The sequence below is a fragment of the Thermovenabulum sp. genome (genome assembly GCF_049701175.1).
Taxonomy (GTDB): domain Bacteria; phylum Bacillota; class Thermosediminibacteria; order Thermosediminibacterales; family Thermosediminibacteraceae; genus Thermovenabulum.
Map to the genome: position 1 here is coordinate 56,941 of NZ_JBNATW010000005.1, position 41,625 is coordinate 98,565.

Annotated in this window: 45 protein-coding genes and 1 pseudogene (1 of these 46 only partly in view); 1 reads left to right on the forward strand and 45 read right to left on the reverse strand. The window is 36.2% G+C overall.

Annotated elements, in window-relative coordinates:
- The 28 genes and pseudogenes from rsxC to ACPLVF_RS02935 form a co-directional block, all read right to left on the reverse strand.
- Positions 1 to 1,180 carry the 5' portion of an electron transport complex subunit RsxC gene (gene rsxC, locus ACPLVF_RS02800; RefSeq protein WP_424906308.1) on the reverse strand. It extends 137 nt beyond the left edge of the window, so the window shows 1,180 of its 1,317 coding nt (coding positions 1-1,180); the start codon lies at positions 1,178 to 1,180; the stop codon falls past the left edge of the window.
- A 240-nt stretch (positions 1,181 to 1,420) separates the two neighbouring features.
- Positions 1,421 to 3,169: an NADH-dependent [FeFe] hydrogenase, group A6 gene (locus tag ACPLVF_RS02805; RefSeq protein ID WP_424906309.1), complete on the reverse strand. Its 1,749-nt coding sequence runs from the start codon at positions 3,167 to 3,169 to the stop codon at positions 1,421 to 1,423.
- A 22-nt stretch (positions 3,170 to 3,191) separates the two neighbouring features.
- Positions 3,192 to 4,985 carry an NADH-quinone oxidoreductase subunit NuoF gene (gene nuoF / locus ACPLVF_RS02810; RefSeq protein ID WP_424906310.1) on the reverse strand — a complete coding sequence of 598 codons (1,794 nt, stop codon included), beginning with the start codon at positions 4,983 to 4,985 and terminating at the stop codon, positions 3,192 to 3,194.
- 29 nt (positions 4,986 to 5,014) lie between these two features.
- Positions 5,015 to 5,380, reverse strand: coding sequence for a (2Fe-2S) ferredoxin domain-containing protein (locus ACPLVF_RS02815; RefSeq protein WP_424906350.1), 366 nt, complete (start codon positions 5,378 to 5,380; stop codon positions 5,015 to 5,017).
- Positions 5,381 to 5,392: 12 nt separating this feature from the next.
- Positions 5,393 to 5,938 (reverse strand): ATP-binding protein, encoded by a 546-nt coding sequence (locus ACPLVF_RS02820; protein WP_424906311.1) that lies wholly within the window; start codon positions 5,936 to 5,938, stop codon positions 5,393 to 5,395.
- Positions 5,939 to 5,941: 3 nt separating this feature from the next.
- Positions 5,942 to 6,427, reverse strand: a complete 486-nt coding sequence (gene nuoE, locus ACPLVF_RS02825; RefSeq protein WP_424906312.1) for an NADH-quinone oxidoreductase subunit NuoE — start codon at positions 6,425 to 6,427, stop codon at positions 5,942 to 5,944.
- Between the two features lie 119 nt (positions 6,428 to 6,546).
- Positions 6,547 to 7,293, reverse strand: coding sequence for a PHP domain-containing protein (locus tag ACPLVF_RS02830; protein WP_424906313.1), 747 nt, complete (start codon positions 7,291 to 7,293; stop codon positions 6,547 to 6,549).
- On the reverse strand, positions 7,287 to 7,637 hold the full coding sequence (locus ACPLVF_RS02835; protein ID WP_424906314.1) for a DRTGG domain-containing protein: 351 nt from the start codon (positions 7,635 to 7,637) through the stop codon (positions 7,287 to 7,289). Before ACPLVF_RS02835 ends, ACPLVF_RS02830 begins: the two co-directional genes overlap by 7 nt.
- The gene (locus ACPLVF_RS02840; RefSeq protein WP_424906315.1) at positions 7,634 to 8,977 is read right to left on the reverse strand and encodes a [Fe-Fe] hydrogenase large subunit C-terminal domain-containing protein; all 1,344 of its coding nucleotides are present in this window, start codon (positions 8,975 to 8,977) and stop codon (positions 7,634 to 7,636) included. The genes ACPLVF_RS02835 and ACPLVF_RS02840 overlap by 4 nt, the downstream gene beginning before the upstream one ends.
- A gap of 106 nt (positions 8,978 to 9,083) precedes the next feature.
- On the reverse strand, positions 9,084 to 9,887 hold the full coding sequence (locus ACPLVF_RS02845; RefSeq protein ID WP_424906316.1) for an ATP-binding protein: 804 nt from the start codon (positions 9,885 to 9,887) through the stop codon (positions 9,084 to 9,086).
- The gene (locus ACPLVF_RS02850; protein WP_424906317.1) at positions 9,884 to 10,516 is read right to left on the reverse strand and encodes a redox-sensing transcriptional repressor Rex; all 633 of its coding nucleotides are present in this window, start codon (positions 10,514 to 10,516) and stop codon (positions 9,884 to 9,886) included. Before ACPLVF_RS02850 ends, ACPLVF_RS02845 begins: the two co-directional genes overlap by 4 nt.
- Positions 10,517 to 10,655: 139 nt before the next feature.
- Positions 10,656 to 11,654: an FAD:protein FMN transferase gene (locus ACPLVF_RS02855; RefSeq protein ID WP_424906318.1), complete on the reverse strand. Its 999-nt coding sequence runs from the start codon at positions 11,652 to 11,654 to the stop codon at positions 10,656 to 10,658.
- A 148-nt stretch (positions 11,655 to 11,802) separates the two neighbouring features.
- Positions 11,803 to 13,101 carry a bifunctional folylpolyglutamate synthase/dihydrofolate synthase gene (locus tag ACPLVF_RS02860; protein WP_424906351.1) on the reverse strand — a complete coding sequence of 433 codons (1,299 nt, stop codon included), beginning with the start codon at positions 13,099 to 13,101 and terminating at the stop codon, positions 11,803 to 11,805.
- Between the two features lie 21 nt (positions 13,102 to 13,122).
- Positions 13,123 to 15,762, reverse strand: coding sequence for a valine--tRNA ligase (locus tag ACPLVF_RS02865; RefSeq protein ID WP_424906319.1), 2,640 nt, complete (start codon positions 15,760 to 15,762; stop codon positions 13,123 to 13,125).
- Between the two features lie 152 nt (positions 15,763 to 15,914).
- On the reverse strand, positions 15,915 to 17,366 hold the full coding sequence (locus ACPLVF_RS02870) for an IS200/IS605 family accessory protein TnpB-related protein (protein ID WP_424906320.1): 1,452 nt from the start codon (positions 17,364 to 17,366) through the stop codon (positions 15,915 to 15,917).
- Positions 17,347 to 17,873, reverse strand: a pseudogene (locus ACPLVF_RS02875) (IS607 family transposase). The gene ACPLVF_RS02870 and the pseudogene ACPLVF_RS02875 overlap by 20 nt, the downstream one beginning before the upstream one ends.
- A gap of 127 nt (positions 17,874 to 18,000) precedes the next feature.
- Complete coding sequence (locus tag ACPLVF_RS02880) at positions 18,001 to 19,287, reverse strand: adenylosuccinate synthase (RefSeq protein ID WP_424906321.1); 1,287 nt, start codon at positions 19,285 to 19,287, stop codon at positions 18,001 to 18,003.
- 17 nt (positions 19,288 to 19,304) lie between these two features.
- Positions 19,305 to 20,693 carry an NAD(P)/FAD-dependent oxidoreductase gene (locus ACPLVF_RS02885; protein WP_424906322.1) on the reverse strand — a complete coding sequence of 463 codons (1,389 nt, stop codon included), beginning with the start codon at positions 20,691 to 20,693 and terminating at the stop codon, positions 19,305 to 19,307.
- Positions 20,694 to 20,817: 124 nt separating this feature from the next.
- Positions 20,818 to 22,164: a replicative DNA helicase gene (gene dnaB, locus ACPLVF_RS02890; protein ID WP_424906323.1), complete on the reverse strand. Its 1,347-nt coding sequence runs from the start codon at positions 22,162 to 22,164 to the stop codon at positions 20,818 to 20,820.
- A gap of 6 nt (positions 22,165 to 22,170) precedes the next feature.
- The gene (rplI, locus tag ACPLVF_RS02895) at positions 22,171 to 22,617 is read right to left on the reverse strand and encodes a 50S ribosomal protein L9 (RefSeq protein ID WP_424906324.1); all 447 of its coding nucleotides are present in this window, start codon (positions 22,615 to 22,617) and stop codon (positions 22,171 to 22,173) included.
- 27 nt (positions 22,618 to 22,644) lie between these two features.
- Entirely contained in the window at positions 22,645 to 23,583 is a 939-nt protein-coding gene (locus tag ACPLVF_RS02900; RefSeq protein ID WP_424906325.1) for a YybS family protein, read from the reverse strand.
- Positions 23,584 to 23,634: 51 nt separating this feature from the next.
- On the reverse strand, positions 23,635 to 23,859 hold the full coding sequence (rpsR, locus tag ACPLVF_RS02905; protein ID WP_068747684.1) for a 30S ribosomal protein S18: 225 nt from the start codon (positions 23,857 to 23,859) through the stop codon (positions 23,635 to 23,637).
- 23 nt (positions 23,860 to 23,882) lie between these two features.
- The gene (locus tag ACPLVF_RS02910) at positions 23,883 to 24,335 is read right to left on the reverse strand and encodes a single-stranded DNA-binding protein (RefSeq protein ID WP_424906326.1); all 453 of its coding nucleotides are present in this window, start codon (positions 24,333 to 24,335) and stop codon (positions 23,883 to 23,885) included.
- Between the two features lie 11 nt (positions 24,336 to 24,346).
- Complete coding sequence (gene rpsF, locus ACPLVF_RS02915; protein ID WP_424906327.1) at positions 24,347 to 24,634, reverse strand: 30S ribosomal protein S6; 288 nt, start codon at positions 24,632 to 24,634, stop codon at positions 24,347 to 24,349.
- Positions 24,635 to 24,705: 71 nt separating this feature from the next.
- Complete coding sequence (locus tag ACPLVF_RS02920) at positions 24,706 to 24,924, reverse strand: DUF951 domain-containing protein (RefSeq protein ID WP_424906328.1); 219 nt, start codon at positions 24,922 to 24,924, stop codon at positions 24,706 to 24,708.
- A 7-nt stretch (positions 24,925 to 24,931) separates the two neighbouring features.
- Positions 24,932 to 25,738, reverse strand: coding sequence for a mechanosensitive ion channel family protein (locus ACPLVF_RS02925; RefSeq protein WP_424906329.1), 807 nt, complete (start codon positions 25,736 to 25,738; stop codon positions 24,932 to 24,934).
- A 14-nt stretch (positions 25,739 to 25,752) separates the two neighbouring features.
- Positions 25,753 to 26,331, reverse strand: coding sequence for a sulfurtransferase-like selenium metabolism protein YedF (gene yedF / locus ACPLVF_RS02930; protein ID WP_424906330.1), 579 nt, complete (start codon positions 26,329 to 26,331; stop codon positions 25,753 to 25,755).
- 17 nt (positions 26,332 to 26,348) lie between these two features.
- Positions 26,349 to 26,924 carry a CvpA family protein gene (locus ACPLVF_RS02935; RefSeq protein WP_424906331.1) on the reverse strand — a complete coding sequence of 192 codons (576 nt, stop codon included), beginning with the start codon at positions 26,922 to 26,924 and terminating at the stop codon, positions 26,349 to 26,351.
- Between the two features lie 141 nt (positions 26,925 to 27,065).
- On the opposite strand from ACPLVF_RS02935, the gene yyaC reads away from it, so the two are divergent.
- Positions 27,066 to 27,650, forward strand: coding sequence for a spore protease YyaC (yyaC, locus tag ACPLVF_RS02940; protein WP_424906332.1), 585 nt, complete (start codon positions 27,066 to 27,068; stop codon positions 27,648 to 27,650).
- Here the strand turns inward: yyaC and ACPLVF_RS02945 are convergent.
- The 17 genes from ACPLVF_RS02945 to rpmH all read right to left on the reverse strand — a co-directional run bounded on the left by ACPLVF_RS02945 (position 27,640) and on the right by rpmH (position 41,491).
- On the reverse strand, positions 27,640 to 28,500 hold the full coding sequence (locus ACPLVF_RS02945) for a diacylglycerol/lipid kinase family protein (protein ID WP_424906333.1): 861 nt from the start codon (positions 28,498 to 28,500) through the stop codon (positions 27,640 to 27,642). The two genes, yyaC and ACPLVF_RS02945, sit on opposite strands and share 11 nt — an antisense overlap.
- Before the next feature lie 29 nt (positions 28,501 to 28,529).
- Positions 28,530 to 28,895: a bactofilin family protein gene (locus ACPLVF_RS02950; protein WP_424906334.1), complete on the reverse strand. Its 366-nt coding sequence runs from the start codon at positions 28,893 to 28,895 to the stop codon at positions 28,530 to 28,532.
- Positions 28,896 to 28,915: 20 nt separating this feature from the next.
- Complete coding sequence (locus tag ACPLVF_RS02955) at positions 28,916 to 29,824, reverse strand: peptidoglycan DD-metalloendopeptidase family protein (protein ID WP_424906335.1); 909 nt, start codon at positions 29,822 to 29,824, stop codon at positions 28,916 to 28,918.
- 35 nt (positions 29,825 to 29,859) lie between these two features.
- A complete protein-coding gene (locus tag ACPLVF_RS02960) occupies positions 29,860 to 30,375 on the reverse strand; it encodes a DUF4446 family protein (protein WP_424906336.1) in 516 nt (171 codons plus the stop codon).
- A gap of 34 nt (positions 30,376 to 30,409) precedes the next feature.
- On the reverse strand, positions 30,410 to 31,105 hold the full coding sequence (locus ACPLVF_RS02965) for a DUF554 domain-containing protein (protein WP_424906337.1): 696 nt from the start codon (positions 31,103 to 31,105) through the stop codon (positions 30,410 to 30,412).
- Positions 31,106 to 31,213: 108 nt separating this feature from the next.
- The gene (gene hydG, locus ACPLVF_RS02970; RefSeq protein WP_424906352.1) at positions 31,214 to 32,632 is read right to left on the reverse strand and encodes a [FeFe] hydrogenase H-cluster radical SAM maturase HydG; all 1,419 of its coding nucleotides are present in this window, start codon (positions 32,630 to 32,632) and stop codon (positions 31,214 to 31,216) included.
- Between the two features lie 178 nt (positions 32,633 to 32,810).
- Positions 32,811 to 33,662, reverse strand: coding sequence for a ParB/RepB/Spo0J family partition protein (locus tag ACPLVF_RS02975; protein ID WP_424906338.1), 852 nt, complete (start codon positions 33,660 to 33,662; stop codon positions 32,811 to 32,813).
- Positions 33,655 to 34,416 carry a ParA family protein gene (locus tag ACPLVF_RS02980; RefSeq protein ID WP_424906339.1) on the reverse strand — a complete coding sequence of 254 codons (762 nt, stop codon included), beginning with the start codon at positions 34,414 to 34,416 and terminating at the stop codon, positions 33,655 to 33,657. Before ACPLVF_RS02980 ends, ACPLVF_RS02975 begins: the two co-directional genes overlap by 8 nt.
- A gap of 84 nt (positions 34,417 to 34,500) precedes the next feature.
- A complete protein-coding gene (gene noc / locus ACPLVF_RS02985) occupies positions 34,501 to 35,298 on the reverse strand; it encodes a nucleoid occlusion protein (RefSeq protein WP_424906340.1) in 798 nt (265 codons plus the stop codon).
- A 109-nt stretch (positions 35,299 to 35,407) separates the two neighbouring features.
- Positions 35,408 to 36,118 carry a 16S rRNA (guanine(527)-N(7))-methyltransferase RsmG gene (gene rsmG, locus ACPLVF_RS02990; RefSeq protein ID WP_424906341.1) on the reverse strand — a complete coding sequence of 237 codons (711 nt, stop codon included), beginning with the start codon at positions 36,116 to 36,118 and terminating at the stop codon, positions 35,408 to 35,410.
- A 4-nt stretch (positions 36,119 to 36,122) separates the two neighbouring features.
- Positions 36,123 to 38,018 carry a tRNA uridine-5-carboxymethylaminomethyl(34) synthesis enzyme MnmG gene (gene mnmG / locus ACPLVF_RS02995; protein WP_424906342.1) on the reverse strand — a complete coding sequence of 632 codons (1,896 nt, stop codon included), beginning with the start codon at positions 38,016 to 38,018 and terminating at the stop codon, positions 36,123 to 36,125.
- A 12-nt stretch (positions 38,019 to 38,030) separates the two neighbouring features.
- Entirely contained in the window at positions 38,031 to 39,413 is a 1,383-nt protein-coding gene (gene mnmE / locus ACPLVF_RS03000; RefSeq protein ID WP_424906343.1) for a tRNA uridine-5-carboxymethylaminomethyl(34) synthesis GTPase MnmE, read from the reverse strand.
- 51 nt (positions 39,414 to 39,464) lie between these two features.
- Positions 39,465 to 40,079 carry an RNA-binding cell elongation regulator Jag/EloR gene (gene jag, locus ACPLVF_RS03005; protein ID WP_424906344.1) on the reverse strand — a complete coding sequence of 205 codons (615 nt, stop codon included), beginning with the start codon at positions 40,077 to 40,079 and terminating at the stop codon, positions 39,465 to 39,467.
- Positions 40,079 to 40,687, reverse strand: coding sequence for a YidC/Oxa1 family membrane protein insertase (locus tag ACPLVF_RS03010; protein WP_424906353.1), 609 nt, complete (start codon positions 40,685 to 40,687; stop codon positions 40,079 to 40,081). The genes jag and ACPLVF_RS03010 overlap by 1 nt, the downstream gene beginning before the upstream one ends.
- A gap of 45 nt (positions 40,688 to 40,732) precedes the next feature.
- Positions 40,733 to 40,963 (reverse strand): membrane protein insertion efficiency factor YidD, encoded by a 231-nt coding sequence (gene yidD, locus ACPLVF_RS03015; RefSeq protein ID WP_424906345.1) that lies wholly within the window; start codon positions 40,961 to 40,963, stop codon positions 40,733 to 40,735.
- Between the two features lies 1 nt (position 40,964).
- Positions 40,965 to 41,303, reverse strand: a complete 339-nt coding sequence (rnpA, locus tag ACPLVF_RS03020; protein WP_424906346.1) for a ribonuclease P protein component — start codon at positions 41,301 to 41,303, stop codon at positions 40,965 to 40,967.
- 53 nt (positions 41,304 to 41,356) lie between these two features.
- Positions 41,357 to 41,491 carry a 50S ribosomal protein L34 gene (rpmH, locus tag ACPLVF_RS03025; protein WP_068747706.1) on the reverse strand — a complete coding sequence of 45 codons (135 nt, stop codon included), beginning with the start codon at positions 41,489 to 41,491 and terminating at the stop codon, positions 41,357 to 41,359.
- Positions 41,492 to 41,625 lie beyond the last annotated feature (134 nt).

The following is a 41,625-nucleotide window of genomic DNA, read 5'->3' on the forward strand; positions in this document are numbered from 1 at the left end:
ATTTCCCTTTTTCTGCAAATTTTGCAAGGGTTGTAGGCAAAAGATGAATCGGGCATGCATCAACACATCTTGCACATCTTATGCAATTTGAAGGCTCCTCAAGATTCACATCTTTCTTTTGAAGGACAAGTATACCTGAAGTCCCTTTAATCACCGGGACATCCAGTAAACCTTGAGCAAGGCCCATCATAGGCCCTCCCATTATCACTTTACCTATTTCGCCTTTGAAACCTCCGCATTGCTCAATAACTTCACTAAAAGGAGTACCAATTCTTATCAATAGATTTTTGGGTTCATTTACTCCAGTACCAGTTACCGTAGTAATCCTTTCAATAAGAGGCATACCTGTTTTCAAAGCTCTTGCAATTGCTGCACAGGTCCCAGCATTATCTACTATTACATGCACATCCATTGGGAGTCCTCCAGAAGGAACCTCTCTACCGGTAATTGCATTTATTAGCTGTTTTTCGCCACCCTGCGGATATTTTGTATCAAGTTCAACCACTTCAATGCCTTCGAATCCTTTGGCAGCTTTTTTTATTGCCTCAATTGCATCGGGTTTATTGTTTTCAATACCAATATAACCTTTCTTAACTCCTGTAGCCTTCATTATAGCACGAAGGCCAAACACCACATCTTCAGGGTGCTCAACCATTAAACGGTGGTCAGCTGTCAAATACGGTTCACATTCTGCACCGTTTACAATAATGGTATCTATGGTCTTTCCGGGTGGTGGAGATAGCTTAACCTGAGTAGGGAAGCCCGCCCCTCCCATTCCTACTATACCTGCTTCTCTAATTATTGATTTTATTTCATCGGGTGTAAGTTCTTCTAAAGGTTTTGGTGGGTTAATGCCTTCGTAAATTTCGTCTTTCCCATCTGATTCAATTACAACTGACATTACAAGTGCTCCGGAGGGATGAGGCCTTGGTTCAACTGCAACAACTTTCCCAGAAATGCTTGAATGAACGGGCGCAGATACCGGTGCTTTTGCTTCACCAATTTTTTGGCCAACCTTTACCGTATCCCCCACTTTTACAATGGGTTCGCATGGAGCACCAACGTGCTGGCTCATAGGAATGATAACTTTTGAAGGAAGTTTTGCTTTTTCTACCGGTTTTTTATTGGTATATTCTTTATTATATTTAGGATGAATTCCACCCTTGAAGGTTTTAAGCATAATCACCTCTCCTCTCATGGTTTCAAAAACCTTTTATATATTCGACATTATTTTTTTAAACCCTTTTAATTGAAAAAAAATATTTTTTCACAAGTATCTTGTATACAAAAAAAACAAATACCAAAAAGATTATACAACAAATCATTATAAATTTCTATTAAATTTTTCGTTTTATCAATGTATAATATTAACAAAAAACCCCGCCTTTTATAGGCGGGGTTTTTGCTTAACCCTTATTATTTATGCCTCGGGGTACATAGGTCTCCTTGTATAATGAGTATGCAAAAGCTCATGGGATTTCTCGCTTAAAGGTTTCCCGAGGAATTCCTTATAAAGCTGCTTAACTGCCGGATTTTCATGAGATTTTCTTAAAGGCATTTTTCTATCCACTTCATATATTGCATTTCCTCTTACTTCTCTATAATCCAATTCCATTCTCTCCTCGGCGCTCAAAATTGGCTGACCGCCTCCTCCTACACATCCTCCTGGGCAGCACATTATTTCTATGAAATGATAATTTGCTTCACCATTTTTTACCCTATCAAGGACCTTTCTTGCATTAGAAAGCCCATGAGCTACAGCTACGTTTACTTTTATACCATCTATATCAATTGTCGCCTCTTTTATACCTTCGACACCTCTAACCTCCGTAAATTCTATCCTTTCAAGCTCTTTACCCGTAACTATTTCGTATACCGTTCTCAAGGCTGCTTCCATTACACCACCGGTTGCACCGAAAATTGCACCCGCACCTGTAGATATCCCAAGAGGCTCATCGAATTCTTCATCGGGCATCAAAGCAAGGTCGATACCAGCTTCTTTCAGCATCCTTGAAATTTCCCTTGTTGTTAGAACCACATCCACATCCTGATATCCACTTGATCTCATTTCAGGCCTTTGTGCTTCATATTTTTTGGCTGTACAAGGCATTATCGATACAACAAATATCTTTGAAGGGTCTATACCAGCTTTCTCAGCATAATAAGTTTTTGCTATTGCTCCAAACATCTGCTGAGGAGATTTGCATGTAGAAAGATTATCCAAAAGTTCAGGGTAGTAGTGTTCGCAGAATTTTATCCAACCGGGACTGCAGGAAGTAATTAAAGGCAGTTTTCCGCCGTGATTTAATCTTTCTAAAAACTCACTTCCTTCTTCCATTATTGTTAGGTCAGCAGCAAAGTCTGTATCAAATACACGATCAAAACCGAGTCTTCTTAATGCTGCTGGGATTTTCTTTGTTACAATAGCGCCCCTGCCGAGTCCAAATTCTTCCCCCAAAGAAACCCTAACTGCCGGTGCTATCTGCACAATTACGTGTTTTTCTGGATCCGCAATAGCCTGCCATACTTTATCAGTATCATCTTTTTCTTTCAGTGCACCTACAGGGCAAGCTAATATACACTGCCCGCAGTTTACACACGCCACTTCCGCAAGGCTTTTGTCAAATACCGGGGCAACCATGGTGTTAAAACCCCTATAATTTGGAGATATTACCCCTACTCCCTGAACCTTATGACATACACTGACACAGCGCCTGCATAGAATACACTTTGAAGTATCTCTTACTATCGATGGTGAAAAATCATCGTATTTCGATTTATGCTTCTCTCCCTGATATCTAATAGACTTTATCCCTAATTCTTCAGCAAGTTTTTGTAATTCACAATTCAAATTCCTAACACAAGTGGGACATTCCAAATTATGATCTGATAACAAAAGTTCAAGGGTTGTTTTTCTGGACTCCCTCACTCGTGGAGTATTAGTAAAAACCTCCATGCCTTCAGAAGCAGGATATACACAGGAAGCCTGTAGATTTCTTGCACCTTTAACCTCAACAACACACATCCTGCAGGCACCAATCTCGTTTATACCTTTTAGATAGCAGAGTGTAGGAATTTTAATGCCTAATTTTCTCGCTGCTTCTAAAACTGTAGTTCCCTTAGGTACCTGCACTTTCTGGCCATCTATAGTTAATGTAACCATTTCCATATTAAAGTTCTCTCCCTTCACCTTATTTTTTCACAATAGCCCCGAACGGGCATCTATCAAAGCAGCTGTTGCATTTAATGCATTTTTCCTTATCTATTACATGAGGCTGTCTTCTTTCTCCAGAGATAGCACCAACAGGACATACTTTTACGCAAAGGCCGCAACCCTTGCATTTTTCAGGATCTACTTCATATTTTATTAATGCCTTGCAGGCACCAGCTGGGCATCTTTTCTCCTTTATATGAGCCTCATATTCATCCCTGAAATATCTTATTGTAGAAAGTACCGGGTTTGGTGCCGTCTGTCCCAATCCGCAAAGTGCAGAATCTTTTATGCTCTTAGCCAAGTTTTCTAAAAGTTCAATGTCTCCCTCTTTGCCTTCTCCGTTTGTAATCCTCTCTAATATTTCAAGCATTCGTTTTGTCCCTATACGGCAGGGCGGGCATTTTCCGCAGGACTCATCCTGAGTAAAGGTTAAGAAGAACTTAGCAATATCTACCATGCAGTTATCCTCATCCATTACAATCATACCGCCGGAACCCATCATAGACCCTGCTTGAGTCAGTGTGTCGTATTCTATGGGCATATCAAGAAGCGATGCGGGTATACATCCGCCTGAAGGTCCCCCGGTTTGAACAGCTTTGAATTTTTTTCCGTTTGGTATTCCGCCGCCAATTTCAAAAATTACTTCCCTTAAAGTTGTCCCCATAGGGATTTCCACAAGACCGGTGTTGTTTATTTTCCCACCTATAGCAAATACTTTAGTACCTTTGCTCCTCTCAGTCCCAATGCTTGCAAACCAGTCTGCACCATTTAAAATAATGGGTGGAATATTGGCATAGGTTTCTACATTGTTTATAAGTGTGGGTTTTCCCCATAAGCCCTGTAAAGCAGGGAACGGCGGTCTCGGCCTCGGTTCACCCCTTCTACCCTCAATGGAAGCAAGCAAAGCGGTTTCCTCTCCGCAAACGAACGCGCCAGAACCAAGCCTTAAAAATATATCAAAATTAAAACCAGTTCCTAAAATGTTTTTGCCTAAAAGACCCCTTTCACGGGCTTGATTAATTGCAATCTCAAGTCTTTTTACCGCAATCGGGTATTCTGCCCTTACGTAAATGTAACCCTCTTGAGCTCCAATTGCATAGCCAGCAATAGCCATAGCTTCTAATACCGAATGGGGGTCGCCTTCCAATATGCTCCTGTCCATAAATGCACCAGGGTCTCCCTCATCCGCATTGCAAACAACGTATTTTACATCTCCAGGAGCATCCTTAGCAAACTGCCACTTCTTTCCTGTAGGAAAACCTCCGCCACCTCTTCCCCTTAAGCCAGACTTTGTAACCTCATCTATAACCTCCTGAGGAGTCATCTTTGTCAAAACCTTAGCCAGTGCCATATATCCATCATTTGCTATATACTCTTCAATTACCTCGGGGTTTATTATACCGCAGTTTCTAAGTGCAATCCTTTTTTGATGCTTGTAAAAGTTTATATCGGTTAAAGCGCGCATCTTCTCTTCAGTAGCATGTTCTTTATAAAGCAATCTTTCCACTATTCTACCTTTTATTAAGTGTTCCTCAACTATCTCCGGTATATCTTCGGGTTTTACCCTGCAATAATAGCTGCCTTCCGGATAAATCAATACATTAGGCCCAAGTTCACAAAGACCTAAACAGCCTGTCTGAACCACCTTTACTTCTTTACCTAAACCTCTTTTTTCAATCTCCTTTTGAAAAGCCTCTATTACAGACTCGCTACCCGATGCTGTACAACCGGTTCCTTTGCAAACAAGCACATGCGCTCTATAAATCTCCATTTTTAATCCTCCTCACAATAAAAGACTATTTAAATATTTGGTATAACCCATTCTTCAATTATTTGATTATTGACAATATGTTTAGCAACAATCTGGCGCGCTTTGTCCGGATCTAGGTTAACATAAGTTACTTTGGGCTGGCCCGGTTTAATTACATCTATCAAGGGCTCAAATTTGCAAAGCCCTATGCACCCTGTCTCGGTAACTATTACATCAGTGAGATTCCTCTTTTTGATTTCATCCAATATTGCAAGCAGAACCTGTCTTGCACCGGCAGAAATTCCGCAGGTACCCATACCTACAACAATACGAGTTTTGTTTTCATTGTCTTTCCTTAAGTTTATAAGGTCTTTTGCCTGTTCACGTATTTTTTCTAATTCCTCAATGGATTTTATAACTCCCATTCATCACACCTCCAATATACTTTTAAGGTTACTTTCCACATAATCTTTTATAAATCCAAGCACTAAGGGGTTATTTATGGGAACATCCTTCAATCTCTCTTTTATTTCCTTTGTATCAAATACAAAAGATCTATCGTCTACTAAATGCTTATAAATGAAATCTACATTCGGATACAATGCACATAATGTCACCAAAGTTTCCGCCATGTTCCCTAAGGGCTGAAGGTCTATATGATTTTTTATAAAAGTTGCTTCTACTTTTGTACCTAATCCTATTTTTGAAGTTATCTTTAAGTCTCCTCCTGCCATTTTAGCTGCTTGAGCAAAAAGGGGTAGTCCCAGTCCTACCTTTCTTGTGGTCCTTGTTGTGAAAAAAGGGTCTAACACTTTTTCTAACATCTTTTCATCCATACCCTTGCCATTATCGACTATAGTAATTGTCATTAAATTTTGCTTATTATCTTCTACTATTTGTATTTCTACCTCAGTTGCTCCTGCATTTATGGAATTTTCCACAATATCCAAAATATGAAGAGACAGCTCTTTCATGGCCTACTCATATTTTTTCAGGATTTCGGGTACCTTATCGGGTGTAAGCCTTCCGTATACATCCTCATTTATTATTACCGTTGGGGCAAGTCCGCAGGCACCTACGCAGCGGCACGCATCGAGAGAAAATTTGATATCATCGGTAGTATCACCGACTTTTATCCCGAGTTCCTGTTCAAACCTTTCTAAAACCTTATTTGCACCCTTTACATAGCAGGCGGTACCGAGACATACCCTAATTTGATATTTGCCCCTGGGCTTAATATTGAAAAAGGAATAAAACGTAATTGTACTGTATACCTCACTTAATGTTACATTTAGGCTTTCTGCAACCTTTTTTTGAACATCAAGGGGTAGGTATCCCATTATTCCCTGAGCTTCCTGCAATGCCTGCAAAAGCGCCCCCCTTTGCCCCTTATATTTTTCAAGCATTTCATCGATCTTTTTTAATTTTTCTTCATAATCAGCGGTTTTGATATTGGTTTCCACGAAAATCACTCCTTTAACTTCATAAATTAAATTTAAAATTTAAAAATAAGTCCTTTTGACCTACCAGATCGTTAATTTTTTGTTAAAGTATTTTCTTTCACAATATGCTTTTTAAAAAATTAACCTCTTATTGCAACCCTCCCTCCCTCTTGTTCCTTTATACACTTAAAAAATTCACCAATATTTAAATCCTCCATTAAGAAAAAGGTTTTTGGAGGCAATGCCATATCTATCAAATTATGAGCATCAGAAGAACAGATTATAGCCTTATTTTCTTTAATCAATGTTTCAAAAATAGCTTTATCCATTAAGGCATTTTTTGAAATTTCTATTGCATCGGGGATTATATCTGGGGGAATAAAACCAAGGTTAGAAATTACACTATAATTCATCCTATCAATATGTGCAGGAATAAATATTCCTTCTAATTCCTTTACCTTGCTGTAAACTTCGTTTATGGAATATTTGACTGAAGTCAATAATAATTTTTCTTCAATCCCTATGATATCGCCCTTTTCATCAATAATATGCTGATTACCAAATATTTCAGGCACATTTTTTTTATATAAAAGCCCTTCGTTGATGAATTTATCAAACTTCTCCATTTGGCATAAATCTCTAAAATAACACAATACATGTACTTCCTCTACGGTTTGCACTTCCATACCAGGTATAACAAGTATCTCGCTTCCCGCAGCCTTCATAAAAGCCTCTACATTTTTTGAGCTGTTGTGGTCGCATATAGCTATAATCTTCAACCCAACTAACTTTGCCATGTTTATTATATTAGGAGGAATCATTTCAGAAGAAGCACATGGAGATAAACAGCTGTGGATATGAAGGTCTGCTGGAAATTCTTTTAGCATGGAATTTTACTCCCATTTAATAGATTATACAGTATACCACATAATTCGAATGTAGATTTTTCCGATGATAAGATCGGAATATTTTCCTCCTCTGCTTTTTTTAGGGTATTTTCTTCTACCTCTACGCCTTCAGCTACTATAATAGCACAAAGTCCAAGAAGAGAAGCTACTGCAACAATATTTTGATGGCTTTGAATGGTTATCCATACCTGATTTTCTTTTGCATGTGCCATTACCCAGCTTAGAAGATCTCCTGCATAACCACCTTCAACCTTTTTTTCTAAATTCACACCTTGGGTTAAAATCTTCAAATTAAGCTTTTCTATTAGTTCAGTCAATTTCAAGGTTTTTCACCTCCTCCCTCCGCTTCCATGGTGGGAGGTAGTTTTTGAGATAGATCCAATACCTCTTTTGCCAGTTGTCTTACCCTATCCCTCAATTTAAAAACACAATCGGTCTCATTAGCCCTTCCCAAAACTATATCCTCTGCAAGAGCACGACAGTTAGGACTACCGCAACTTCCACAATCAAGCCCTGGAAGCCCTTTAAGGGTTTTTTCTAAAAGTTCCATTTTTTCTATAGCTTTTGCAATATTACCATCTAACCTATATGTGTGTTCGGGGGTAATAATTCCTTCCATTTTATAATAGCCATCTTCAATATATTTTTTTATTTCACCTTCGTCTAAATTAGATTTATAGCCCAATTTTTCCGATAATTTTCTCAACTTAACCCTTGCTACAAATCTGTTTTCAACCATTAAGGCTCCGCCAATACATCCTCCATTGCAGGCTTGAAGTTCTATATAATCTATGTCGGAAAGTTTATCCATTTCAATTTCTTCTAAAACCTCTATGCAATTGTGAATTCCATCTACAGAGAGATTGTTGCCCCAACCTATTGCTAAATTTTCTCCCCCTGATCTGCCCCAACCTACGCCAAGTCCACCGGCTCTTTTAAAAATTGTCTTAAAACTACCCTTCCCAAGATTCTTTAATATCTCCCCGTAGATAACATTCACCGGAATAACAGCATCTACATAGGATTTTGAAGTTCCTATAGGTTGTTTAACAGCCGTAACTTTTGCAGGACAAGGACTAATAAAAAAGGCACCAATGTCTTCCAATGAAATTCCTAATTCTGAAGAGGCTATTTCTTTTGCCCTTTTTGCTGCAATTTCCATTGGTGATTTTATGGGAATTATGTTTTCAATCAGAGAAGGAAATCTTACTCGGATTAGCCTTACTACTGCAGGACAGGAAGAAGAAATAAGTGGTCTTATAGAACTTTTTTTTATATATTCTCGAATCGCAACAGAAACTTCTTCAGCAGCTAAAGCCACTTCGTATACCTCGTCAAACCCTACTTCGTGAAGAGCATTTATGATTTGTTCCTTTGAAACATTTTCTTTAAATTGAGCAAATAAGCTTGGTGCAGGAAGTGCAATAGTAAACTTAAATTCCTTTAGCTTTTCGAAGCTATCGTAAACCGCATACTTTGCTTGATTTGGGCATATTCTTATACATTCTCCACAGTCAATGCATTTATCCTGCAAAATCTGGGCTTTCCCATTGCGCACCCTTATTGCCTCTGTAGGACATCCTTTTATGCAGTTTGTGCATCCTTTACATTTTGATAAATCAAGAGTAACAGAATGGTAGTATCCCGCCAAAAAATTCACCATCTTTCTTTCAAAAGCCTCTTTAAAATAAGCGTACTTAATATGTATATTTTCTAAAAAAGCATGTTAAGAAAATCCAAAGATATTAATTTACTTAAGTTTAAATCAATCACAAATAAATTATCATTCTCACTTTTGTTCCTTTTCCAACATCCGACGTTATTTCAAACTTATCCGAAAATTTCTTCATGTTTGGCAGCCCCATCCCTGCCCCAAACCCCATTTCCCTAATGTGTTCGGGAGCAGTTGAATATCCTTCCTGCATAGCAAGCTCTATATCAGGTATGCCTGGACCTTCATCTTCCGCAATAATTTCTATATACTTAGGAGTTAAATTAAACCTCATTTTACCTTTATACGCATGGATAACTATATTCATTTCAGCTTCATAAGCAGCAATAGCAACTCTTCTTAATACTGTAGGATCTATGCCGATTTGCCTAAAAATTTTCTTGGCCTGCTCGGTTGCCCTCCCAGCTGCATTAAAATCTCCGCCGATCACTTCATAAGAAAGTTCCATAGCCCGAGCAAGATCTTTTTCTTGTTCATCTTTTTCTGTTTCAAATCTATTTTTAAAATCGCCTTTTAATCCTGCCTCAAAAAGCAATCCGCAGCTTTCGTACAATGGATACAATGTGCGCAAAAGAACAAGACCATAATCCTTTGCTAATTCAATAACATCTCGCCCAGGCATTTTCCCTCTCACAAAAATAATTGCTTTAAAATCCGACATATAAGCAGTTTTTACAATCTGATTGTGGGTAAGCCCCGTTAATAAAACCGCATTCTTTTTATTGTCCGAAAGTATATCGCTTATTAGCTCTGCACCTGATGCATTTTCTATTTCAAAATCCAAATTTTCGCCTAATAAAATTTCAGCGTTTAAAATTTTTTTAATCTCATATAATTTCATCTATTTTCACCTAAATAATAGGTAAGATACTCTAATTGGGATGCAAGATCCACTCTACGCAAAACAACGTTTTCAGGCACTGTTACATTTACAGGAGCAAAATTTATTATCCCTCTAATTCCCGCTTCTACCATCTGATTTATAACTTCTTGAGCAGCTTGCGCCGGAACTGCAACAATGCCAAGTTCTATATTCAGTTCTCTTGCTTTTGTTTTTAAATCGTTTATATGAAAAATTTCCACATTATTTAATTTTTTACCCACCTTTTCTGGGTCATTATCAAAAATACATACTATTTCAAACCCTCTTTCCAAAAACCCTTTGTATTGGGAAAGAGCAGTCCCTAAATGTCCTGCACCAAATATTGCTACCTTCCACTTTTTATCAAGCCCAAGTATCTTCATTATATAATTGTACAATTCGCGAGGATTATATCCTACGCCCCTTGTGCCAAATTCTCCAAAATATGCAAGGTCTTTCCTCACCTGAGTAGGAGTAACACCCGTAGCTTCAGCGATGTGTTGTGATGATACCGTAGATATTCCTTTTTCATCCGCCTCTTTTAAAAACCTTGAATAAGCAGTAAGCCTTCCTATTGTGGCATCGGGAATCTTAAACTTTTTAAACAAAAATATCACTCCTTGTTTTTAATTTTATCACAGTAACCGTCTTTTTACAATACGAAAAGCGAAAATTGTCACAATGTTTTAGTTATTGTTAAATTTTTAACAATAACTTTGTCCAAAAATTAATTTAAATTTTTAAATCTTATCTTAAATTATCCATTTTAAATTCTTCATTGGTAATATTAAAATTATAATAATTTTTTATTCCAGATGTTACATAAACCTTCTTATCCTGAGTAACAAAAATTGCATCATAACCCTTTAAACTTTCTATAAGTTTCATCCCTTCTTGTAAACCCAAAACAAAAACCGTAGTAGAGAGGGCATCACAGTCAATGGAACTATCACCTATAATTGTAACACTAACCAATCCATTTTCTACAGGATAACCGGTTTTAACATCCAAAATATGATGATACCTTTTCCCATTTTTTATGAAAAATCTTTCGTAGGTACCTGATGTTACCAGAGTTTTATCTTTTACTTCTATAGCTGCAAAGGTTGAGCCTCTTGATTTAAAAGGATCCTGAATTCCTATTCTCCACGGTTTCCCGTTAGGTTTTGAACCCAATACGTAAATATTTCCACCAAGATCAGCAACTGCACTTTTTATTCCATTTTCTTTTAAAATTCTTATAACTTCATCAGCTGCATAGCCCTTTGCAATCGCTCCAAGGTCAATGGACATATTTTCTTTTTTAAGCATAACTTCATTTTTGTCTTCATTTATAATTACATCTTTGTAATTAATGAGAGATATGACATTTTCGATTTCTTTTTTGTCAGGTAGCCTTGCCTTGTCTGTGCCAATTCCCCAAAGTTTTACCAAAGGTCCAATGGTGATATCAAATCTACCCTTTGATAAAGCTGAATAAAATAATCCCTTTTTAATGACATATAAAGTATCTCCACTTACTCTTTGATAACCCCTCCCTGCCAATTTGTTTATTTTGCTGACTTCACTATTTTCATCATTTACATTCATTTTGTTATGAATCTCTGATATCCTGTCAAAAGCGCTGTCAATTGCCTTATCGGCATTTTCTCCATAAGCTGTTATTTGTATTAAAGTATCTAAGAGAAAATTGGTCTTGGTAATAGAATTTTCTTCTCTTTTTGTGCAAGATACCAATAAAAACATTATTAAAAAAATAATAAGTCCAAGTCTCTGCTTTTTCGTTTAAATCACTCCTTTTAAACAATTATACAGATATAAAAAAATTAATTATTTTATCCAAATATAATTATATCAAAAAAATAAATTAATAAATATATCTTTGTGAAAAATATTACTTTCTTAGTATCTCTCTAACCTTTCCAATCATATATAAAGAACCTGCAAATATTATAACATCATCTTTGGCTGCAATATTTAACGCAATTTCTACCGCTTTATTAATATCATCTTCGCTTTCTATTGGGATATTTTTCGAAGTAACACATTTTATAGCTTCTTTCAGTTCTTTGGAAGAAAGGGCTCTTGGACTGTCGGGCTTTGTTGTAATAATCTTATCAGCGATAGGAGTAATAATTTCCAGCATTTTTTTATAATCTTTGTCTTTTAAAATCCCGAGGACAAATATTTTCCTTTTATCATTGAAATAACTTATAATTGACTTTTTTAGCACCTCAAATCCTGCTTCATTGTGAGCCCCATCAATGACTATATATGGTTCTTCCCTCAAAATCTCAAACCTTCCAGCCCACTTTGCACCTTTTAAACCTAAAGCCACTTTTTCCTTATTTATTTCAATTCCATAATCGCTTAAAACCTCTACAGCACCAACAGCTGTTGACGCATTTAATAGCTGATGTTCCCCCAAAAGGGTTATTTGAAGGTTTTCGTAAAAATTTTTTATAGAATGCAATTCAAAGGTTTGTCCGAGAAGGCTATTAGAAATTGGCTTAAATTTTATATGTTCACCCACTTTGTACAATTTTGAACCTGTTTCTCTACATCTATTTTCAATCACGTTTAAAGCCTCTTTTTCTTGCAGTGAAGTAACTACAGGAATGTTTTTCTTTATTATCCCACACTTTTCCTTTGCAATTTTTTCTAAGGTATCCCCTAAGTATTCTTTATGGTCAAAACTTATTGGGGTTATAACGCTAACAAGAGGATATACCACATTTGTCGCATCCAATCTTCCTCCCATCCCTACTTCGAGCACGAGGAAGTCCACACTCTTTTCCTTATAGTAGGAAAAACCTATCGCAGTTACAACTTCAAATTCAGTAGGTGATTCCATACCTTCTTTCTCCATTATATCAACAGCATTAAAAACCTTTTTTGCATGCTTAATTAAGTCTTCATCGCTGATGTTTTCCCCGTTAAGCCTTATCCTTTCATTAAAAACTTCAAGATAGGGTGAGGTATAAAGCCCCACCCTGAATCCATGTGCTCTTAAAATGGAATCGATCATTGCAGATGTTGACCCTTTTCCGTTGGTCCCCGCTACATGAATAACCTGTATGCCTTCATGGGGGTTATCTAATATTTCCAGAAGTTTTTTTATCCTCTCAAGCCCCGGTTTAATGCCAAACTTTTGCATACCGTGAATTTTGGAAAGAACATCTTCTATTGTCAACATCAAAACGACCCTCTTTCTTTATTCATTTCTCAATAGGCTCAGTCTTTTTTCAATTTTTGATATTTTATCCTTAAATTCTTCTGCTTTTAACCTTTCCTTTTCTACCACTTCCTGAGGCGCTTTCTTTATAAAGTTTTCATTTGACAATTTTCTTTCAGCTTTTTCAAGCTCTTCTTCTAATTCTCTTTTTTCTTTATTGAGCCTTTCAATCTCTACTTCGATATCTATTAAGCCTTCCATAGGCACGTAGATTTCTGCGCCCTTTACTACAGCACTCATGGCTTTTTTGGGTGAAGCTTCTTTTTCTATAAATTCAGCTTTTTCTACCTTTGCAAGGGAATATATTATGTCCATATTTTCTTTGAATAAATTTTCAATTTCCTTTTCGGTGGCTTTTATCAATATCCTTGCTTTTTTAGATGGAGGTACATTCATCTCTGCCCTGATGTTGCGTATTCCCCTTACAGCCTCCATCAAAATGTCCATTTTATAAATATCGTTGAATTCATAATCCGGATTTTTCTTTGGCCACTCTGAAACCATTATGCTTTTCCCTTCATGGGGTAGCTGCTGCCATATCTCTTCTGTTATGAAGGGCATAAAGGGATGTAAAAGTTTTAAAGCATTCTCTAAGACAGTAAATAATACACCTTTTGTGATGTTCTTTATTTCCTCATCCTCTTTATTAAGATCAATTTTTGCCATTTCTATATACCAATCGCAAAATTCGCTCCAGAAAAAGTCGTAAATTTTTGAGGCTGCAATACCTATCTCAAATTTCTCCAAAAATTCCGTAACCTCTTCAATTACATTGTTTAACCTCGAAAGTATCCAGCGGTCTTTTAACGAGAGCTTTTCAACATCTATTTTCTTAGGTTCAAATCCTTCTAAATTCATTAGCACAAAGCGGGAAGCATTCCAAATTTTATTTGCAAAATTTCTGCTGTGCTCAACTTTTTCCCAGTAAAATTTCATATCGTTTCCAGGAGTATTTCCAGTGCTTAATGAAAATCTCAATGTATCGGCACCGTATTTTTCAATAACCTCGAGGGGGTCTATACCGTTGCCCAAGGATTTGCTCATCTTTCTTCCCAAAGCATCCCTTACAAGTCCTGTTATAACCACATATTCAAAAGGTTCTCTTTTCATAAACTCCATCGCTGAGAAGATCATTCTTGCAACCCAGAAAAAAATGATATCATAACCCGTTACTAATACAGAAGTGGGATAAAAATATTCAAGGTCTTCCGTCTTTTCAGGCCATCCTAAAGTAGAAAAGGGCCATAAAGCTGAGCTAAACCAAGTATCTAAAACATCAGGATCCTGTTCTATTTTTGTACTTTTGCATTTGGGACATTCTTTAATATCCTCTCTTGAGACGGTCATTTCTTTACAATCCATACAGTACCATGCAGGTATCTGGTGTCCCCACCAAAGCTGTCTTGAAATGCACCAGTCGTGGATATTCTCTAACCAGTTTATATATATCTTAGTAAATCTCTCGGGGACAAATTTCACCTTGCCCTGTTTTACTACTTCTATTGCTGGTTCTGCTAAAGGCTTCATCTTTACAAACCACTGCTTTGAAACCATGGGTTCTACAACTGTATCACACCTGTAGCAGTGCCCCACACTGTGATTAATATCTTCGATTTTGATTAATAAACCCTTTTCTTTAAGTTCTTCTGCAATTAATTTTCTCGCTTCATATCTGTCAAGACCAGCAAATTTGCCTGCATTTTCATTCATTTTCCCTTCTTCATTCATCACTTTAATCACAGGGAGCTGATGCCTTAAGCCAATTTCAAAATCGTTTGGATCATGGCCCGGAGTAATTTTTACAGCACCGGTCCCGAATTCCATGTCTACATATTCATCTGCAATTATAGGTATTTCTCTTTCCATTAGAGGAAGGATTACAGTTTCTCCTATTAAGTGTTTATATCTTTCATCACTTGGATTTACTGCCACCGCTACATCGCCAAGCATTGTCTCAGGCCTTGTTGTGGCAATTTCAATAAAACCCTTTCCATTTTTAAAAGGATATTTAACATAATAAAGCTTACCTTGGTGTTCCTCGTATTCTACTTCAATATCTGAAAGAGTAGTTTTGCAGGTAGGACACCAATTTATTATATAGTCTCCTCTATAAATTAATCCTTTTTCATATAAGCTTACGAAAACTTCTCTAACTGCTTTACTTAAACCTTCATCCAAAGTAAATCTGAATCTTGACCAGTCGCACGAAGCGCCTAATTTTTTTAACTGGTTGACTATAGTTCCACCGTACTTTTCTTTCCACGCCCAAACCCTTTCCAAGAATTTTTCCCTGCCGAGATCGTATTTGGAAAGGCCTTCCTGTGCCAATTGTTCCTTTACTTTCGCTTCAGTCGCGATACCTGCATGGTCCGTCCCCGGAAGCCATAAGGTAGGAATCTGCTGCATCCTTTTAAACCTTATTAAAATATCTTGAAGTGTATTATTAAGCGCATGTCCCATGTGAAGGTTTCCTGTAACATTGGGTGGTGGTATTACTATTGTAAAGGGTTTTTTAGTCTTATCGATTTTTGCTCTAAAAAGGTCATTCTCTTCCCAATATTTATACCATTTTTCCTCCACATTTTTCGGTTCGTAAACCGAAGGCAAGTTTACAGTCATAATGATATCCTGGTCATCCAAACTGTGCAAAACTGCACAAGTCTGGAAGGCTGGGCTATTTGTATTCCGCCCTTTCAGAGAGTGCTCATTCCCAGCAGGCGGTATTTAAGCACTCCCATAGCCCCTGCCCCAAGAAGCAGGAACTCGCGCCCTTAACCGGGTCTCCCCACTTGCCCTGAATGTAATACTCCCTTCAGGACAGAGACGTCCCTTAATACCCTCTCAGGGGAGAGTGGCGTTACCACCGCTACCTTGAGAACTCGCCAGAGATTATAGCTTGTGCTATAGGCACTAATACTTGTTCCACCCAGAGGTATTAGTGCCTTCCCTGGCTCACTCCCAAGGCTTTTTATCAGTTTTATCGCTCTGTCTATCTCCTTTAGTTGCCTTTTCTTTAGTTGTTTGTTCTTAACCGTTCTCTTTACGTGCTCTTTTAATTCTTCCAATTCGTCAGCATCTAAATCTTTTAGAATTGCCATATACCCTTCGGGGACTTGCTCTTTTAGTCCAAGCCCCCTTCTTGCTATTACGTATGCAGCTGCTATGTCCTTGCTTATCATATACTGCGGTGCATACTTCAGCATCCCTATCACTGATGTATAGGCAGGATTGACCTCTATAACTTGTATACCTTTCCTCTTCGCTAAAACCTTGATTTTTTCCAAAAGTGACCTGTAGCTAAAGCTGTGCCTTATCCTCCTTGATTTCCTCCCTGAAAAATCCCCTCTTTTTCCTTTGTCTCTTATGTCCAATCTTTCGATTGCTATTGCTTTTTTCTTTTCTTCTGCTAGCCTTACTATTTCATGAGCATACTGCCATCTATAATATTCCCTCTTATTTGAATTGCCGCTTGTAAGTTCAGGCATCGGTATTCTGCCATAACTTACAAGCTTACCGTTCTCATCTGTTTCTGACCACGCTATGTGGTCCGGATATGCGTTAACATCTATGCCTATAACTCCATTTTCCTTTGTTACCACAACTTCCGGAAAGTTTTCTTCAATTGTAAAGTAAGCATATACCTTCCCGTTTTTAAGCTTTAACTCAACCGAGTAAGGCTCTCCACAAGTGCTGATTGCCTCAAGCAATCCTTCCCGGCTCTTACTCTTCTTCCACCCCGCTTGTATCCTCGCATATGCATACTTTCTTTCACCTACGTTGATTCTAAGTACTGCACCATTTTCATCTATCTCGATTCTCGTATTCAGATTTCCTTTCTTGCTCTTATCTCCCCTAGAGTAAAGATTGCCTTTCCTTCTTTCTTGCCACTCATGTTGCAGCTTCTTATATGCATTTCCATTTATGTGCCGTTTCTTGAGCTTATCAAACAAACTCCTGCCGCCAAAGATAACCTTCCTCGGATTCTCTTCCCTTTCTTTGCAAGACTCTAAAACGCTTTTTGCCTTCATTATCGCATCATCTACATACCTCGAATTTAAATTAAAAATCCCTTGAAGTTCTTTTTTTAGTGTATTTCTGCTTTTACCTTCTAAAAGTCTGTTATATGCGAATCTTGCGCAGGATGACCATCTTCTCATAAGGTCTAATACTTCTTGTTTATCTTCTTTACTGTCAAAAACAAGTTTAGCTTGGATTGTTATCATGCTTTTTACCACCTCTTTGCCCGTAAATCCTGGCTGCAAATGATGTAACTATTGCTATTAAGTCTTCTGCTAGTTCTTTGTTTACATCTTCTTCATTTTCCTTTCCATTCAAAACTACAAGCTCTACTCCACAACTTTTTGAACTTCTCCTCTTTTTATTTTGTTCAGAAGCTTTAATAAACCTCTCCTGTTTTCATTTACCCCACTTGCTATTTCGGATATGACTTCATACCGCCAACCTTGCAAATTGGCATATTCTTCAAGTCTCCTGATTTGATTTTTTAGGTACTCTTCCTGCTTTTTTGTAGATACTCTTGCATATAAAACTACAGTCGGTTTTGGTTTTTCTTCTATCATACCTAATAGCTTCTCTATATCTTCTTTTCTATACCTTCTTCTACCCTTTGGAGTTCTAAGAGGAGTAATTAACCCTTCTTTTTCCCAGTTTATAAGTGTCCTTCGACTAATCGAGTATATTTCTTTTACTTTTTGTATACTTAATAACATCTATTATCACCTAATTAAAATTATACTCTTTTGCATAACTATCTTCACCTGTTGTATCCTCCTAAATATTCTCATAAATTTTTCTATTTTCATAAAAAAAATTCCTGCAAGCAAATGCCTGCAGGAATTAAAAAAGCTTAACGATTTCAAAGCCTTGCTCCCTCTTTGGCCCAATCGAAATAAAAGCTACTTTAACACCCGTCAATTCTTCTATTTTATAAATATATTTAATAAGATTTTCAGGAAGCTCTTCAATCCTTTTAATATCAGATATGCCTTCCTCCCATCCGGGCAGCTCTTCGTAAATAGGCTCACACTCCGATAAGACATTTAAGCTTGCCGGAAAATCTGTTATCGTTTTCCCTTTATACTTATACCCAATACAAATTTTTACTTTTTCAAGCCCTCCAAGGGTATCTAATTTGGTAATTGCAACGTATGAAAGCCCGTTTACCTTTACCGCATAGCGAAGCATGACTACATCAAGCCATCCGCACCGCCTTGGCCTTCCAGTAGTGGTGCCGTACTCATATCCTTTTTCCCTAATTATATCACCCGTTTTGTCCAGTAATTCCGTTGGGAAAGGGCCTTTGCCCACGCGGGTGGTGTAGGCCTTTACCACCCCCACTACACTATCTATTAGTGTTGGGCCTATTCCGGCTCCAATACATACACCCCCGGCTATAGGATGAGAGGATGTAACATAGGGATAAGTTCCTAAATCCACATCAAGCAATGTTCCCTGAGCACCTTCGTACAAAATCTTTTTATCGTTTTTTGAAAATTCGTATATTATCGAAGTGGTATCGCAAACCATGTCTTTTATTTGCTCTGCGGCCTTTAGATAAGACTCGATGATAGGACCTTTTTCAAAGCCCTTTTTGCCGTAAACCTTTTGGATGATTTCATTCTTCATCTTAAGATTTTGTTCTACTTTTTCTTCAAAATACTTAGGCTCCAAAAGATCGCAAACCCTTATACCTATCCTTTCCGCTTTATCTACATATGCAGGACCTATGCCCCGTCGTGTGGTCCCTAATTGTAGTTCTCCTTTATGTTCTTCTATAACTTCATCGAGGAGTTTGTGATAGGGCATTATGAGATGAGCCCTATCGCTGATTTTTAATCTGCTTTTAACATCAATTCCATAGCCCTCTAAATACCTTATTTCCTCCACTAAGGCAATTGGATCTATTACCATGCCATTACCTATTACACATATTTTCCCAGGATGTAATATGCCAGAAGGTATAAGATGAAGTTTGAACCTAATATCATTTACCTCTACCGTATGGCCTGCATTGTTTCCCCCTTGATATCTAACAACCATATCCGCACGGCTTGCAAGGTAATCCACTATTCTCCCTTTCCCCTCATCACCCCATTGGGTTCCTATAACAACTATGCCCGGCATAAAAAATCACCCCAAAATCAGTCTAAAATCCGTCTAATGATTTCTCTTGCAACAATAACACCTGAAACAGACGCCTGGGCTAAGCCACGAGTGACTCCCGCACCATCCCCTGCTGCAAAAAGATTACTAATTTGGGTCTCTAAGGCAGATGTAAGTGCAGGCCTTGAAGAATAAAATTTTACTTCAACCCCGTAAAGCAAGGTGTGGTTTGAGTTCACCCCTGGTACCAATTTATCCATTGCCTGAAGCATCTCTAATATGCTCACTAAATGCCTGTAAGGGAAGACTAAACTCAAATCCCCAGGAGTTGCTTCTTTTAAAGTGGGCTCAACAAGCCCTCTTTTTATCCTCTCAGGAGTAGAACGCCTTCCAGACAGTAAATCACCTAAGCGCTGTACTATTACTCCTCCGCCTAACATATTAGCAAGTGTTGCAATGTATTTTCCGTATGAAATAGGTTCTTTAAATGGTTCTGTAAAGGTTTTGCTTACCAAAAGGGCAAAATTGGTGTTTGTAGTTTTTCTGTCAGCATAACTGTGCCCATTTACCGTAATCAGGCCGCTGTTATTCTCTATTACTACTTCACCATAAGGATTCATGCAGAATGTCCTTACTTTATCGTCAAAGGATTTGGAGTAATAAATCAGCTTTGATTCATAAACCACATCAGTTAAAGGCTCCATTACAACCGAAGGCACTTCAACCCTAACGCCTATATCAACAGGGTTTATTTCCATATCCAGTCCCAATCTTTTTGCTTCTTTCGCAAACCATTCGGCACCTTCTCTGCCTGGAACAACCACAATATATTCTGCAAAAAACCTTTCCCCTTTAACCGTCTCTACGCCAATAGCTTTTTTATCCTTTACAAGTATGTTTTTAACTGCTGACGATGTCTTTATTTCCACCTTATCCTTAAGATAATCGTACATCTTTTTTAATATAAGCCAGCATTTTTCGGTACCCAAATGTTTTACTTTTGCAGGGATTAGCCTCAAATCAGCCGTGGCTGCTTTCTGTTGAAGCTCCTTTACTTTATTCTGATCCGTTCCATGGACAATTTCTGTTGCTCCAAAGCTAAGAAAGATTCTATCAATATAGCCTATGAGCTGGGAAACTTCCTCTTTTGATATATATTCATCAAGCCAACCACCAAACTCGGTGGTTAAGGTTAATTTTCCATCGCTGAATGCTCCAGCTCCTCCCCACCCGTTTACAATTGAACAGGGGTCGCAGTGCACACATTTTATCTTTTTTTCCTTTGAGGGACAGGTTCTGTGCTCGATATCTTTGCCCTTTTCTAAAATTAATATGGATAAATTGGGAACCTTATCTACAAGCTCCAAAGCAGTAAAAATACCTGCGGGACCCGCCCCAACAATAATCACATCATAAGTTTTTTCCATAAAACATCCCCTGCCTTATCCTTTTTAGGAAAAACCCTAATAAATATAACAAAAAAAAATAATTTAGTCAATAAAATATGAATATTTTATTCAATAAACGTATTAAATATTCGTTTTTTACTTTTTAAGCCGTCTCATTTTGCCTATATTTTTCCACACTGACAAATTTGGTATACTGAGAAAGCCACAAAAGTTCTACCTTGCCCGTTGGCCCGTTTCTCTGCTTTGCAATAATTACTTCTACTATATTCTTCTTATCTGTATCGGGGTTGTAATAGTTTTCCCTGTACAAAAAGGCCACTAAATCAGAATCCTGTTCAAGGCTACCTGATTCTCTAAGGTCGCTGAGCACCGGCCGGTGATCAGCCCTCGCATCGGGTGCCCTGGAAAGCTGGGAAAGGGCAAGTACAGGAACATTTAATTCCCTCGCCATAGCCTTCAAAGACCTTGAGATTTCAGAAATCTCCTGCTGTCTCGTTTCAGACTGGCCTTTGCTGGAAATAAGTTGCAGGTAGTCGATCACAACAAGTCCCAATCCCTTTTCCGCCTTTAACCTTCTCGCCTTTGCCCTTATTTCCAAACTGGTGATGCCAGGAGTATCGTCTATATATATTGGTGCTTCTGATAGTGGACCCATAGCCCTTGCAAGCCTTGGCCAATCCTCTTCTTCAAGTTTTCCAGTCCTTAATTTGTGGCTGTCTACATTTGACTCCGCACAGAGCATTCTCTGGACTACCTGCTCCTTTGACATCTCCAAGCTAAATATTGCAACAGGTATTTTATACCTTATTGCTGCGTTTTGAGCAATGTTTAAAGCAAAAGCTGTTTTGCCCATACTCGGCCTTGCAGCTACTATTATCAAATCTGATGGCTGCAATCCCGATGTCATAGAATCGAGATCGGGAAATCCGGTGGGCACTCCCGTAATACCGCCTTTTGTGTGATACAATTTTTCTATCCGTTCAAAGGTAGAAAGCAGTAAATCCTTTACATGGTAGAAATTTTCTACTCTTCTTTTTTGTACGATGTTGAATATTTTCCTTTCTGCTTCATCCAAGATTTCTTCCACATCTTCTTTAGGTTCATAGGCAGAGGATAATATATTTGATGCTGCTTCAATTAATTTCCTGAGCAGAGCTTTTTCTTCAACGATTTTGCAGTATTCGGCTATATTGGAAGGTGTTGGGACTATTTCAGTTAATGTTGTAAGGTAAGTTACTCCACCTACTTCTTCTAAAATTTTCTTATTCCTCAAAGATTCCGTCACTGTAATAAGGTCAACGGGCTCTCTGTTTTCATGTAGTTCAACAATGCATTCAAATAGCTTTCGATGAGCTTCTCTATAAAAATCCTCACTCTTTAATCTTTCCACAGCAACATAAATGGCCTCCTTTGAAAGAAGCATAGAGCCAAGAACAGACTGCTCCGCTTCAATATTGTAAGGAGGCACTTTGGAAGGGTTTTTTTCCATATGTTATCACCCTTCGATTACTCTTAATTTAAATTTAGCATCCACCTCAGGGTGGATTTTTACCTCCACTTCATAACTGCCTAAAGATTTAATGGGCTCTTTTAAAACAATCTTTCTTTTGTCAATATCTATATTAAACTGGCTCTTTAATCCTTCTGCAATATCCTTTGTATTGATAGAACCGTACAATTTGCCCTGTTCCCCGGCTTTTACTTTTAATGTGACAGTACATTTTTCAATTTTTTTTGCAAGTTCTACTGCTTCCCTTTTTTCCTTTTCCTTTTTATTCTCCATAGCCTTTTTTCCCTGTTCTAATCTTGCAATATTGCCCGGAGATGCTTCTATTGCCAAATTTCTCGGAAAAAGAAAATTCCTCGCATAGCCGTCAGCTACATTTACAACATCGCCCTTCTTCCCTAAATTTTTTACATCCTGAACGAGAATTACCTTCATCTTTCCCACCTCTAAAAATAAAATTGTCTATAATTTTCTAAAATTCATTAATATATCGAACATTCCTGCCCATACTATGATTTGAGTAAAAAAAGGATTAAAAAATATAAAAAGGACTGTAAGAATTCTTACAGGTTTTGATACATTGTACTTTCCAAAATAATACGCAAGAAGGGAAAAGCCTTCGATAAAAAATGCAAAATAAAATACCAATTGCAGGTTCATGCCGATATATTTTAATATGCCTACAGGCCAGTATTGTTCAAGAAAGGTAAGTAAAACCCCTATGAGGAAAAAAAATACTGTAAAAGTTGGGAGTTTCCACTGCCAAAAAGGTGTAAAATCTCTTATCCTGCTGCCGAGCCTTGCTATTACAATTTTGGCTACACTGTAATTTAAAAAGGCATCTACCACAGACGCAAGTACAAATACACCAGGAATTGCCATAGAAAGTAGGTTTACAGTTTGGCTAAAATTTTGAGTAATAGCATTTACTGTATCCTTGTTCATACCTATTGAAGTATAAATCTTTGAGACCTGTTCAATGGACTCCTTTAATGCCGCAATCTCTTCATTAATAGGGTTTATTCCCATTATATATAGAGAAATTAATATTAAGAGAACTTTGGCTACAAGAGAAGCAATTGTACCTACTGCAAGGCATTTTTCTGCAGAAAAATCCTTGCTTATAGCCCAACCAAGAGCAATTCCTATAAGTCCAAACCCTAAAACCACTGTAAATGCCTGCAAAGGACCTTCAAGCATTGCAACAATAATGCCCGATACGATAGTTGCAAGGAGGCTTATTTTTACACCATGTCGTATGCCGAGTAAAATAATAGGTACTGGCCAGACGAGGCTTGCAAAGGTGCCCAATATGGGAATATAAAGAGAAAGCAGACTTAGTATAATCGTTATTGCGGCTAAAAGTGCTCCTTCTACTACCGCCTTTGTATTGTTTTGCATAAAATTTATCCCCCTTTTTGCTTAAAAAAAGAGAGGGAATTACCCCTCTCTTTATTCAGTGGTAAATGGCAGTAAAGCCATGTTCCTTGCTCTTTTTATAGCAACAGTAAGCTGTCTTTGATGCCTTGCGCAATTACCAGTAATTCTACGGGGCAAGATTTTTGCTCTTTCGGTTATAAACTTCCTCAATCTTGCCACGTCTTTATAATCTATATAATCTATTTTATCTACGCAGAAACTGCAGACCTTCTTTTTCTTATTCTTCTTCGCTTTCAATCCCTATCCTCCTTTTCTAAAAATTATAAGGGCAAGTCTTCTTCACCGTTTAATTCTTCGCCGAAATCAAAATTTAAATCTATATCAGGGTCATTAAAACCATCCTCAAAACCGGTTGGTAATGCTTCCTGATCTCTTTCCTGAGAATCCTGAATTTTGGGTTTGTCTAAAAACTGAATTTCTTCTGCCACAACTTCGGTTACCCATCTCTTTGTTCCATTTTGTGTTTCAAAAGACCTTACCTGGAGCCTTCCGCTGACACCGATAAGCCTTCCTTTTTTTAGATTGCTTGCACACTGTTCAGCAAGTCTTCTCCATGCTACTATTGGAATGAAGTCGGTATCCCTTTCCCCCTTTTGATTTAAAAAAGGGCGTGAGACTGCTAAGGTAAAGGTTGCAACCGCTACCCCGCTGCCAGGGGTGTACCTTAATTCGGGGTCTTTTGTAAGCCTTCCTATTAAAATCACTTTATTCAAATCTTACACCCCTATCTATCCTTGCGGATAACAATGTGCCTTAAAACCCCGGTGGTAATCTTAAAAAGCCTTTCCATCTCATGAGCTGTTGCAGGGTCTGAGGAGAAATTCATAACAACATAGTAACCCTCTTTGCGATGCTCAATGGGATAGGCTAACTTTCTCTTTCCCCACCGTTCAATTTCCTTTACCTCGCCCCCTCTTTCGGTAATAACACTTTTGAATTTTTCAATCAACGCGTTTACCGAATCCTCATTGAGATCGGGGTCGAGGATGTACATGGTTTCATAATTCCTCATTCTTTCACCTCCTCGGACTTTTGGCCCCGGTATTATAACCGGAGCAGAGATGCTTCTTGCGTATTATACCATTATTCTTTAAGATTTTCAAGGTCTTGGGGCGCCATACTTTTTACAACCTTTTTTACACTTTTTTCAAACTTATTCCTCGGTATCATTACCTTTCTGCCACATCCTGTGCATTTTATCCCAATATCTGCTCCTAATCTCCAAATTTCCCATTGAAAACTGCCGCAAGGGTGCTTTTTTTTCATTTCAACAACATCACCTATAAAAAACTTCAAAATCATCACTCCCTCAAGCACCTTTCAGCGGAACTTTGTAATATGCAAAACTTATGCCTTCTTTTTCAAATCTTTCTTTAATGCTTTTTCTTAACTCTCTTTCGGCAGTCCACTGCATTAAAGGTGTTGTCTTTGCAATAATACTAAACTCTATTCCTTCAGCAGCAAAATCTGTTATACCTAACACATCAGGACCTTCTTTTATGTATTCTAAAGCTCTAAACTCTTCGCAAACTTCCTTTAATATACTAAATACCTTATCTATATTTTCTTCATAGGAAACCCTGACCTTTACCAAAGCTCTCATATTGCCTCGACTGTGATTGGTAACACGCTTTATCTCCCCATTAGGTATTATATGGAGCTGGCCTCCAAAATCTCTTAGTTTTGTTATTCTAAAGCCAATTTCTTCTACAAAACCTCCTACTTCGTTTGTTTCTATATAGTCTCCAACCTGATACTGGTCTTCAAATATTATAAAAAAGCCAGCTATTACGTCCTTTACCAAGCTTTGGGCCCCAAATCCAAGGGCCAGGCCTCCAATGCCTGCTGCGGTAAGGATGGAAGAAGTATTGATGCCTACTGTGTCAAGCAACATAACCCCAGCAACAAAATACACGGTATACTTAACAACACTTTTTATAAGTCCTCCAAGGGTTTTTAATCTATTTTCATTAGTTTTTATTATTTTGGTCCGTCTGTTAAATAGCCCATCTATAAATTTATCAGTTATCTTCACAAACACTACTGAAAATAATATAACATAGATTATTTTCATATAAAAGGTATTTAAAAGCTTTAATTTTAGCCATAAATTCATTAAATCAGCACCTTCTATATTGTGATTGTTTTAAAAGTAGTCATTTTTTCTACTATGGTGTACATATTAGTGATACTGCCTACCTGAAGCTTGTCCTTTAGATTGTAATAATCAAGACAGGTCCCACAGGAAAGTATTTTAACCCCTTTTTCTTCAAATACCTTTAAAATATCTATTAATTCTGAACCTTCAGTAGTCAGAAATACACCACTGTTTACAAACATGATAGATTCCGGTAGAACTTGAGCCTCACTTAAAGAATACATAAAACTTCTCATTAATACTCTCCCGAGCTCTTCTGAACCACTTCCAAAAGTATTTTTGCCTATTAATACCACATACGAATTCTTTTCTTTTTTTATTTCGCCCTCGTTTACGTATTCCTTTTGGGCAAAAAGATAATATAGGCCCTCCTTTTCTTCTACTTTTGCCGTAAAACCTTTGCTTTTTAAAAACTTCATAACATTTTCTCTTGAAACCTCGTTATCTACAATAACAGTAATTTCCTGTAAATTTTCGCTCTCCTCTAAAGCCTTTTTTGTCATTATAACAGGTTCTGGACATTTTTTGCCCCTACAATCAACTGTTCTCATCAAAAATCCCCCTACTCTCAAATAAATTTTATTACATTCGGAAATATTGTATCAATAACCTTCAATTGATTCAATATTTTTGAATTGTTTAGTATATCAAAGAAGGATTTGTTTGTAACTACAGAAAGAAAAGGCTGAAATGCGGTTATTACCACGGACAACCAGATAGCTATAGTTAAAACGGATAGAAAAGCCCCACATATCCTATTTAAAAAGGACATCTTCGTAGATTTAGCAATGCTCCCGATAAAATATTCAATAAGGGTGAATATTAACTGTACTGCTATAAACAGTAAAAGAAAGGCTATTGCATTCATCGCCATATCAACCATAGCCTTAATATTTAAAAGACCGGCCGGAATGGAACCCGTTAGAGTCTTTGCACTGCTATTGTAAAAAATGCCGGCAATTTTTCTTTCAAATCCAAAATTGCTTGATAAAAACTTTACCACTTCCTGCTGGTAAAAAACGGCTGTATATATCGATACAATCACTCCTGCCACATTTACAGCAGAAGTTATTAATCCCTTGGAGTACCCATCTATCGCCCCTTTTACAAAAAATACCAAAAGTAAAATATCCAGGAAATTCATATAACGCATCTCCTCAAAACAAAGTAGTACCTATTATATAAAATATGCAATTTTTAGGAAATTGTTACAAAAATGTATAGAGAAATATATTTCGAGTCAATAATATAAAAAAAGAAATTTATGAAAACATGGAGGTCGCTGATGATAATTCCACAATTATTAAAAACTAATGAAATAAGGGTTCACATTGACAATCCCTTTGCTTCTGATATCCTTGGAAAAGGTATTTTTAAAATTCTCGAAGAGTGCTACGAACAAAAGGGAGAAATTATTTTTCTCTGCATCGGTACCGATAGGTCTACAGGCGACTCCTTAGGACCCATTGTAGGAAATATTCTCATGGAAAATCCTTACATACAAGGACTTTCTAATATTCACATCTACGGTTGTTTAAAAGAACCTGTTCATGCTGGAAATATCGAGAAAGTTATAGAACAATTAAACAATCTAAGAAATAAGCCTTTTATAATAGCGATTGATGCCTCTTTGGGACGAATTGAAAATATCGGAACAATAAAGTTAGGCAAGGGACCTTTAAAACCCGGTGCAGGGGTAAAGAAAGAATTGCCCCCTGTGGGTTCATATCATATTACAGGTACCGTTAATTTCGGGGGTATAATGGAATACCTCATTCTTCAAAATACCAGGCTTTACATAGTTATGCAAATGTCAAAAATTATTGCTGATGCTATCTTTAAAGGCCTCAAGCTGTATTTTACCTTATAATATTTATTGCTTTTGGCCATATTTCAAATTCCTTTGGTGTTACACCAATTATATCACCATCAGTATGTACCAGTATAGGTGTAAGGCTTTTAACTATGACTTTTTTGCCTCTAAAGGTCTCGTAAGCCCTGTGTGTTATGTGTTTTCCGCCAAATACCCTTGGCAAAAACCTTAGTATTTCTGTTTTCCTAACGTCATTAACAATAGAAACATCTAAATAGCCATCGTCGGGCTGCGCTGTAGGGCATATCATCATCCCACCACCGTAGTATTTCCCATTGCTTATTGTAACAAGCCAAGCTTTTCTTTTTAATATTTTACCATCAATATTTATTTCAACATCTTGCGGGTTAAACCTATGTAGGGTTTTTATTAAAGCTGCAATGTAAGCAAAGGTGCCTTTAAAAAGCCTTATTTCATTGTTTACGCAATCTGCCACATGGGCGTCAAGCCCAGCTCCCGCTGCATTTATAAATATTTCGCCATTACACCTAATTAAATCCATTTCTTCACTGGAGCCTAATTTTAAAATATTTAAAGATTTTTCGATGTCTAAGGGAATACCTAATGTTCTTGCAAAATCATTTCCAGTCCCTGCAGGTATTATCCCTAAGAGTGCATCCTTTCCAGCCAAGGCTTTAACTACTTCTCTTAAGGTGCCATCCCCTCCGACTGAAATAATAATTTTATAGCCATCGTTATAGGCTTTTTTTGCTATTTGTGTAGCTTCGCCGATACTGTTTGTAAATTTATAGTCATAGCAAAAGTTCAAAGATTCCTTAATTTTCTTCCATACTTTTATTGCTCTACCTCTTCCAGCCACAGGATTTATTATAAAAAATACCGACAAATGCTTCTCCCCTTCCTCAAAAGTTAGCCCTAAATTTCTTCATTTTTTATCATTTCGCATTTTCCATTAAATTCCGCACCTTCTTCTATAACTATGCCATAAACCTTTATATCTCCACTTACTTTTCCTGTGGATTTTATGTAAAGCTTTCCCTTTAAAAATATATCACCTTGATATTCTCCTGCAATTATAGCATTGTTTGCCCTCATCTGAGCCGTAACATAGGCCCCTTCTGATATTATTACATCACTTTCTCCTTCAATCTCTCCCTCCATTATACCATCTATTTTTAGAGCCCCTGTGGATTTTATTTTCCCATGAAATTCCGCACCCTTGCCTAATATGGTTTCAACCATTTCTTTTACAGTATTTAATTCTTCTTTTTTCCGAAACATATATTCCCCCCTGTACCTTTTTAATTTAACTTATTAATATATTCCAAAGGATTTTTCAGCCTTCCATTATGTATAACGGAAAAATGCAGATGAGGTCCGGTACTCCTACCACTACTTCCAATTAAGGCTATAGCTTGTCCCTTCGATACCTTTTGCCCTTTTCTGACAATAATCTTAGAAACATGGGAATAAGCAGTCTCAATCCCGTTTGAGTGATTTAATATCACCGTATATCCGTATCCCGGTTTATAGCCCGCAAATGTGACAATACCATTTGCAGCGGCTTTTATTTCTGTACCATAGGGTGCCGAAATGTCAATACCATCGTGAAATTCTTTGCCCTTACCAAAGGGGCTTTTTCTATACCCAAAGTGAGAGGTTATTTCCCCCTGAACAGGCATTATGTCGGGTATTGAGTTTATTTTATCCTGTAATTGGATTAAAGCCTTTGAAAGATTTTTTAAATTATTTTCTTTTTCCCCCAGCTTTTCATCTAAATCCTTTAATTTTGTTAATAATTCTTCCCTATTTACATCACCACGGCTTGAAAGACTTGAACTTTTTTTTGTAAGAAGAGTATTTACTTCCACATTAAATGTATTTTCTTTTATAAGTTTATTTAATTTGTTTTCCAATTCCTCTATCCTTGCTATTTTTTCCTCCATTTCGATTATTTTTTCTTCTAACTGTTTTTTCTGCTGATTATATTCTTTTATCTTGTCCTCCATGTCTGCATACTTTTTATTTCTTTCAAGGAGTTTATAATTTTCAGCTTTCAATGTGTTTAAATATCTAAAAAAATGAAATCCACCTATAAAAATTATTAATACAAATAATAAAAATGCATACTTAATTGTTTTAATTTTCCTTGAGTCCAAAAAGAAAGATACTGTCTTTTTATCAGAATGAGGAATTATCATTATTGTCATACTATCTTTCTTTTTTTTTTCATATATTCATCCCCTTATGCTTCGGATAGAGCCCTTTCTAAAACCATTTTTTCTTCTTCGCTCAGGGGGTAGCTGCTGGCTCCTCCATAGACTGGCTTTAAATATACCCTGTTTTCATCCCTTCCATAAATGCTTGTAATAATGAAACCGTCGTTTTCTCCGTTCAAGAGAGCTACTGAAAAACTTAAATCGCTACCCATACTGTCAAAGGCATTAAACCTAATGGCATGCACCTTTTGTATGGCAAGTTTAACCCTTTTTTCAAACATCTCTACCTTTTCGTCCATTCCAGCAATTTCATTTTTAGCCCTTGTAACTTCTTCAGCAATTTTTATTAAAATTTCTTCCAAATTTTTTCCATCCATGCCCCTCATTAAAAGATTGTATTTTTTCATAATTTTTGTCAGTTTTACGCTTACCGCAACAAAAAACACAAAAGCTGCGAGGTACAAAAGAGCGATTATTAAAATAGCGACATCGATATTTTCAAGAATGATTCCTCTAATATTTTGTATGTACTGTATAGGCATTTTTGTTGATTTCCCCCTTGTAAATAATCTTTTTCTAATAAAAATTAAACTTTAGAAACATGTAAGTTATAAAAATTGCAGTAAAAATAGCTGGCAGAAGGTTTCCCACTTTTATCCGAGAATTCCCAGAGAGCATGTTTATGCCTATACCAAATATCAAAAGTCCTCCAGTTGCGGTCATTTCCCTTATAACATCATCGTTTAAATACGCCTTTATAAATTTTGCTGACAGAGTAATTGCACCCTGATAAATAAAGACTGGAATTGAAGAAAAGGCTACACCGATTCCTAAGCTCGATGTAAAAACTATTGAAGATACGCCGTCAAGAATAGATTTAACAAACAGTATGCCGTGATTTCCATTTAGTCCGCTTTCAATTGACCCCATTATTGCCATAGCTCCAACACAGTAGACTAAGCTTGCGGTAACAAAGGCTTTTGTAAATTCGCCCTCATTATTTGAAAATCTCTTTTCTAATTGCCCTCCAATTTTATTTAAACCTTCTTCTATTTTTAATACTTCGCCGATGATTGCACCTGTTACTATACTTAATGTTACCACAAGGAGGTTTTTAGTTTTTATGCTCATAGAAATTCCTATGAGCATCACTGTGAGGCTTAGTCCTTGCATAATTGTTGATTTTATATCATCGCTGAATTGATTTTTTAAAAAGTATCCCATCAGAGAACCTATTATTATTGATAATGAATTGACTATTGTACCTAGCAATTTTCTTCCCCCAATTTCTTTTTAGAATAATTATAACATACCATTATTTTTTTTAGAAAGGGCTTTATGGTAAAACCCGGGCTTTATAGACCCGGGTTTTTTTGTAGTTTAAAAGTAAAGATCCCTTTCCCCTTCTTCAATCCTCTTCAACTTTTCTATTGTTTTTGTCTTTATTGTCTCATTAGGAATATCCATTAAACTTTTTTCGATAACTTTTTCTCCTAATGCCTTCAGCTTTTCATCAGCGTAATCCATCAAAAATTCTTTGAAAGTCAAAATCGCATTGGGCTGGCATAGATTATGAATATTTCCTGATTTCGCAAGCTCCATAAACCTATCTCCAGTTCTTCCCTTTCTGTAGCACGCTGTGCAGTAACTCGGAAGATAACCTTGCTGGCAAAGCGACATGAGTACCTCGTTTGGCGTACGCTTATCTTCTATCTCGAATTGATAGCAAGTATTATTTTCTCTTTTGCTAATTTCTTCGTGATAACCACCTACACCGGTACAAGAACCCGCGCTAATTTGAGAAATACCTACAGATATTACTTCTTCCCTAAATTCCGGTTTTTCCCTTGTTGAAAGAATCATTCCTGTATATGGAACAGCAAGCCTCACTATAGCAACTATTTTCTTAAAATCTTTATCGCCAACAAGGTAAGGAAAATTCTTAATATCTACTCCATAAGCTGGCCTTAACCTCGGGAAAGAAATAGTATGAGGCCCTACTCCGTATTTTTCATCCAAGTATTTTGCATGCATTATTAAAGCTACCACTTCATACTTGTAATCATAAAGCCCAAAAAGGACCCCCAATCCTACATCATCTATGCCTCCGAGCATTGCCCTATCCATAGCGGTTGTATGATAATCGTAATCACTTTTTGGGCCTGAAGGATGCATTATTTTATATGTGGGCCTGTGGTAGGTTTCCTGAAATAAAATATAGGTTCCTATACCCACTTCTTTAAGTTTTTTATAATTTTCCACAGTTGTAGCAGCGATATTTACATTTACCCTTCTAATACTGCCATTTTTCAACTTTGTATCATATACCGTCCTTATTACTTCTAATGTGTAATCTATGGGACAATTCACTGGATCCTCTCCTGCTTCTAATGCCAGTCTTTTATGGCCCATATCTTCTAAAATCTTCACTTCTTCCCTTACTTCTTCCATGGTAAGCCTTCTTCTTTGTGTTTTATTATCCCTCCGGTAACCGCAGTACTTGCAGTTATTTATACAAAAATCGCTGTAATAAAGGGGTGCGAATAAAACAATTCTATTGCCATAAATTTTATTTTTTATTTCCCTGCCTACTTGATATAATTCTTCCAATAGTTCATCATCTTCCAAATAAAGAAGACTCGCCACTTCATCAATATCCAGTCCTTTTGCTTCTCTAGCCTTTTGTAAAATCTCCCTTATCTCAGTTTTTGTAGCCTTTTTCCCTTTTTCCAAAGCCGATATAATTCTATTGTCGTCAATAAAATCTGCCCTCATATTTTCAGGATCTTCCTTTATCAAAAATTCCATGGCTTTCCCTCCTAATTTTTATTTAACTGGTTTTTCAATAGATTAAAAAATCATCTATCCTCCCGGAAGGAAAGCCTGCTTAAACAGTTCTTTCATTTTTAATTCCCCCCTTCGCTCAGGAACTTCCCTCACGTCAGGATTTTTTATTTTTGTTTCACGTGAAACAATTTTATGTAGTTATCAGTTCTATAATCCTCTCGAGTTCTTCTTCGGAATAAAACTCTATTTCTATTTTTCCTCGTTTTTCATTCCCTTTAATACACACCTTTGTGCCCAAGGCTTCTTTTAGCATTTCTTCTATACTGTTTAAATTATTCATCTCTTTTTTTGTTTCTTCTTTCTCTTTTTTCCTCTTTTTTTCACCTCTTTCATTTTTTTGTTTTACAATGTTTTCGACATCTCTAACGGATATATTTTCATCAGCTATTTTTTTTGCCAATCTTATTCTTTCTACTGGGTCTTCAACTGAAAGGAGCGCCCTTGCATGGCCTGATGTAATTTTCCCTTCAATTATCATCTCTTTTATTTCATCTTCTAAATTAAGGAGCCTAATGGTATTTGCGATAAAAGACCTGCTTTTACCTATTTTTTTTGCTAGTTCCTCCTGTGTCATTCCGCATTCTTCCATCAATGTTTTATAAGCATTTGCTTCTTCAAGGGGGTTTAAATCTTCTCTTTGTATATTTTCAATTAGAGCAATTTCCATCATTTTTTCTTTATTTAATTCTTTTATCACTGCAGGTATTCTTTTTAAGCCTGCTATTTTAGCAGCCCTCCACCTTCTTTCCCCTGCTACAATTTCATACCCTTTATCTGTTTTTTTAAGAATTATTGGTTGTATTATACCGTGCTCCTTTATAGAATCAGCAAGTTCTATCAGTTTTTCCTCATCAAATTTTTGTCGAGGCTGGTTTTCCCTTGAAAATATTTTCTCTATATCAATTTCTTCAATTTTTATTTCTTTATCCTCTTCAATAGGGATTAATGCGCTAAGTCCTTTTCCAAGAGCCTTCTTAGGCAATTCCGAGCACCTCCTTTGCAAGTTCCATATAAACCTCTGAACCCTTTGATTTTGGGTCATATGCTATAATAGGCTTTCCATGGCTCGGTGCCTCGCTTAACCTAACATTTCTCGGTATTATTGTCTTATATACTTTATTTTTAAAATATTTTTTTACTTCTTCTACAACTTGAATAGATAAATTTGTCCGAGCATCAAACATTGTAAGCAGTACACCCTCAATCTCAAGGTTTTTATTTAATGACCTCTGAACCAATTTTATTGTATTCATCAACTGGCTTAATCCTTCCAAAGCGTAGTATTCACACTGAATTGGTATCAAAACAGAATCAGCCGCTGTAAGTGCATTTATAGTTAATAAACCGAGAGAAGGAGGACAATCTATAATTATAAAATTGTACTTTTCCCTTACACTTTCTAAAGATTTTTTTAAAAGATACTCTCTATTTTCCATCATAACAAGTTCAATCTCTGCACCAGCTAGCTGGATATTGGAAGGTACAATGTACAAATTTTTATATTTAGTTTCTATCACATTTTTTTCGATAGTCTCATCATTTATTAGGAGATTGTATACAGATTCTTTTATTTTTTCTTTTTCTATTCCTAAACCGCTAGTAGAATTTCCCTGAGGGTCGATATCAATAAGCAAAACCTTTTTACCCAAATAAGCTATACAAGAACTCAAATTAACAGCTGTAGTAGTTTTTCCAACTCCACCCTTTTGATTTGCAATAGCTATTATCTTCGACATCTTTTCACCAACCCAGCCTTATTATAATAATTATTTCTATTTTATCATTTTATTTCCTTCTATTAAACAAAAAAAAATGGTCCTCTACCTTTTAGGTATTTGAACCACTAATTCTATATAATCACCTTTATCGTATTCTTTATATTCTGCTGAAAGACCCGTATCTTTTATACTTGTTACTAATTTTTTTATCGAATTCACAAAAATCCTTATATCCTTAATGGCAATTTTTATATTCTTTTTTTTATTTTTTGCTTTTTTATGTGCTTTAACCAAATAAGATTCAACCAATTCTTCTGTTTGCCTTACATTCAAACCTTTTTCTATTACTTTTTTTAAAACATCTCTTTGCATTTCTTCATCAGGAAGTTTAAGCAAAGCTCTTGCATGTCTTTCTGTAAGGTTTTCCTGGGAAATAATTTTTAATATATCAGGTGGTATTTTTAATATACGTATTTTATTAGCAATGGTCGATTGGCTTTTCCCAATCCTTTCTGCTAATTGTTCTTGAGTTAAACCGTGTTCCTCTATCAACAACCTATAACCTTCTGCTTCTTCTATGAAACTCAAATTTTCTCTCTGCAAATTCTCTATTAGTGCCATTATTGCGGTTTCTGTTTCCTTTGCATCCCTTATAATTGCAGGAATTTCTTTAAGTCCAGCTATTTTACTTGCCCTCCATCTTCTTTCTCCTGCAATTATTTCAAAATTCGTTTTTCCTACTCTTCTAACTATTATAGGCTGTAAAACGCCATAATTTCTTATTGATTCCGTTAACTCCTTTAACGACTCATCACTGAAATTTTTTCTCGGCTGATAGGGGTTTGGTTTTATTGCATCAATAGGTATGTTTACTACTTCATTTTTTTTCTCCCCCCACACTAACAACCACCGCCTCGCAATTTTTTATTTTTTATTTTATTTAAATTCTATTTATTTTAGAAATATCCTTCTTTATTGCTAAAAAATTACATTATTGTTTATTTTTCCTTTATTTTAATGGCCTTTTTTCTGGAATACCTGCACGCCTCGGATATTGTTCAGGTGTAGGCTTTATTTTTTCTACAATTATTATCCTTCTTTTATAACCCATAGGTAGCTCATAACTAAATATATCAATAATACTTCCTCCCAATAGGGATATAGCTTTTTCTGAATCTTTCACTTCTTCTTCTACGTTTTCTCCCTTCATTGCTATAAAATAACCATTGATTTTTACAAAAGGCAAGCAAAGCTCAGCTAATGTAGGAAGGCCTGACACAGCCCGAGCAATTGAATAATTGTATGCTTCTCTATGATTTTTGTCCTTTCCAGCTTCTTCCGCCCTTTTATTTAAAACCAAAGCGTCTTTTAAATTTAATTTTTCTATTATCTCCTTAACAAAATCGGTTTTCTTTTTTATGGAGTCGAGAAGAGTCACATTTAAATCGCTTCTAGCTATTTTTAAAATAATTCCTGGTATTCCTGCTCCAGTTCCCACATCTATAATCCTGCTTTTTACAGGAATATCCAATAGTTTTAATAAAAAAATTGAATCAATAATATGTTTTATTGCAAAATCTATTTTATCGGTAATTGAAGTTAAATTTATTTTTTCATTCCAATTAATAACCTCATAGTAATATTCAGAAAGGGCTTTTATTTTGTCATCGGGTAAATTCATATTTATTTCTTCCATATATTTTCTAATTATACTTTCCATAAAACTACTCTTCTTTCTCTTTTTCCTTTTTTCTTCTTTCTGATTCTAAATAAATAAGTAATATTGAGATATCAGCAGGATTTACACCAGAGATTCTGCTTGCCTGTCCGACAGATTCAGGTCTGATTTTTTTCAACTTCTCTCTTGCTTCTGTTCTAAGTCCATATATTTTATCGTAATCTATATCAGGTGGTATTCGCTTATTTTCGAGTTTTTTAAAGGCTTCCACCTGTTTCATTTGCCGTTTTATATACCCTTCATAAGCAATTTCAATTTCTACTTGTTCAATTACATCCTTTGGTAAATCTGGTCTATTTTCATCAAATACCTTTATCTTATCATAATCAAGTTCTGGCCTTTTTAACAAATCTTCTAAAGTAACGGGAGTATTTATAGGACTCGTTTCTAATTTTTCCAGTTCTTCATTCACATATTGGCTCGGCGTAATCTTTATGCTTCTTAACCTTTCAATTTCTTCTTCAATCATTTTCTTTTTCTTTAAGAATTTCTCATATCTTTCTTCACTTATCAGACCTACCTTATACCCTATTTCTGTAAGACGCATGTCTGCATTGTCGTTTCTTAATATTAACCTATATTCAGCTCGTGAAGTAAGCATTCTGTAGGGTTCATCGGTTCCCTTTGTCACAAGGTCGTCTATAAGCACTCCAATATAAGCATCAGATCTTTTTAAAATTAATGGTTCTTTTCCCTTCAATTTTAAAGCTGCATTTATTCCCGCTATTAAACCCTGTGCTGCTGCCTCTTCATAACCCGAAGTCCCATTTATCTGACCAGCCATATAAAGCCCTTCAATTTCTTTTGTCTCCAAAGTAAGTTTTAACTGTGTGGGGATAACATAATCGTATTCTATAGCATACCCAGGTCTCATCAATTTTACATTCTCTAACCCTTTTATGGATCTTAGCACCTGAACCTGCACATCTTCGGGTAAACTAGTAGAAACACCCTGGACGTACATTTCATTTGTATTTATTCCCTCAGGCTCTATAAAAACCTGATGAGCTTCTTTATCGGAAAATCTTACTATTTTAACTTCTATACTGGGGCAATATCTTGGACCAACACCTTTTATATCGCCACGGTATAGAGGCGCTCTGTGCAGATTTTCTAAAATTATTTCATGGGTTTTTTTATTGGTATATGTTAACCAACAGGATAATTGGGGTCTATCCAACTTTTCCGTTTCGTAGGAAAATGGTATCATTATTTCATCGCCAGGCTGTTCTATCATTTTAGAAAAATCAATGGAATTTTTATGGATGCGCGGTGGCGTCCCTGTCTTAAACCTTCCCAGTTCAAAGCCTAAATCTATAAGACATTTAGAAAGCTCATTTGCTGGAAAAAGGCCATTAGGTCCTCCACTGTAATTAACATCACCAATTATTATCCTGCTTCTAAGATAAACCCCTGTAGTTAGTATTACTGCATTTGCGTAATATACCCCACCGGTTTTTGTTACAACTCCTTTTACCTTTTTGTTATGAGTTAATATTTTAACTACTTCACCCTGAACAATATCGAGATTTTCCTGTTTTTCCAAAGTATATTTCATAGAAAATTGATAAGCCTTTTTATCAGCCTGTGCTCTTAATGCCCTGACCGCAGGGCCTTTTTTTGTGTTCAATAACCTAACTTGAATTAAGGTTTTATCTGTATTTTTTGCCATTTCTCCTCCGAGGGCGTCTATTTCCCTAACTAAATGCCCCTTTGCAGGTCCACCAATAGAAGGATTGCATGGCATTAGAGCGATACTGTCTAAATTTATAGCAAACACAACCGTTTTTAATCCAAGCCTTGCACATGCAAGGGCTGCCTCGCATCCGGCATGTCCCGCTCCAACAACAGCAACATCATAATACCCTGCTGTATATTCCATAATATTCCACCTTCATTTCCCAATACAAAAATTTTCAAAAATAGCATCAAGGAGATTTTCTTTAATGCTATCCCCTGTAATTTCTCCTAAACTTTCCCATGCTTCTTTTATATATATAGCAGTTATTTCCATGGGAAGGTTATTCTCAACAGAAACTTTAGCCTCTTTCAGGCTTTCTACTGCTTTTTTTACAGCTTCAATATGCCTTGTTGCTGTAATTATTATGCCTTCTTCCAATGAACCCACTTCATTTGTTATCATATCATATATTTCCTTTCTTAATCTTTCTATTCCTTCATCTTTTAAAGCAGAAATCTTAATAATCCTTTTACCAGGAAGAAGAGCTTTTACTTTTTCTTCATCCAATTTTAGCCCTAAATCAATTTTATTTAGTACAACCAACGTCCTTTTTTCTTTTACCCTTTCTATTATTTTATAATCTTCTTCGCCTAAATCTTTTGATGCATCAACAACAAAAAGTATTAACTCAGCAATTTCTACTTTTTCTAAAGCCCTTTCCACACCTATCCTTTCAATCAAGTCTTTAGTCTCTCTAATTCCTGCAGTATCGATTATTTTTATTGGTATCCCCTTTATATTTATATACTCTTCTATAATATCCCTTGTCGTTCCTGGTATATCCGTTACAATTGCCCTTTTTTCCATTAATAGAGCGTTTAAAAGCGAGGATTTACCCACATTGGGCTTTCCTATTATAACAGTTGATAATCCTTCACGTAATATCCTTCCTGCTCCCGCTCTTTCTTTTAAAGCCTCCAACTCTTTAATGTTTTTTTCTATATTATCCAATATTATCTCAGGGGTAGCATCAGGGATCTCTTCTTCGGGAAAATCTATATTTGCTTCTATTAATGCAATTACATTTAATAGGCTTTCCATAACTTCTTTAATCTTTTCTGATAATTTTCCCTTTAGCTGATCTACTGCAATTTTTAAAGCTTTATCTGTCTTTGCCCTTATTATATCGATAACTGCTTCAGCCTGTGAAAGGTCAATCCTTCCATTTATAAAAGCCCTTTTCGTAAATTCTCCAGGTTCTGCAAGCCTTGCACCGTTTTTTAATACAAGGTTCAATATTTTTCTTACAGCAGTAAAACCACCGTGTGAATGAATTTCTACCATATCTTCGGCAGTATAGGAAAAAGGCGCTTTAAATTTTACTAAGAGCACTTCATCAACAGTATACTTTTCTTCATCGTCCACAATATTTCCAAGGTACATTGTCCTCGGCTTCATTTCCTCAAAACTTACCTTACTTTTTGGGAAAAACAGTTTTTTTGCTATTTTAAAACTATCTTCGCCGCTAATTCTTATAATCCCTATCCCGCCCTCACCTATAGGTGTTGAAATTGCTGCAATAGTATCTTCCTTCATTTTCAAAAACCCCTTTATTTGAAATATGACCTCATGGTTCATACCATGAGGTCATTTTAGTGAAATAACAACTCTTCTAAAAGGTTCTTCTCCTTCACTATGGGTTTTAACCTTAGGATCATTTTGAAGGGTTTTGTGTATTATTTTTCTTTCATAAGGAGGCATAGGCTCCAATTTAATGCTTTTTTTGGTATCCTTTACCCTTTTTGCCATTTTTATTGCCAAATCAATAAGCGCTTTTTCTCTCTTCTCTCTATAGTTTTCTACATCTATTATAATTTTTATGTATTCATGCCACCCTTTATTAGCAACGAGGTTAACAAGATATTGAAGGGAATTTAACGTCTCTCCATGTTTTCCGATTAAAATTCCCAATCCTTTTCCTTTTATGTTTATTTTATAAAATTCATCCACCTTTTGAGTTTCAATTTCAGCAAAAATATTTATTTTCTGCAACAGGCCTTTTACAAAATTAACTGCTTTCTCTTCAGGCCTTTCTTTTAATCTTACCTTTACCTTTGCCTGTTTTGATAAAATTCCAAATATACCTCTGCTTCCTTCTTCGATTACTGTTATTTCAACTTCTTCCCTTTTCGCGTTTAGTTCTTTGAGTGCATTTTCTATTGCTTCCTCGACAGTCCTACCCTGTTTTTCCACTTCTCTCATTATTTTGCCCCCTCTCCTTTAGAGGCTGTTGGCCTTACAATAATAAGTTGCTGAATAATCTGAATTATATTGCTCACAACCCAATAAAGTGCAAGTCCTGATGGAAATTTTAATGCCATCCACCCTATAAAACCTGACATAACTATATTCATCGTATTCTGTTGCTGATCTACTTTTCCCGGCGTCGTCATTCTTGATGAAAGGTAAGTTGTTAAAGCAGCAAGTATAGGTAATATATAGGTTTTATCAGGAGCTCCTAAATTAGACAACCATAAAAATCCTGTATTCCCAAAATTATAATGCTGTAAAAGGCTGAATAAGGCAATAATAAAAGGAAATTGAATTAAAAGCGGAAGACAACCGCCCATTGGATTATAGCCATGTTTTTTGTAAAGTTCCATCAATTCCTTATTTAATTTTTGAGGATCATTTTTATATTTTTCTTGAAGTTTTTTCTGTTCGGGGGCAATTTCCTGCATTTTCTTTAATGATTTAAACTGTTGAAAACTAAAGGGCAAAAGAACAATTTTTATAATTACTGTCAAAATAATTATTGATAAACCATAACTTTTCGTATAATAATACAAAAAATCTAATAAATTCTTCATCAAGTTTTCTAAAAATGCCACGCAGAGCTCCTCCTTAAATTTTTTTTATTCTACAGGATCATAACCGCCGGGATTAAAAGGGTGGCATCTTAATACCCTTTTTATCGCCTTTATTGTTCCCTTTACTACACCGTATTTTTCAATCGATAGCTTAGCATACTCAGAGCACGTAGGATAAAATCTACAACTTTTTGGTTTTATTGGCGATATATACCTTTGATAAACTATTATTAAAAATATTATTAATTTTTTTATGGCACTGCTCAGTTTTTTCATACTATTCCACCCATAAATCCATATTTTTTAAAAGCTCAACTATATTCTTTTCTATTTCGTGAAAATCAGCAATAGATATATCTTTTCTTGCTGAAATCACAATATCATATCCCGGCTTTATATTACTATAATTTTTTCTCAAAGCCTCTTTTATCCTTCTTTTGATTTTGTTTCTAACAACACTTTTTCCAATCTTTTTGCTAACAGATATACCAAACCTCGAATATCCAATTTTATTTTTTTTTATGTACATGCTAAAAAGAGGGCATACCATCCGCCTTCCCTTTTTATATACCACATTAAATTCAAAATTTTTTGTTAATCTTAGGCGCTTTTCCAAACTTTTCTGCCCTCCGAAAAATTCAGCTTAAGGCCGCAAAACAAAAGTGCGGCCTATGCTGTTAATCTTTTTCTTCCTTTTAGTCTTCTTCTTTTAATAACATCTCTTCCGCTTTTTGTTCTCATTCTTTTTCTAAAACCGTGAACCTTTTTTCTGTACCTATTATTAGGGTTATATGTCGGTTTCAAAACTTCACCCCCCTCGGGAATAAAAAACTATATTGATTATAGCTTATAATATAAACAATTGTCAAGAAAATAGATTTTTATGATCGCGTCAAGTATTTTTAGGTTTTTTTAAAACTCACCATCTCACCACAAGA

Coding starts and splice junctions, on each gene's coding strand:
- ACPLVF_RS03010 (WP_424906353.1), bottom strand. CDS start 40,687: ATGAAGAATTTATTAGATTTTTTGTATTATTATACGAAAAGTTATGGT.
- yedF (WP_424906330.1), bottom strand. CDS start 26,331: ATGAGAACAGTTGATTGTAGGGGCAAAAAATGTCCAGAACCTGTTATA.
- ACPLVF_RS02900 (WP_424906325.1), bottom strand. CDS start 23,583: ATGCAAAACAATACAAAGGCGGTAGTAGAAGGAGCACTTTTAGCCGCA.
- rpsF (WP_424906327.1), bottom strand. CDS start 24,634: ATGAGGAATTATGAAACCATGTACATCCTCGACCCCGATCTCAATGAG.
- ACPLVF_RS02865 (WP_424906319.1), bottom strand. CDS start 15,762: ATGACTGTAAACTTGCCTTCGGTTTACGAACCGAAAAATGTGGAGGAA.
- ACPLVF_RS02845 (WP_424906316.1), bottom strand. CDS start 9,887: ATGAAATTATATGAGATTAAAAAAATTTTAAACGCTGAAATTTTATTA.
- ACPLVF_RS02980 (WP_424906339.1), bottom strand. CDS start 34,416: ATGTCGAAGATAATAGCTATTGCAAATCAAAAGGGTGGAGTTGGAAAA.
- ACPLVF_RS02955 (WP_424906335.1), bottom strand. CDS start 29,824: ATGACAATAATGATAATTCCTCATTCTGATAAAAAGACAGTATCTTTC.
- dnaB (WP_424906323.1), bottom strand. CDS start 22,164: ATGGAAAAAAACCCTTCCAAAGTGCCTCCTTACAATATTGAAGCGGAG.
- jag (WP_424906344.1), bottom strand. CDS start 40,079: ATGAGAGAAGTGGAAAAACAGGGTAGGACTGTCGAGGAAGCAATAGAA.
- ACPLVF_RS02870 (WP_424906320.1), bottom strand. CDS start 17,366: ATGATAACAATCCAAGCTAAACTTGTTTTTGACAGTAAAGAAGATAAA.
- rsmG (WP_424906341.1), bottom strand. CDS start 36,118: ATGGAAAGTATAATTAGAAAATATATGGAAGAAATAAATATGAATTTA.
- ACPLVF_RS02805 (WP_424906309.1), bottom strand. CDS start 3,169: ATGGAAATGGTTACATTAACTATAGATGGCCAGAAAGTGCAGGTACCT.
- ACPLVF_RS02925 (WP_424906329.1), bottom strand. CDS start 25,738: ATGAATTTATGGCTAAAATTAAAGCTTTTAAATACCTTTTATATGAAA.
- ACPLVF_RS02880 (WP_424906321.1), bottom strand. CDS start 19,287: ATGCCGGGCATAGTTGTTATAGGAACCCAATGGGGTGATGAGGGGAAA.
- ACPLVF_RS02920 (WP_424906328.1), bottom strand. CDS start 24,924: ATGATTTTGAAGTTTTTTATAGGTGATGTTGTTGAAATGAAAAAAAAG.
- ACPLVF_RS02830 (WP_424906313.1), bottom strand. CDS start 7,293: ATGCTAAAAGAATTTCCAGCAGACCTTCATATCCACAGCTGTTTATCT.
- mnmG (WP_424906342.1), bottom strand. CDS start 38,018: ATGGAATATACAGCAGGGTATTATGATGTTGCTGTTGTTGGAGCGGGA.
- yidD (WP_424906345.1), bottom strand. CDS start 40,963: ATGAAAAAACTGAGCAGTGCCATAAAAAAATTAATAATATTTTTAATA.
- ACPLVF_RS02960 (WP_424906336.1), bottom strand. CDS start 30,375: ATGCCTATACAGTACATACAAAATATTAGAGGAATCATTCTTGAAAAT.
- ACPLVF_RS02950 (WP_424906334.1), bottom strand. CDS start 28,895: ATGTTTCGGAAAAAAGAAGAATTAAATACTGTAAAAGAAATGGTTGAA.
- yyaC (WP_424906332.1), top strand. CDS start 27,066: ATGATAATTCCACAATTATTAAAAACTAATGAAATAAGGGTTCACATT.
- rplI (WP_424906324.1), bottom strand. CDS start 22,617: ATGAAGGTAATTCTCGTTCAGGATGTAAAAAATTTAGGGAAGAAGGGC.
- ACPLVF_RS02855 (WP_424906318.1), bottom strand. CDS start 11,654: ATGTTTTTATTGGTATCTTGCACAAAAAGAGAAGAAAATTCTATTACC.
- ACPLVF_RS02885 (WP_424906322.1), bottom strand. CDS start 20,693: ATGGAAAAAACTTATGATGTGATTATTGTTGGGGCGGGTCCCGCAGGT.
- mnmE (WP_424906343.1), bottom strand. CDS start 39,413: ATGAAGGAAGATACTATTGCAGCAATTTCAACACCTATAGGTGAGGGC.
- nuoF (WP_424906310.1), bottom strand. CDS start 4,985: ATGGAGATTTATAGAGCGCATGTGCTTGTTTGCAAAGGAACCGGTTGT.
- ACPLVF_RS02840 (WP_424906315.1), bottom strand. CDS start 8,977: ATGGTGAATTTTTTGGCGGGATACTACCATTCTGTTACTCTTGATTTA.
- ACPLVF_RS02820 (WP_424906311.1), bottom strand. CDS start 5,938: ATGAAAGAGCTGTCTCTTCATATTTTGGATATTGTGGAAAATTCCATA.
- ACPLVF_RS02935 (WP_424906331.1), bottom strand. CDS start 26,924: ATGAATTTCCTGGATATTTTACTTTTGGTATTTTTTGTAAAAGGGGCG.